The following is a 49722-nucleotide window of genomic DNA, read 5'->3' on the forward strand; positions in this document are numbered from 1 at the left end:
TTTGCAGGGTTTTATACTGTAAAGATACAAATTCCTGCAAATATATACAACTGTTTTTGATATTATTTTATTGAATCGCAAAGTGTTAAGCGGATATTAAGGAGCGACTAAATAAAAGGATAAAACCCCGTCTCATCCTCCCCTTAAACCTCTCCTCGGAGGGGGGGGGGCAGGATTACTCCGGCTGCTTTAAAAAAGCATTACTGTGATGATTTCTTGAATGATTCAGTCATGAGTCATTTTCAGCTCATAAAAACAAGCGTTTTTGTAGTGATATAATCCCCCCTTATTTTATTCGTGTTCTTCCGAACACAAGAAGAAAATAAGGGGGGATTTTTTTAAAACTCTGCGTTCTTCGGGGTGCGCGGGAACGGCATCACATCACGGATGTTAGACATCCCGGTGACGAATAGCAATAACCGCTCGAAGCCCAGTCCGAATCCGGCATGAGGACACGTCCCGAATTTTCGGGTGTCGAGATACCACCACATATCCTTCATCGGGATGTGGAGTTCCTCAATGCGTTGGAGTAGTTTGTCGTAGTCTGCTTCACGCTCCGAGCCTCCAATGATTTCGCCGATCTTCGGGAACAGTACATCCATGGCACGTACCGTCTTCCCATCCTCGTTCTGTTTCATATAGAAGGCCTTGATCTCTTTCGGATAATCAGTCAGAATGACGGGGCGTTTGAAATGTTCTTCCACGAGGTAGCGTTCGTGCTCCGAAGCGAGATCGGCTCCCCAATAGACAGGGAATTCGAATGAATGTCCTTTGGCCACAGCCTCTTCGAGGATGCGTATACCTTCCGTATAGGCCAGACGTACGAAATCGTCTTTCAACACGCTTTCCAGCCGGTTGATCAGTTCCTTGTCGAACATATCGTTGAGGAATTGAATATCGTCGCGGCAATGGTCTAAAGCCCATTGCACACAATATTTGATAAACTCTTCCGCAAGGTTCATATTTTCTTCGATTTCGTTAAAAGCCACTTCCGGCTCAATCATCCAGAACTCGGCCAGGTGGCGCGGAGTGTTCGAATTTTCAGCACGGAACGTAGGCCCGAACGTGTAGATGGCTCCCAGTCCCATGGCCGCCAGCTCGCCTTCCAACTGTCCGGAAACCGTCAGGCTGGCCTGCTTGCCGAAGAAGTCGTCGTCGTAATTGACGGAGCCGTCTTCGTTCTTTTTCACCTGCTTCAGGTCTTGTGTCGTAACCTGAAACATTTGCCCTGCGCCCTCGGCATCGGAGGCCGTGATGATAGGCGTATGGAAGTAGAAGAAGCCCTTCTGATGGAAGAACGTGTGGATGGCCATAGCCATGTGATGGCGGATGCGGAATACGGCGCCGAAGGTGTTGGTGCGCGGACGCAAGTGGGCGATCTCGCGCAGGAATTCGAGTGAATGTCCTTTCTTCTGCAACGGGTATGCGTTTGGGTCGGCTGCGCCGAGCAGTTCGATCCGATCGGCCTGCACCTCCACCTGCTGTCCTTGTCCCTGCGACGGTACGAGCTTTCCGCTGACACGAATACATGAGCCGGTCGTGACCTGCTTCAGGTTTTCTTCGCCCAGCTTCTCGATGTCCGCAACCACTTGCAGGTTATGAATCGTCGTTCCGTCGTTCAGTGCGATAAAAGTCACCTGCTTACTGCCTCTTCGCGTACGTACCCATCCGCAGACATCTACATCCGTGCCGCACGCCTCGCCTTTTAATAGGTCTGTAATCTTTGTTCGTTTCATTGTGGATTTTACCTCCTATAATGCTTATTCAAATGCTCCCATGCGTAAAGCACTTACTTCCTGTTCGTTCAGATAGCGCCATTTGCCACGGCCCAGATTCTTCTTCGTCAGCCCGGCAAAATAAACGCGGTCGAGTTTGGTCACGTGATAGCCGAGTGCTTCGAACATACGGCGTACGATACGGTTTCGTCCCGAGTGAATCTCGACTCCGACCTGTTTTCTGTCGGTCTCGCTGGCATAACTGATCGCATCGGCATGGATTTCACCGTCTTCCAGCTCCAGTCCGGTAGCCAATTTTTCCATATCTTCGACCGCGACATCCTTGTCTAACCACACGTGGTAGATTTTTTTCTTTTTAAATGACGGATGCGTCAGTTTCGATGCCAGATTACCATCGTTTGTCAACAACAATACACCGGTCGTGTTGCGATCCAGACGACCGACGGGATAGATGCGTTCGTGGCAGGCGTTCTTCACCAAGTCCATAACCGTGCGGCGATTTTGTGGGTCATCTACCGTTGTCATACAGTTTTTCGGTTTGTTGAGCAGGATGTAAATCTTGCTTTCGATGCGCACCGGTTGGTCGTGAAACATCACCTGATCCTGACGGGTAATCTTTGTACCGAGTTCTTTCACTACTTCGCCGTTCACTTTTACGACGCCGGCCTGAATAAATGTGTCTGCCTCGCGACGTGAACATACACCGGCATTGGCCAGAAATTTATTCAAACGGATCGGTTCGTTCGGATCAGTCAGTTCTTCTTCATATTTTACTTGCTTTTGGAAGTTGAACTTCATGTTCGGGCGTGAGCCTTTCTTCGCCTGTTTCTTGGGCTTGCCTCCCGGACGGTTGTTGCTTCCGGGTACTCCGGGACGCCGCTCGTTATTTTTCGGTGCACGGAAATGTCCGCCTTCGTTTCCTGTGCGTGGCACATAGGGACGCCGTGGTCTGCCCTCAGGCGATTGCGAATAGGAGGGCATATAAGGCTGGCGTTCGCCACCCTCCGGATCACTTGCGCGAAGCGGCCGTTCTTCTTCCTGCATGTAGGGGTCAGCTTGCCGATAAGAAGGTCTTTCTCCGAAAGGTCTACCGTACGGAGGCCGGTTATAGTCAGCCATGCGGCTATCCTTGATGCGCGGACGACGTTTGGCGACCGGGCGGCTTGCTCCTTCCATCTGGTAGCCTCCGCCATCTCTCGTGGCGCGGTAAGCAGGCTTCCGTTCTTCCTTTTCGCTACGCGAAACACTGCCCCGTTGATTCTGATTTTCCGGGTTTTCATTTTCTGGACGAGGTTGGCGTCCGTCTTTTTCTTCTAAATCCATACTGAATAGTAATAATTGATTGTTAAACGTGTTACACAGTCTCCCGACTGTTTTAAAATGGTTATTCTATTTTTTGTTTTCGTTTTATATTCCTGTATAATTATGCGGGGTTACGGCTTTCAACTCTTGTTTCACAGCGTCGCTCAAATCGAGAGCGTCGATAAATTGTGCAATCGATGAAGCCGTGATCGCTTCGTTTGTGCGTGTCAATGCTTTCAGCGCTTCATACGGTTGGGGATATCCCTCACGGCGCAGAATGGTTTGAAGAGCTTCGGCTACGACAGCCCATTGCGCATCCAATTCGCGCGATACGGCTTGTTCGTTCAACAGTAGTTTGTCGAGGCCTTTCATCAAACTTTTGAGTGCGATTTCAATATGAGCCAGCGGTACGCCGATATTACGCAATACGGTCGAGTCCGTCAAATCTCGCTGTTGCCGGGAGATCGGCAGCTTCATACTCAGATGCGTAAGGATCGCATCGGCCACGCCGAGATTGCCTTCGGCATTTTCGAAATCGATCGGATTGACCTTATGCGGCATCGCCGACGAGCCGACCTCGCCCTCTTTGATCTTCTGCTTGAAATATTCCATCGAGATGTACTGCCATACGTCTCGACAAAGGTCGATCAGGATCGTATCGATGCGTCGCAAACCGTCGAAGAGAGCCGCCAGATTGTCGTAGTTCGATATTTGGGTCGTCCATGCTTCACGCTTCAACCCAAGCACGCCCTCCACAAACCGATTTCCGAATTGCTGCCAGTCATGCTGCGGATAAGCCACATGATGAGCGTTGAAGTTGCCCGTCGCTCCCCCGAACTTGGCCGAGATGGGCACGGCCTTGAGTAGTGCCAGTTGCTGCTCAAGCCGATAGACAAACACCTGAAACTCTTTTCCCAAACGGGTAGGGGAGGCAGGTTGCCCGTGCGTTTTGGCGAGCATCGGAACGTCTTTCCACGCTTCGGCATATCCTTTCAGCTTGGCGATCACCGCTTCAATATCGGGGAAATAAACCGCCGCTAATGCTTCTTTCAACGAAAGAGGAACAGCGGTATTATTCACATCCTGCGAAGTAAGTCCGAAATGAATGAACTCTTTGTACGCTTGTAACGAGAGCGCATCGAATTGCTCTTTGATGAAATATTCGACGGCTTTCACATCATGATTCGTCGTCCGTTCAATTTCTTTCACACGTCGTGCATCATCGAGCGAGAAGTCAAGATAAATCTTCCGTAAGGTCGTTTTTACATCGTCTTTATTCAAGGCTTGGATAGGTGGCAAAACTTCCGCCAACAAACAAACATATTCGATTTCTACGCGCACACGATACCGGATCAGCGCAAACTCCGAAAAATAGGCAGCCAGCGCTTCTACCTTGTCCCGGTAGCGTCCATCTACCGGAGATATAGCTGTCAAAGCAGAAAGAGTCATTCTTTATCGTAAAATTGAAGTGCAAAGATAGTACTTTTCCGTAAATAACTGCGAGTGCGTGCCATAAAAAAACAAGGGCATGACGTATTCAAAGGTCTTTGTTGGAACGGTATTCTCCGTAGAGTTTATGAGGCTTTCCGCCGATGCCGTGAAGTATCCGTAGAGTTTATGAGGCTTTCCGTTGATGCCGTGAAGTCTCCGTAGGGTTTATGGGGCTTTCCGCCGATGCCGTGAAGTATCCGTAGAGTTTATGAGGCTTTCCGTTGATGCCGTGAAGTCTCCATAGGGTTTATGGGGCTTTCCGTTGATGCCGTGAAGTCTCCGTAGGGTTTACGAGGCTTTCCGTTGATACCGGGATATTTTTCGCATGCCTCATCGGGAATATCCCTTATGGTCTTTGTCCGGTACGATTCCGTTCTCTATCGGATTTTTATCTTTTTTATTGCGCCGGCATAAAATATCGGCTTTTTTGTCTATGTTTGCTCGGTAAATAAAGAACGAAAATAGATGTAGATGGAAGATTTGATAATTATTCTGTTGGTAATATTGTTTATACTTGTGCCGATTATCGGTTGGGCGATGTTGCTCGGTCGTATCAGAGATGTTTCGAAACGGCTTCTCTCAATGGAAGCGATGTTGCAAAAATTACTGGAAAAGAAGACAGACGCATCGGCCGAAGAAGAGGCCGTTCCTGAGCCTGTTGCGCAACGTTCGGTTGTTGAATCTCCGACCGTTCCTCCGCAGACGGACAGTATGAAAGAAGTCCCCGAAGCGCGCGAATATATAAGCGTTGCGCCTCCACCGCCTCCGCCACGGGAAATGAAAACTTCCGCCGCGCCTGTGCCTCCGCCTCCAGCACCGGTCGAGGTCCGTCCTGTCATAGAATCGCCGATGCCTGCCGCTTCGGCCGCACCTTCTGCTCCGAAGCCTTCGAAAAAAATCAATTACGAAGAATTTATCGGTGGAAACTTGTTCGGCAAAATCGGTATCTTCGTGCTGGTGGTCGGTATCGGGCTGTTTGTGAAATACGCCATCGATAACGAGTGGATCAACGAAGTGTCGCGAACCATTTTGGGTTTTGCCACAGGCTCCGGTCTACTGCTCATCGCTGCGAAGTTGCAGAAGAAATATCGCGCTTTCAGTTCGTTACTGACCGGTGGCGCCTTTGCCACGTTCTACGTCACCGTAGCCGTGGCGTACCATTATTATCAATTGTTCTCTCAGCCGGTTGCTTTCGTGATTCTCGTCGTGCTGACCGTATTTATGGCCGCGCTCGCCGTTCTGTACGATCGGCGCGAACTGGCTGTTATCGCGCTCCTCGGCGGGTATATCGCGCCTTTCCTGACGAGCAGCGGCGAAGGCAACTACATGGTGCTGTTCTCCTACATCGCCATCTTGAACGTCGGCATGTTCGTGCTATCGCTCTTCAAAAAGTGGGCGGAGTTACCGATGATTTCGTTCTTCTCCACGTATCTTATTATGCTCCTATTTCAGATGAACACGAGCGTGAACGACCCTGTCATGGCGTTGCGGTTGCTTCTTTTCGCTTCGCTCTTCTACGTGATCTTCCTTTTGCCTCTCCTGTCTATCCTGCGTAACGACCGGGGATGGGTGTGGACCAACCGGATGCTGTTGATGACGGTCGTCCTGAATAACTTCGTTTATATGGGATTCAGTTTGCTTTTTGTCGATCACTTGGCGCTCCCGGTGAAGATTCACGGCCTGTTCCCACTCGGCATAGCCATCGTCAATATGGTGGCCATTCTGTGGTTGCGAAAACGCGGGCTCGAATATCAATTCCTGCTTCATACGTTGCTTGGCGTCGTGCTGACCTTCGTCTCCATTGCTGTCCCTGTTCAGCTCGAAGGCACGTTCATTACGCTTTTCTGGGCTTCTGAAATGGTGCTGCTCGGATGGCTTTACGCCCAATCGAAAGCGCGGATGTACGCATACTTTTCCTTTATCCTCGCATGGCTTACGTTGATCTCATTCGTGATGGATATCGTTCCGTATGAAATCGACCTGACGGAAGGACAAACGATCTTTGCCAATAAATTGTTTGTTACGAATGCCTTTGTTTGCCTGAGTTATCTGGTGCTCGCTGTATTGATAGGCCGTTATCGTGAAGCATTCGATAAAACGTATATCCTGAGATATACGCCGGTCAATGCCGTACTGATTCTGCTTTCCGTCTTTCTGGGAAACGTGGTTGTGGTATGGGAAATGTCGCGTTTTACCGTCGCGGGAAGTCATATTTCGCTGTTTCAGACGAGTTATATCCTCTTCCTGAGCATTGCCTTGTCGCGTCGTTTCCGGCTCGGTGCGGGCTGGTCGTGGGCGTACTTTTCAGGGATGATTTTCAGTGTCGTGCTTTACGCGCTCACCATTCTGCCTTACGAGCCCGAAAGTGCTCGTACGGCATGGATGATTCTCGCAACGGTCGTGGCCGAACTGGTGTGGGGCGGTGTCCTCTACTATCGAAATACGCCGGCACGAAGCTCGGCCAGCAACGGTTTTACGATTTACCTCAGTCTGTTGGCTACGGCCACGTGGACGCTGGCTGTTCGTCACCTGCTGCACACCGTCGGATGGAACGACAGTCTGAGCGCCGGTTTCTCCATCGCTCTGTCGGTGGCGGGATTCGCTCTGATGACCTTGGGGATGCGGAAACACCTTAAGACGCTCCGGATGTTGAGCCTCGGCGTATTTGCCGTCGTGCTCGGCAAATTACTGATTGTCGATGTCTGGACGATGCCGATAGCCGGAAAGATAGCCGTATTCATTTTGCTCGGTGTTATTCTGTTGCTGTTGTCGTTCCTGTATCAAAAGCTGAAAAACGTATTGTTTAGTGATGAACGTGATGAAACCGAAAAGGAAGAAAATAAATAAGGCAACTTTTGTCGGCTTTTGGCTGATGTTGGCGGCCAGTACCGTGATCGCTCAGACGCATCGTGCCGTCCTGTCTCCTGTCGATGCAGACGGCTTTTATGCCATCGATCTGCCGGCTCCGTTGATCGGCGCAGCCCGTGCCGATTTGGCCGACCTGCGTATACGTGACGAGCACGGGCGTGAGGTCGCGTATTTTGTGCGCGAAGCAACTTCCGTCAGTCGAGGCCATGACTTCGAACCGTATCCCATCGAGCTGAACCGGCGAACGTCGCAGACGGATATCCGGATTCAAACGGACGGTGAACGCGTCTCGTCGTTTACGGTACGGGTGAAGAATGCCGATACCGATAAGCAGGCCATTCTTAAAGGCAGCAATGACGGTGAAAACTGGTATGCGGTGAAAGACCGTATTCGCCTGTCGGAACAGGCTGAGGTGCGCGGAACGGAAGCGTGGCTGACGGTTTCGTTTCCGGTCTCCGACTATCGTTATTATCTGCTCTCGGTAAACGATTCGCTGTCGGCACCCCTGAATATCCTTTCCGTCGGACGTTATGGGGCGGGAGATACCCGCATCCGTCACCTGATGAACGTGCCCGCCACGCATTACGCATTGCGTACCGATAACGTGCGGAAACAGACCGAGGTGACGTTGGCTTTTCCTTATGCTTATCGCTTTGAGGACGTGGTCTTTTACATATCCGCTCCCGAAGATTACGATCGGGGGGTATGGCTGAACGATGTAAAAATCGGTCGATTGCGTTCCGAAGCCGGCAGTGCACAGGCTCTTCCAAGTCTTCCACAGAACATGGATACATTGCGTTTTCGGATTGCGAACGGCGATGACCAACCGCTCCGGATTGATTCGGTTGCCGCGCGAATTGTGCGTCGTTATGTGGTGGCGCAGCTCAAAAAAGGACATTACACATTAACGTATGGCGATGTCGGAGCTTCTGCGCCGCAATATGATTTGACGTTTCGTAAACGTGTACCGGATGAGCTACCGCATCTATCTGTCGTCTTGATTGAACGTACCGGTGCTCCGGACGAGCCTCCTCATCCGTGGATGGTCTTTCTGAAGACATACGGCGTGTGGATCGTTATCGCTCTCGTAACGATACAACTTCTCTATATGGTTTGGCGGATGATGCGGAAGAGCGAAGGATGAATCAATCGGTTTCGTTGTCCGTATAGTTTCGCTTCTCGTCGATGATATATTCCGGCCGGTTTTTGATTTCGTCAAAGAGCACGCCGATGTATTGTCCCAACACGCCGATGGTAAGCAGTTGGACACCCCCGAAAAAGACCACGACGGTCATGATCGAAGTCCAGCCGGTCTCGGCGTTGCTGAACCCGTACAATTTGCCGAGCATAAACCAGATGGCCAGAACAATCCCGATGATGACGGCGATAAATCCCAGGCTCATCGCTAATCGCAACGGTTTCTTCGAGAAATACAGCAAGGCGTTCGACGCAAATCGGATCATTTTACTCAACGGGTATTTCGTCTCGCCGGCCACGCGTGCCTTGCGCTCGTAATAGAAAGGTACTTGCTTGAAGCCGATCCAGCTGACCAGTCCCCGGATGTATTTGCCGTGTTCGCGCAGGCGGTTGAACTCGTTCATGATTTTCCGGTCGATCAGGCGGAAATCGCCCGTGTCAAGCGGAAATTCGACTTCGCTCATCCGGTTCATCGTCCGATAGAACAGCCTTGCGGTAAGAAGTTTGAAGAAGCTCTCCTTGTCGCGCGAGCGGCGCACGCAATAGACGCTGTTCGCCTGCTCTTTTTCGCGTAAGGCGAGAATCTCCGGAATCAGTTCGGGCGGGTCTTGCAGGTCGGCGTCCATGATGATCGCCAAGTCGGTATGGCAATTTCTGATACCGGCCGAGACTGCCGGTTGATGGCCGAAGTTGCGGGAGAAATGAAGTACTTTGACATGCGCGTCTGACGCCGCGATCTCGTCGAGCATAGCACGTGTCTTGTCAAGGCTGCCGTCGTTGACGTAGATGATCTCGGCATCGCACGGTAACGTCTCCAAAACCGCCTTGGTGCGTCTGTACGATTCACGAAGAACTTCTTCTTCGTTAAAGCAGGGAATAATTACGGAAAGACTTTTCATTCCTCCTTGTCCGATGTGTCGTTTTCATTTTTCTCTCCGTGGATGATCCGGGCGATCTCTTCCTTGTTCAACTCTTTTACATTCGTGACGGTAAAAGCTTTGGACAAGAAGTTACCGTATTGGTTACATTCTCCAACAATGGTTTCAATCAGTCGTTTGATATCGGTACGTATCGGCATCAATACGAGCAGGTCGGCATAGGTTTCGTGTACGGTCAGCCGTTCGATTTCGCAGTCCGCGTTCTGCATGGCGAAAGCAAATTCGCGCTCGATTACGTTCCGCTGATAATCGAGAAACGGTTGGTTCTCGCTTGCCTGAAGCAGGAGATAGAAGCGAAGTTTTTGGCCTTTACCTCCCAACCCCGTGGAGATATAAATCTGCTTCTCTTCCGAGAGTTCGGACTCCAGCATGATCCGGCTCTCCATCAGGGCCATGTAGGCCCAGTCGGTCAGTCCCGGATCGGGCGACTGCACGTAGCGTTCCAATCTGCGGTACGATTTGACATCTCTCGAAACGGCGAATATGGAAAGGATACGCCGTTTGTATTCCTCGGTCGATTCGGGATTGTAGAGGTCGCTCTCGAATTGCTCGAAGTCGTCTTCCGTCCATGGAACCGCTTCTTTCCTCAGTCGGTCGGAGAATTTGAAATACTGCAATTGCTTCTCTACCGGAACGCGTTGTTCAAGCACATGAAAATCTCCTTCCGTCTCCGATAGGAATTTTTGAAATTGTTTGAATTCACCCGGTTGTTGCATTGTCTTTCCTCCGTCTTTTTCTGAACCGAACACAAATATACGACATTTTTGCTAAATCGGGAAAAAAGCGTAGTTTTGCCCGCAAAAATAAAATCGCAAAAAACTAAAGCAAAAAATACACAATTTCTATGAGCAGTCAGCTTATTCTTCTGATAATCGTCGCCTATTTCGGTCTATTGTTGTTGATCGCATGGATAACGGGACGTAAAAGTTCGAGTAATGATGCTTTTTTTCTGGGAAACCGTAAGTCGCCATGGTATATCGTAGCCATCGGGATGGTCGGTTCGTCGCTCTCGGGGGTGACGTTCGTGTCGGTACCCGGCTGGGTACGCCAGATCGATATGACATATATGCAGACGGTCTTAGGCTTCTTTTTTGGTTATGTGTTGATTGCGAATGTACTGCTTCCTCTCTACTATAAGTTGCGACTTACCTCCATTTATACGTATCTCGAAACGCGTATCGGGCGGAGGAGCTACAAAACAGGGGCTTCGTTCTTCCTGCTTTCGAAGATTATCGGTGCAGCGGCACGGCTCTATCTCGTGGTACTTATCCTACAGACCTACGTATTCAGTACGTGGAATATCCCGTTCGGGGTCACGGTCATCGTCAGTATCCTTCTCGTCTGGCTCTATACCTACCGCAGTGGCGTGAAGACGATTATCTGGACGGATACGTTGCAGGCGCTCTGTCTTGTCGGGACGCTTGTGGTGATCATCTGGCAAGTAAAAGATCGGATGGGACTGGACATGATCGGGATGTGGCAGACCGTTACGGACAGCTCCCATTTCCGCATTTTTGAGTGGAACGACTGGGGGAGTACGCAGCATTTCGTAAAACAGTTCTTTAGCGGGATATTCATTACTATCGTGATGACCGGGCTCGATCAGGATATGATGCAGAAGAATCTTTCGTGCAAGAGCCTGAAGGATGCGCAGAAGAATATGTACACTTACGGACTGGCCTTCACACCGATCAATTTTTTGTTCCTCTGTCTCGGGGTCTTGTTGATCACGCTTGCCGCACAGCAAGGAATCACATTACCGGCTTCGGGCGATGACATTCTCCCCATGTTCTGTACTTCCGGCATTTTGGGAAGCACCATTCTGGTTTTCTTTACGATCGGGATCATTGCGGCGGCTTTCAGCAGTGCCGACTCAGCTCTGACGGCGCTCACTACTTCGTTTTGCGTCGATATACTCGGAATCGAAAAAGAACAGGCCAAGAAAGCCAAGCAGACGCGTATGAAAGTGCATCTGCTTATCTCGGTGCTGTTTGTTATCATCATTATGATATTCAAAGCGCTGAATAACCGCAGCGTGATCGATGCAATCTATGTCATTGCTTCCTACACGTACGGGCCGCTCCTCGGACTGTTTGCTTTCGGGCTGTTTACGAAACGTCAGCCGATTGATCGGTATGTACCTTATATATGTATCGCCTCGCCCCTGATTTGTTTCGCTCTTGAACAACTGGTGTTGCGGGTTACGGGCTACCGTTTCGGGTACGAGATGCTGATGATTAACGGCGCCATCACTTTCGCCGGGCTGTGGCTTACTTCGCTCTGGAAAGTGAAGGAACGAACAGTCTGATTTCATCCGTCCGAGAAACGAGAAAGAGGTGTGATCTCGCGCTTAACTCAAGAGGAGTTACCGAAACGTTTAGTCTCGATACCTCCTCCGGAATAAAAATGGGATTGCTCACCCTTGGAACGTTTCTGAGACTTATTCTCGACCGCTCCAGTTGATGCGTTGCGACACGTACATGATGACTGCAAGAATCACAAACAGCCCGATGCTTCCCGCAAGCAATGCATACGTCTCCATCTGTATCAGTACGAAGATATACACGTACAGACAGGCCAGCAGTGCACCGATGGTCAATGCCGTTCGTTTGATTTTCAGTACGCCGGCCATGTAACATGTGATCAGCGAGACGGTCATGGCTGATGCCACGGTGTAGGCCGTCGTGAAGCCCGTATGCTCCGAAATAGAGATCAGCAGTGAATAGAACAGGCATAACGCCAATCCGATAAGCAGATACTGAAGCGGATGTATCTGTTTCTTTTGCAGCACTTCGACGAAGAAACTGACGACAAACGTGAGCAGGATGATGAGCATCGCGTACTTGACCGAACGCATCGATTTCTGATAATGTTGCACAGGCATCAGCATATCCACGCCGAAAACCGATTTAATGACTTCGCTGTTCCAGTTGCTCTCGGTCAGCATCTGTGGGTAGTTGCGGTTCAGGTGCATGACTTTCCAATCGCTCGTGAAGCCGGTTTCCGTCACATCGCGATGGTCGGGCAGGAACGCGCCGTTGAAGCTCGGTGTCCGGCAGTCCGAACTCAGCGCGACACTCGTCGTCTTACCCAGAGGTGCGAAATAGAGCGACTCCGATCCTCTAAGTTGCAACTTCACGGAAAACGATATGGTTTTCCCGTTGTTGAACAGAGGGCGGACATCCGCCTTACACGATACGCCTGATGTGAGCAGCTGGTTATGCGGAATGCCCGGATTGAAAACGAGTGTCTCTCCCCCGAAAGTCATCGTTACCTGTTCTCCGATACCGCGCAGGTCGGAGATGCCGATATTGATCATTGCTTCATCCAACTGCAGATCGTTAAGATTGCCTCCCGGAATGTTCAGCTCCTCAGGCAATACGAATGTACCTTTCATCTCGATGGGTGAGTTATAGACGACGACTTCGTACAGACCGCGTTTCAGTTCCTCTGTTCGGATGTCGCCGATGATTTCGAGTGTTTCGGGCAGTACATTGACAACGCTGATCGTTTTCTCGACTTTCCCGTCACTGTCCATTCTGACGACTTCTTTGAAGGGGATGGTTAATACGGGACCGAGTACGGTTTGTGCACTGCTCCATTTCTGATGTACCTCGTCGGTTGCATTTTCAGCTGTTCGCTCTCGTTCGCTAATCAGATTTTCGATCATCATCATCGGGATTATCAGCAGTAGGGTCAGTACTCCGATCAGTGTCATTTTGATGAACATACGCCAATGTGGAGGTAAGTTTAACTTGTCTCTGACCGGAGGAGGAGACGGTACTTCCCACTGCGGGGGTGTCGGTTGCTTTCCTGTTTGCGGATTGTTTTTTTGAGTTTCCATCATTTTCTACTTTTTACTTGTTTATACTATGATTATGATTAATGTTTGTCTGCGAAAAAGAACTTTGAATTGCAAAGTTTAGGTGCAAAAAAATTATTTTTGATACGGTTTCATCTGTTCTTTCAGAAAGGCTTCGAGGGCGTTGATGTGGGCGATAAACGCTTCACGTCCGCTCTTTGTAATGGCAAATGTCGTATTCGGCTTACGTCCGATAAATTGCTTGCTGCTCTGAAGGTAGCCGAGTGCTTCCAGACTGCGCGTATGACTGGCCAGATTGCCGTCCGTTAATTCGAGCAACGATTTCAGCGTGACGAAATCGACCGATTCATTCACCATTAAGACAGACATGATGCCCAGCCGAGCCTTGCTCTCAAACGCTTTGTTCAGATCTTCCGGTATCGGTTTCATCGGGTAGGCCGGTCGTATTTGAGATAAAAGAAAATGCCGTAAACGATGTGGAAGATTCCGAAGCCCATTGTCCAGAACAACAAGGCGTGTCCTTCGACAAAGCTGTCGGCCAGACCGAGTAGCAGTTCGGCATAGCCCAGATAGCGCGTATTCGAATACGTATAGCTTGAGGCATTGACTAAGGCGATACCGTAGAAAATCAGCATTACTGATGAGGTCAATCCGTAGTGCTCCTTCCAGATCAGCGAGAGGCAGAGGATACCGCCTACGACGAGCGGCAGGAAAAAGTTCAGCAACATCCGTTGCGCTGTACGGTCGAACACGAAACGTTGTCCGCTCCGTTGGGCTTTCCGTCGTGAAAAGAAGAATACTGTGGCCAGACAGAGCACAACGAGTACCGCCGCAAAGGTCAGCATCAGCTGCATGCGATAAGGCGTATTGACCTGCAGGCGCGGAAACGAAAGCAGGTCCTGCGACCATCCGCCCGTACCGCCCAGCATGTAATACGCTACGACAGCCGAAACACACGCATACACACCGACTAAAATGGCCGATGCACCGCTTAAACTCAAAACCTTCGACGATTTCTCCATCAAAGATCTGATTTCGTTTAAGGTGTTGAATACTTCTTTATTTTCCATCTTTTAAAAGTGCTTTGCGGTGCAAAGTTAATGCGAATATTCAAACCGACAAATAAAATCGATTAAAAAGAGGGAAACGTTTTTTACAACCATGAATTTGAGTGTTGTAAAATTTCTATCATTGCTGAAAAAAAAGTTCATCCGATATTTGGAATGATAGATGTATTATATATACAATCAATCTTTTATGCGAAGGGCTTGTTTGAAATCATCTTCTATCATAGGCACCTTGATAATAGTAAAGATATTACATTTGATAAACGGAGGGAATTCTTTGATTTCCAGAATGCTACAATAGCAATTCACCGTATTGCAAATGAACTTTTACACCTTATTGAGCCTAAGTTTTCGACTGTGAAAAAGGTGTAAATCAGTAGGGCATGTGATTTAAACCCTTTGTTGCGGAAAGAGAGGGATTCGAACCCCCGGAACCTCGCAGTTCAACGGTTTTCAAGACCGCCGCAATCGACCACTCTGCCATCTTTCCATACTTTCTTTCAAAAGTTGTGCAAAGATAGCTGTTTTTCTGTAATTCCCTACGGACAAAATCATTTTTACATATTGAATCATTTAATTTAATCTTACAACCACCTCTTTATTAGAGAAATGATTTTTGTTTGACAAATGTGTTTTATTTAAATCAATCGTATAATCGTAAAGACCAGTGAACCTTTTTGGGCGTTTTTGACTAACTATGATTGTTCGTTAGCGTGCCATCCACCTTCTCAGAATAAGTATCAACTGCAAAAGTCCGATGGCGTAAGATGAAGAGTTTTTTGCGTTTTTTCTTGAAGTATAAACAATCGGAAAATAAACATCAGGTTATAGGCGATCATCGAAAAAATCAAGGATACTTTTGTAGTACGAAAGTCGTTTAAATTAAAATTGTCCGATAAACTCATGTCTTTGTCTGATTTTTTGTCTTACGATGAAGATTCTTCTTGACTTTTTTCAAGATGGTGTCAGACAAATTTTATCGCAGATTTCAATTCCTTCCTCACGACGAAGCCAAAAGGTAGCCATCATCTTTAATATATTATTAGCAGAATCCATGAAAAGAAGATGCTGATTTCTGAAAGAAAATCTACAATTGTGCCTATTGGTACAAGGCTAAGTTATAATTTGATATCACACTTTAAACATGCTTGTCTTCTGCCCTATCTTATATCTTCTTTATAATCTTACACAATATTCGCTTCAAAAGGTTACCGGCCTAACTCCTTTACCCTTTACTTATTCAATAACAATCAAAAACATCAGATTCCTTTTTATCTATCGCTACGTATGAAAAATTTGAGCAATAGCAATAAAGATAATCTTCTGTATTGCGGAATGTGGGATAAAGCAATTATGCGATTTTATTGTCTGTCTTTTTCTTTGAAAACCGAGTGCTGAAAGACTAATTTTTAGAGTCCAAATGTTAAAATTTTACGGATGTATAGCATGAAAAATGAATATATTATATATTTGTCAAAATAAAAAATTAACCTATATGAAAACATATCGATTTTATGCGTCACTTTTATGTGCGACAGTAATCCTGGCCGGAATGACATCTTGTGATAAAGAAAGGCTCGGAGGTAAAGATGAACTGGATGGTGGGAACGGAAATGGTCTTACTTATAAGATCGGAGAGTGCGAGATGAACGGAAATACGGCAACGATTCATTTCGAGATTTTTAACAACAAACCGACCGATGAGGAAATTTCATTTGAAAATGTTTATTCCCAAGAATACTCATGGATATATGATGATTGGGGTAACCGTTATGCCAAAATGGAGAATGTATACATTCGGATAGGAGAGGTAGAAAGTAATGATTACACCGTGAGAACTGTACTTCCCAAAAAGAAGAAAATCAAGGGTATGATTAAAATCAGAGAAGTCTCGACTCAAGCCTCTGCCCTTAATTTTAAGATGCACACGAATCAGGGCTTTGATTTGAAAAAAACAAACTTGCAAATTCCTGACCGGGTTCCGTCTCTTCCCGAGAATAAGTTGAATTTGGTGAAATCGGTTGCCGGTTTTGAATTCACAGTGCTATCTTATCAGATAGAAGGAACAACTTGTACGATCCATTATAAAGTGAAAAATACCAATGCAGAAATGAAGAAACTATCTTTTGAAGGGACTACATTTGAAAAAAGTTGGTTATTTGATGATTGGGGGAATAATTACGAAGCAAATACGACAATATCTCTTGGAAGAAATGTTAATAAGTATACAATTGCAGAGTTTGTTCCATCTGATATTACACTGTATGGGCGTTTAGTTATTCGAGAACTTTATGTAAAAGCTTCATCATTAAGTTTCAATCTTGCTGCCAATCTGAGTGATGATATCCGGTTCGATGATGTTAAGTTGAAAGAAAGAACTTCTTCTCTACCTGTGGGTAAAGCTACATATAAAGAAGTTAATGTTCCTTCAGACAAATTAGAATGCAAGATAATTAAATGTTCTAGAAGTGGAACTTCCGTTATTATAGACTATTCCATTAGAAACAAAGACGCTGGCAGAAGGAAGTTTAATTTTTACATAGGTAATTCTTCGATCACAAATCAATTAGATGAAAAATTCTCCCGTTTTAGTATTAAAGCCCATATAGGAAATAAAACTGACTCATATAGTGTTTCAGAATCAATCCCTTACAATGTTACGGTTTATGGAAGGATTATACTCTCAGATGTCAAAGAACATTCTAAATCGTTGAATTTAAAATTAGAAACAAATTATCCAATACCATGGTCAATTAAAGATTTGGTGATAGAATAGAATAATAAGAATTCCCCGGCCTTCTTCTCTGATGACCGGGGAAATACATCTAATTCTCAAAACTTAATTCATTTCCGTCGAATCCGACTACGACCGGACGCTCGCGATTGATCTTGCCGCCAAGAATTTCTTTCGACAGCTCGTTAAGCACGAGGTCTTGGATCACTCGCTTGACGGGGCGCGCCCCGAACTGCGGGTCATACCCTTTCTCGGCCAGATAAGCCATCGCTCCGTCGGTAAATTGCAGGGTGATGCCGTTTGCGGCCAGCATTGCCTGTACATTCTTCAGTTGCAGATCAACGATCTGACGGATTTCCGACTCGTCAAGAGGCGTGAACATGATAATCTCGTCGATACGGTTCAAGAATTCGGGACGGATGCTTTTCTTCAGCAAGTCGAGTACCTGCGTCTTCGTCGCGGCAATTACCTGCGGACGATTCGCGGCCGTCATCCGCTCGAAGTTTTCACGTATCAGCGATGAGCCCATGTTGCTCGTCATGATGATGATCGTGTTCTTGAAGTTCACGGTTCGTCCTTTGTTGTCGGTCAGTCGGCCGTCGTCGAGTACTTGAAGCAACACATTGAATACGTCCGGATGCGCCTTCTCGATTTCGTCGAACAGCACGACCGAGTACGGTTTGCGCCGGATGGCTTCGGTCAGTTGCCCGCCCTCGTCGTAGCCGACGTATCCCGGAGGCGCTCCGACCAGTCGCGTGGCGCTGAATTTTTCCTGATATTCGCTCATATCGATGCGCGTCATCATGTTCTCGTCGTCGAAAAGATACTCGGCCAGCGCTTTGGCTAACTCGGTCTTCCCGACGCCTGTCGTACCGAGAAAGATAAACGAGCCGATCGGACGTTTAGGGTCTTGCAGCCCTGCCCGACTGCGACGCACGGCGTCGGCAATGGCACGGATCGCTTCCTCCTGCCCGACCACACGCCGGTGCAGCTCGTCTTCGAGGTGCAGCAGTTTGTCCCGCTCGCTCTGCATCATCTTGCTCACGGGGATACCCGTCCACCGCGACACAACGTCGGCGATATCTTCGCTGTCGACCTCTTCCTTAATCATTGCCGCGCTTCCCTGCATCTCGTGGAGCTGCGTCTGAATGGCTGCGTTCTCCTCCTCCTTGGCTTTGATCTTACCGTAACGTATCTCGGCCACCTTACCGTAATCGCCCTCGCGCTCGGCACGGTCGGCCTCATATTTCAGCGACTCGACGTCGATCTTATTCTGTTGAATCCGGTCGATCAGATTCTTTTCGCTTTGCCAGCGAGCCATTTGTTTTTTCTCGTCCTCCCTCAGGTCGGCGATTTCTTTGCTCAATTGCTCGAGTTTGGCTTTGTCGTCTTCGCGTTTGATGGCTTCGCGTTCAATTTCGAGCTGAGCGATGCGACGCGATACTTCGTCGAGCGACTCGGGCACCGAATCGACTTGCATCCGCAAACGTGCCGCGGCTTCGTCCATCAGGTCGATCGCCTTGTCCGGCAAAAATCGGTCGGTAATATAACGGCTCGAAAGCTGCACGGCGGCAATGATCGCATCGTCCTTGATACGTATCTTATGATGATTTTCGTATTTCTCCTTCAGGCCGCGTAAGATCGAGATCGTATCGGCCTCGTCCGGCTCGTCGACCGTCACCGTTTGAAAACGACGCTCCAACGCTTTGTCTTTCTCAAAATATTTCTGGTACTCGTCGAGTGTCGTCGCGCCGATCGCGCGCAATTCTCCGCGTGCCAACGCCGGTTTGAGGATATTGGCCGCGTCCATCGCGCCTTCGCTTTTTCCCGCGCCGACCAGCGTGTGAATCTCGTCGATAAACAGAATAATCTGTCCGTCCGAACGGCTGACTTCGTTGACTACGGCTTTCAGACGCTCCTCAAATTCGCCCTTGTATTTCGCTCCCGCAATCAGAGCGCCCATGTCGAGCGAAAAGATTTGTTTGCTCTTCAGGTTCTCCGGTACGTCGCCCCGCACAATCCGATGGGCCAATCCCTCGGCGATCGCCGTCTTACCGACTCCCGGCTCACCGATCAGGATCGGATTGTTCTTCGTCCGGCGACTTAAGATCTGTAACACGCGACGAATCTCTTCATCGCGCCCGATCACCGGATCGAGTTTCCCCGACCGTGCCCGTTCGTTAAGATTGATGGCGTATTTGCTCAGCGAATCGTAAGTATCTTCGGCCGATTGACTCGTCACTTTGCTGCCTTTCCTCAACTCTTCGATAGCGGCGCGTAAGTCCTTCTCGGTCATGCCGGCGTCTTTGAGCATCTGCGACGCGTCGCTTTGTTCCGTAAGCAGCGCCAATACGATATGCTCGAGCGAGACATACTGGTCGCCCATTTTCCCGCAGTAATCGATGGCTTTTTGCAACACGGCGTTAGCCTCGCGGCTCAGGTAAGGCTCGCCTCCCGCAACCTTCGGATACGACTCGAGTTTTCGATCCAACAACTGATTTAAACCCGCTGCATGGATGCCCAACTTCTGAAACAGGAACTGCATCATGCTCTCCCCTGTCAGAATGACAGCTTTCAGCAAGTGCGTCGCTTCGATACTTTGCCGGTTCTGCATCCTCACCAGCTCGACCGCCTTCTGCACCGCCTCTTGCGATTTGATAGTAAAATTGTTTAAATTCATTTCTTTCTCCTCCTTTGTTTTTTACGATAATTTGTTTGATACGAGACATACGGCAAATAAAATGCCACAGAGCGAATCATGACAGAATGGCACATTTCTTCCTCGCGTGGACGCGGAGGTTCTTTTTCATCGGTTTAACGTATAATTTTCGATTTTATGATACCTTTGTTGTCCGAAAATCATGATCAAGCAATGAGAATATTACATATCGAGACATCGACTAAAGTTTGCTCCGTCGCTTTATCCGAAGGAGGGAGCGTTGTTTTTGAGAAAGCATCGTTCGAAGGGCCCTCGCACGCGTCTTTGGCAGGTCTGTTTGTCGAAGAAGCCGTGTCCGTGGCAAAGGGAACGCTCGATGCCGTGGCGGTCAGTGCCGGCCCGGGGTCTTACACCGGATTGCGCATCGGGGTTTCGTTGGCCAAAGGATTATGTGTGGGAGCGGGTGTTCCCCTTATCGCCGTGCCGACGCTTGAACTGCTTGCTTCCGAAGCCATCCGGAAGCACGGAGACGCCGACGGTTTGTATTGTGCCATGATGGACGCCCGACGAATGGAAGTCTATGCAGCGATTTACGATGCCCGTTTGCATCCCGTGCGGGAAACAATGGCAGAAATCATTACGCCCGAAAGTTACGCTTCATGGCTGGAGACACGACGCGTATGCTTCTTTGGCGACGGAGCCACGAAATGTCAGTCCGTTCTCACATCGGAAAATGCTGTTTTTATCGACGAGATCTATCCATTGGCAACTGCGATGGTACCATTGGCCGAAAAGGCTTTCCTCGAGAAAAGATTTGTCGACACGGCCTATTTCGAACCGCTCTATCTGAAAGAATTTATCGCAACGACCCCTAAGAACAAAGTACTTGGAAAATAAATCAGATGAAACGTTTCTATTCTTTTATCTTGTTGTTTTTTTGCAGTGGCGCGCTTTACGCGCAGCAGCCTGCGGGAGAAGGCGCATTAAGTCGTATCGACAGCTTCCGAACGGTCATCCGGGAGAAGATAGAGGCGACACGAACGAATTATAATGCCGACAGCGTGCGCGCGATTATTGAAAATGGCCCGTATTTCGGAGTGTTTCGGGATAATTATTTTATCGGCGGTATCCCTGTCGGTCAAAAGATCAAAGCAGAGAACTCGAATGTGAAATTTCAGATCAGTGTGATCCAGCGTCTGACAAAAAGTAAATTACCCTTCGATACGTATCTGTTTCTTCAGTTTACGCAAAAAACGGTTTGGAATGTCTTAGAAGAATCTCTGCCGATGCGTGACCTGAATTTCAATCCGGGGATTGGGCTCGGCCATCTGATCGTCTATCAGAACCGATACATCGGAAAGGCTTTTTTGATGCTCGAACACGAGTCGAACGGAAAAGATGGAGAGGCGTCGCGTAGCTGGAACAAAGTATCGCTTAGCGGAAGTTTAATGGTCAGTCCGCATGTGGAATTGCAACTCAAAGCCTGGATACCGATTATCGACGGGGAGAACAACCGAGATATTCTCCGATACAATGGTCTGGGACATTTCGGGCTCAGTTACCGCACGAGTAACCGGCGGATTCAAGCCGGAATGCTGGCTACGTGGCGGCACAAATCTTTTAGCTTCAATACGCAATGGGAGCTTAGCTATAAACTCCATAAGAACGAAAACCAATATTTGTTCCTCCAGTATTATAACGGATACGGTGAGAATCTGTTGGATTACGATAAATTCAAGAGTGTGGTTCGTGTCGGCATGGTCATCAAGCCGCGAGACTTTAGCATTTTCTGATATTCTTTCTGCGGATAATCGTTGCTGAAAAAAGGTTTGAATCCGAAAAAAAGACGGAAGCCGCCAACGCAGCCTCCGTCTTGTTCCGATTTATTTCGCGGTATTTCTTACATCACTTCCGATGGGATATCGATTGCTTTTATTTCCTCTTTATCGGGAGAGATACCAACAATACGATCGACCACATAACGCGAGTAGCCCCGCCAAGGAATCGCGCCAAGATACTCGACGTAATGAAGTTCTACCGTCTGGCCTCCCGCGCTCATCAGTTCTTCCGCCACGGCTTTGTCCGAAACGGAAAATATGAATTCGTTCGATTGGATGCCTCCGTCCGCACTGGGGCGAATACCCGACTGGATCAGTCTGCCCTCATAGGTTTTAAAGACAATACCCTTGTAAACGACGTAATTCAACCGGCCGGTTTTGATACCTTTGGCAAATGGAAAGTAGTAATAAAACGAACCTCCTGCCAGCAAAACCGCTACGATTACCAACAACGCGATATTACGTATCTTGCGCCATTTGCGGCGGCGTTGTTCCACTCTTTCTACTTTATCTACCAACGATTCCATACCTTATGATTTATTTAATGCCCAGTTTTGATTTGATGGCTTTAGGCAATGCATCTTTATGAAGGACGATGTTCATGGTCTTGTATGCGACAAACGTTTCCGATGCATACCAAAGTCCTTTGTACTTGCTCTCCGTACCCCACGAATTTTTTACCATGTAGAACTTTTTGCCCGTTTGGTCTTTCGCGATACCGTAAATCAACATACCGTGATCGTCGGTTGTCTGATAATTGTCGTAAGCCTGTTGGCGAAGCTCCTGCGTTACTTCGATTTCTTTGCAGGGCTTTTCCACCATTTTTCTGATTTCGGCCTCTTTCTCTGTTCTGCTCAGCCCGACCCAGCGTGCCTGATCCGAACCGGACGATTCCAAGGCTTCGATATCGGCGGCTACGGCAATCCCGTTGCGGGTAAAGCCTCTTTCGCTTACGTCCGATCCCCATGCAATCGCATAACCGTTATTAATCGCATGATCGAATACTTCCATCAGTTCATGGATCGGGAGGTTATAACTCTGTGCCCAACGCCAGTTGTCTTCGATTTCGAGCGGGAACTGTGAATAAAACGGATGATGCGTATAAGACGTCAACGAAACGTAATCATCGAAGTTCAAACCTAACGACTCGCCGAAGCTTTTGGGGGTATATTGCTTGCCCTGATACGTAAAGGTCTCGGGGAGTTTGCCCAGATACGTGTCGATGACGCCATCGAAGCCTTTTTTCCATGCCGTCGACAGTTTTTTGTCGGGATTCTTGATGACCGCATTCACATAAGCCGTAGCTATTTCGGACAATTCTCCGTGCACATGAGTGTTTTCGCCATATTCCAAACCCTTGTAAAGGTCGGCCGGCACAGCGCCGTAATGTTTGAATACATAAATTACATCGGCAAATGAACCTCCCTGTGCAAAGTTCAACTTACCGTGTAACCGTACGAATTTATCGGCCTTATCTTTGTACGAATGGTTGGCGATGAACATCTCCGAAAGGTTATATTCGCCTTTTCCCGTCCGCAACAGCTCGGCTTCGATCAGTCCCACGCCCGAGAACGACCAGCATGTTCCCGTACGATTCTGGTTCTTTACGGGCGTAATCTTCACTTCTTTGACGGTCGTAAACTGATAGCCGTCTTCCTTTTGCACTTGCTGTTCCTCTTGTGCATACATCGAAGAAAACGATGCGAACATGAGGACACTCAGTGTCATCCATTTTTTCGTCATGATATGTTTTATTTTGAATAATGCGCAAATATACGTTTTTCGTTTTATACATGCGATTTTTTCGCTACTTTTGTTGAAAAAAATACGCGAAAAAGATTTAAGCAAGAAGAGATGAAACTGGAAGGAAGAAGAGAGAGTACGAACGTGGAAGATCGCCGCGGAAAGTCCGGCGGACGTAAGGCTTCGTTAGGAATCGGAGGAATGATTATTGTCGGGCTGTTGATGTGGATGATGGGCGGTAATCCGCTCGATGTTTTACAGCAAGTCGGAGGGATGGGGTTTTCGGACGGATCCGAAACGGAATATGTACCGACCGAAGAAGAGCAGAGACTGTTTACCTTCTCAAAAATCATTTTTGCCAGCACCGAAGATGTCTGGACCGATCTCTTCGCGCAACGCGGACTGACGTATAAAAGCCCGCGACTCGTTATTTTTCATTCCAAGACGACATCCGGATGCGGAAATGCGTCATCCGCGACGGGACCATTTTACTGCTCGGCCGATCAGACGGTCTATATCGACTTGTCGTTTTTCAGTCAGATGGAAACTCAGCTCAAAGCAGGGGGCGATTTTGCGTATGCTTACGTGATTGCTCACGAAGTAGGACATCATGTGCAGTATCTGCTTGGTACGCTCGATCAGGTACACCGCCAACAAAGCCGAATGAATCAGGTGGAGAGAAATCGACTGAACGTACGACTCGAATTACAGGCTGATTTCTATGCCGGCGTTTGGGCGAATCACGAAAACAAACGTTTTCAATCCATCGAAGACAAAGATATCGCCGACGGACTGAATGCCGCTTCGCAAATCGGTGACGACCGCTTGCAAATGGAAGCGCAGGGATACACCGTACCCGATGCGTTCAACCATGGTACTTCCGCGCAACGCATGCGCTGGTTGAAGAAAGGAATTCAAACAGGTAATCCGGCCGATGGCGATACGTTTGCACCGAATTATTCGGATCTATAAAGAACTTTTTTCTCAAACAGATACCTAAGATGAAACACGAACTTTGCTGCATCGGCCATATCACCCTCGATAAGGTCGTTACTCCCGGAAACACGGTTTATATGCCCGGAGGGACATCTTTCTACGTCTCGCACGCACTCAAACGCTTCGACGATCTCGACTATGCGCTGGTTACCGCTGTCGGGGTATCGGAACGAGATGTTACGGACGAACTGACGGTGTTGGGCATCCGTACAACCGTTCTGCCGAGCCCGTATTCCGTGTATTTTGAAAATATTTACGGTGACAATCCCGACGATCGTACGCAGCGTGTGCTGGCTAAGGCTGCTCCGTTTACCATAGAGCCGCTGCATGAGGTAGATGCCGAGATTTTTCATCTCGGAGCGTTGCTGGCGGACGATTTTCCCCTCGACACGCTCCGGTATCTGGCGGGCAAGGGCATGATTTCGGTCGATTCGCAAGGATATTTGCGTGAAGTACGCGATACGCACGTGCACGCTATCGATTGGACGGACAAACACGAAGCATTTCGATCGATTCACTTCCTTAAAGCCAACGAGCAGGAGATGGAAGTGCTGACGGGTTACAAAGACGCTTCTCGTGCGGCAAAAAAGCTCTATGAATGGGGAATAAAAGAAGTGCTGCTCACTTTCGGAAGCATGGGCTCGCTGATTTACGACGGATGCAAGTTTTATCGCATACCGGCTTATGTTCCTCGCAAAGTGGTCGATCCGACCGGCTGCGGCGATACCTATATGGCCGGATACCTTTACCGACGAGCGAAAGGAGCGACCATCGACGAGGCGGGAAACTTCGCAGCGGCCCTCTCGACCTTAAAAATCGAACGCTCCGGGCCGGTAGACGCAAGCATGGAAGATGTGAACCGGGTGATGCGTGAAAATGCGACCTCCATGCCGAATATCGACGGAAGCATTCATCCATGAAACTAAAGCGAACGAGAAAATATCTCGTTTCGTAGTTTAAAAAAGAGGATTAGGAAGACAGATGATCCTGCATGATACCTCTTATGATGTCACAAGTTATTTTGTTTTTCAAGACAACGTATCTTTGTCACTGAGTCCGAATAAAAAATAGCAAATGTCTCATCAGGGCTGCCGTTATAGTTTGCCGACATTTACTTTGTCCTCCTCTATGTCTTCTCGCGAATGCCCGTAAACACTTTAATAGCCTAACATGGCTTCAGGAGAGATGCCTAATACTCTACATAGTAGTCTTGCTATCTTTAGGGAGGGCTCTGAACGTCCGGAGATGTAATCATTCACTCTTGATGGACTAACTCCAATTTCTCCGGCTAGTTGCTTTTGCGTCATACCTTTTTCTTGAAGCCCAAACTCAATCAAGTCCGAAACCGTTGGTTTGTCGATAGGATAATGTTCTTCCTCGTAAGAGATAATTATATCAGAAAAAATAGTTAGTAAGACGGCATTGCTGTCAGTTACAGGTACACTGTCATCTACGAGAGGTAAAAGTTCTTCAACTTTTGCTAATGCGACCTCGTACTGCTGTTTTGTTATTTTGCTCATGTCCTTTTTCTCCATTATATAGTTGAACAATCAATCTTTTCATATTCTTTATGAGTTCCAATCCAGCGTATATAAACATATCCTATGGTAAACTTAATAACTACGACCAATCGATAACTGTTTCCTCTTATGTTGAATACATAATGTTGGTTACCCACATAGTCGGTAGCAGGAAAATCAACTTTTATATCCGATAGGCTTCTCCAATTAGCCTTTTCGGTTACATCGTACCAGCGCTCCAGAGCTAAACGTGTATCTTCACGGCCTTTCGTTTCATAAAATTCTTTTATTTTTTTTATGTGATACGATTCTCATTCTTATCTTTTTTACGATACAAAGATAGTACGAAAATTTTCTATAGTAAGATTTTGAAGCGTGAAAGTTTTCGAAAATAGAATTTCGTTTTTTCCTGTTTATCTTTTCTCTCTTCTGTTGGGAAAGTTATATTAGACAAGAAAAAAGTGATTGTAAAATCTTATATGATGCTGTGCAAAGTGGAATTTTGTGGCTATTTTGAGAGTGATTTTAAAAAAAAGACACCGATCTTTCCATAAAAGGAATCGGTGTCTTTAAATCGTTTTGTCGGGGTGACTGGATTCGAACCAGCGACCACGCGCCCCCCAGACGCGTACTCTAACCGGGCTGAGCTACACCCCGCAATCGCGTTTTGCGGCGCAAAGGTATAAAATTAATTGAGAACGGACAATGCTCGGCCGATATTTTTCTCGTCAAGTTAAAAATATACCGTACTTTTGCAGGCATAAAACAGAAGAAAAGACAAAAGAGATGGAACGAATCTTAGTGACCGGGGGCGCCGGGTTTATCGGTTCGCATTTGTGCGAACGACTGGTAAGAGAAGGTAACGATGTGATTTGCCTCGACAATTATTTTACGGGAAACAAGAACAATATCCGCCATCTGCTGGGCAACGACCGTTTCGAGGCCGTGCGGCACGATGTGACTACACCCTATTACGCCGAGGTAGACAAAGTATACAACCTCGCCTGTCCCGCATCGCCCGTTTATTACCAATATAACCCGATCAAAACGCTGAAAACTTCGATCTACGGCGCACTGAACATGCTCGGACTGGCCAAACGCGTGGGAGCGAAGATTCTTCATGCTTCGACGAGCGAAGTATATGGCGACCCGACGGTACATCCTCAGGTCGAATCGTACTGGGGCAACGTCAATCCGATCGGTATCCGCTCATGCTACGACGAAGGGAAGCGCGCGGCCGAAACGCTCTGCATGGATTATCACCGGCAGCATGGTATACGTGTCAAAATCATCCGTATCTTCAATACGTACGGCCCGCGAATGGATAAAAACGACGGTCGCGTGGTGTCGAACTTCATTGTGCAGGCCTTGACGGGAAAAGACATCACGATTTACGGAAGCGGAACGCAAACACGCAGCTTTCAATATATCGATGACCTCGTAGAAGGGATGTTGCGCATGATGAATACGGGCGACGACTTCAACGGCCCCGTTAATTTAGGCAATCCGGGCGAGTTTTCGATGCTCGAACTGGCGCATGAGGTGATTCGTCTGACCGGATCGAAATCGAAAATTGTCTTTGAGCCCTTGCCGCAGGACGATCCGAAGCAGCGAAAGCCCGATATTTCGCTCGCGTTCGAGAAATTAGACGGTTGGCAGCCCACCGTCAAGCTCGAAGAGGGATTGAAGAAGACAATCGCTTACTTCGACGAGTTGTTGAGGAGCGAAAAATAGACGCGTCACTGATTTTTCTGTTCTTCGCGGCATCGGAACGACGATCTCGCGAATAAAAACGGCCGCGCGTGCCGTTAAAAGAACACTGTGGGGGACTGTTTCGACACGCAACTTGTCGAAACGGTCCCCCAAGGTTTCGTGAATCGTGTTAATGGGGCGGTCGTCCGTGTCCTTGTCCGAAAATACCGGGCATGCGCATGTCCGAAGCCTTCCCGCCGCCTTTGAAAATGCTGAAGCGGTAGATGAAATACAACATGCCGTAGCTGTTCAAAGTGTTGTATTCCGTATAACGGATGGCGCTGGCCGTGGCACTGTAAGAGATGTTGCTGCGTTGCCGGAGGATGTCGTAGACTTTGAATCGAAGTATTCCGGCATTGTTCTTGAGGAATGTTTTGGAGACGGAAGCGTTCCAAAGCCATTCTTTCTGTTCGTATCCGGCGGAATATCCGGCGTTAGCCGAGTAATCGATATCGCTTTCGACCTGAAAGTTGTACGGAAGGTAGAGCGTTGTGGAAGCTCCGCCGCCGTAGTTGAAGGTATGCAGATCGTTTTGTCCTTGTAGGGTGTTGTGTGTCCGGTTATAGCGAACGTTTCCGTTGAGACTGAAATCGAAAAGATCGGAACGGTAGTTGATGGCCGCGCGTTGAGAGAGAATCATGGCTTTACTGGTATTCTTTTCACCGTCGATGTATCCGCCGGTGTTGGAATAGCGTGCGAAGGTCATTCCAAAGACGGAGAACTTATTGTTTTTGAGTGGCACGTTGAGGATAGCACGTACGTCGGCGTTGAAATTTCCGTCGACGTTTTCGTAAGTCGTGGTGCGTTTGCCGGTACGTCGTTCGGTGGTCGTTTTATTGACAATGTCGTTGATGATATAGTTTCCGTTGGCCATCAGCATGTAGGCCGTTTGCGTTTCGGGGATGAATTTGCCGAAGCGAACGCGAAGGTTGTTCGTGTAAGTCGGACTCAAGTTCGGATTTCCGATGATGGTGTTGAGCGGATCGGAAACGTCGGCCACGGGTTGCAGTTGCTCCATCTCGGGTTGTCCGGTACGTCCGTCGTAATCGACGCGCAAGTCGGTGCGTTTATCGAAGCGATAGCGCAATTGGGCGGTGGGAGAATAATTCATGACGTTGCGCGACATGGAATAGAGCGTGCGGTCGCCGACGAAGGTTTCGGTTCGGGTGTAAGAGGGATCGACGTTGAATCCGATCGTAATGTTATATTTTTCTCTTACGGCTTTGAAGGCAAGACTGACTCGCTGTTCGACGGCATGATTGCGGGTGCTTTTGCTGTAGGCCGTGTCGAGTCGGGTATAGTTTCCGCTGCCGTCGTCGACGTAGGCGTCTTTGAGCAATTCGCGTCTGTTTTCTCCGATTCGGTACGTGGCCTGTATGAAATTGTTGTGTCCGACGGGTTCTACCCACGAGACGAAGGCGCGATAGTTATATCCGCTGTTGTCGTAGCGTACGCGCTGGTCGATAAGGCCGACGGAGTCGGGGAAAAGCAGGTATCGGGTGGAGGAATGGTTCTGTCCGTTGCCGTATGAGCTGTTGAGCCCTCCGGAAAGCGATCCGCTGAGGGTGCGTCCCTTGCTGTTGAGCTTGCGACTGAAGTCGAGTCGTGCCGAAGCGTTGTAGCCTTCGCCGTCGGAAGAGGAATGGGAGCGGGAAGTGTTGACCGAGTCGCGCCGTCCGCTTAGCGTGTAGGAATCTTCGTGTTCTTCGTTACGCGTTTTGTGATAGGAGAACTCGGGTTGGAAGATGAATTGGGTCAACGTGTCCGGCTTCCATTCCATGCGGAGGTTGACGCCCAAGTTATCGCTGCGTGTGCGGGCGGAACTTTGGCTGTAATCGTATGAAGAGCTGTCGGCGGGCAAGATATTCTGCCGGTTGCTTTGCGAAAGGGCGTCGTTGTCGGAATGAGCGTATCGCACGTTTCCGCCAACGGTGAAGCGCGGGTTGAATTCTTTGCTGAAGTTCGTCCCGATGTTGCCCGACGAGGTGATTCCGTTACCGGCGCCGAAGCCTCGAAAGCGTCGGCGTCCTCCGCCCATGCCGCTGAACATGGCGGCGGCAAAATCGGTAAATCCCATGTTGTTCGTGTTGTTGAGGCCGCCCATGAGGGAGAACTGATCGTTTTCGACAAAGCGATTAATCATCATGTTGCCGTCGTAACGCTTTCGGGTGCCGTATCCGCCGATGAGGTTGCCGAACCATCCCTGTTTCATGCCGGGTTTAATGGTGAGGTTGATGACGGCTTCCTCGTCGCCGTCGTCAAAACCGGTCATCTGCGCCATGTTGCTGCGTCGTTCGTAGGTTTGTACCTTATCGACCATCTTGGCGGGGAGGTTTTTGGAGGCTACTTTCGGGTCGTCCGAAAAGAATTCTTTTCCGTCGACAAGTACTTTCTTGATCTCTTTCCCGTTGATCGTCACCTTGCCTTCGGAATTGATTTCGACGCCGGGCATTTTTTTGAGCAGGTCTTCGAGCATCGAGCCTTCGGCTACTTTATACGAATCGGCGTTGTATTCGATCGTATCGTTTTTGACTTGAACTTCAATGGCCTTGGCCGTGACGACGGCCTCGCCGAGCATGACGCTTTCGTCGCGCATGGTAATCGTACCGACGTCGACCGGATTCGTTCGATTCGTTACTTCGAGCAGTTGGTAGACGGGTTCATAGCCTACGAAAGTGACATGCAGCAGATAATCGCCCGCTTTAACGCTCCGGAGGATGAAGGTTCCGTTACGGCCGCTCACCGTACCGTTCACCATCGAACTGTCTTTCATGTTGAGCAGTCGTACAGTGGCCTGTTCGACGGCTTCTTTGCTCTGTTCTTCAATAATTATGCCTTTCACGTCCACCTGAGCGACGGCGCAGATGGTAAAAAGAAGAAAGGCGAGCATAAAAAATGATTTACCTCGTCGTGTCATAAATTTCTTTTCTTCGTTTGTCGTTTTATTATAAGCAATAGACGCAGCCTGATCGGAATAGTTTAAATAAAATCTTATTTTTTTTGAATTTTATGGAGAGAATACGGACTGAAAGCGAGAAGTTGCAGGATGTCAAATATTATTTTCGCCATAAACCGGATACGAACTCGCCCGAACCGGATCGATTTTGGTTACAGAGGTGTACTTATTGCAACAGTAAGGATTATTTTTGACAATAAACGTAAAATAATCGCGTTTCAATGAAAAAATAAGTCCATGAGGGTTTGAAAAACTTTTCATTTTATTTCTATGAATATGAAATTAAAGAAAATAATCGCGTTGTTCCTCTTAATTTGTCCGTTTTACGGATGCGATAACCGTCATAACCGGGCCGCTTCCGAGATGGAAATCATCCAAATCGATCCCATGCAGGCAGATGAGTTTATTCCATTATCGGAAATCGCCGACTCAATCCAATGCATCCGGTTGCAAGTCGATTCGGGAGACGTAATGGGGAGAATACGGGAAATCATCATCAAAAAAAAGCATATTTATGCCGTAGATATAAGCCAACAAGCGATATTTGTTTTCGATAAGGAAGGTCGATTCGTGACTAAACTGAATAAAAAAGGACAGGGGCCGGGCGAATATTTACGTATAGGGCCTGTTTTTATCGACGAAGATGAATCGTATATCGAGCTTGTGAATTATACGGGCGGAAAACAATCCATTTTACGATATAAGAATCTGACTTTCGATTTTATGGGTGCCATATCGTCTTATCCGGATATCAACGCGAATTCCGTGAAGAGACATAATGGTTTATTCTATTTCGCCACTCAACAAATAGACAACAAGATAAACGGCGAGGATACCAATGGCGACTTGATAGTCTGCGATAATGAGGATAATTTCAAAGTTTTGTTTGATAAAAAGATCGAAACGGGGCATCATTACTTCTCGATGACGAGTGAATGTTTCTCAAAAAACAACAAAGGAGAACTTTTCTTCTCGCCGATGTACGGAAACATATTTTATCAGTTAAATGACCGGGATGCTGTTCCCCTGTTCCAAATCGATTTCGGAACATATAACATGAGTGAATCTGTGGCGATGCAATCGACGAAAGAACAGATGGAATATATCCGAAAAATGAATCGTGTGGCGGCTTTTCCGGTGCTGAATATATATGATGACAGAATCTTTTCATTTTCATACTATTTCAAACAAAGCGATACGGAGCGATGGATGAATGAAGGTGATTTTCGGCAGTATATAACGTTCCGAAAAAGCAAAAAAGTGTATCATGCGAAGGCGATAAGAAATGATCTTTCCACTTTTCCCGATCGACTTTATCTCAGTTCCTATTTTTTCGGATGTGTACACGAAGTGTTGCATGAAGATTATTTAGTCGATGTTATCGTTCCGGATCTTTATTTTCATGATACGGACGAAAAAGTGTACGTTGAGGGGCTGGGGGAGGTCTCGGCCGATAGCGATCCGATCGTTGTCATGATGAAACTCAAAGAAAACTTGTAGAAGATGCCTTTTTCGATGATGAAGTCGTCGTTTTTTGTTGTGAACTGACAATATTTCATGCGAGAGGTGTCATAATCGACTGTGAAGACATAATATTTGAGTGGAAACAGAGCATTTTTTATTATCAACATACCCTATTCGATTAAAGAGGCGTCATATTTGAGTTTGAACGGAACATAATTCGTATTGAACAGATCATAATTCATATTAAAGGTCTCATAATTGACTTTCAACTGACAATAATTCATACGAGACTGACAGTAATTCACTTTGACCTGACAATAATTCATATCGAAGGCGTCTTAATTCGTTTTGAAGACGCCATAATCGATTGTGAAGATACAATAATCCGTTTTGAAGGTGCAGAAATCGATTTTGAAGACAGCATAATTCGTTCTGAAGACGTCTTAATCCATTGTGAAGAGATCATAATTCGTTTTAAAGATGACGGATTGAATGAAAGATGCTTCGTTTTTAAGTGTAAACGTGTCATTTTTCATTGTCTTCGGGTCATTTTTGACTTGCGATACAGCTAAAATCGTTTCGCGGACTTTAAAATGGTGAGAAAAGGACAGTTCGCTATTTCAGAAAAAGTTGCGATTAAAGATTCAGGCGTCCGAAACTTTGTCGAAGAAATGTAAAACATTTGTAATATAGCATTTTAAGTCTTTCGAAAATACTTTTCTTTATAACGACTTGAAAAAAAATTATACCGAAGCTTATTTTTTAACACATAAACCCTTGACTTTCGAATTTAATTTATTATTTTTGGCAAAAAAAATTACGAAACGATTAAAAGAGGATTATTATGAACAGAAATCATGAAAATTATTTGACCATGGCGAACGCGACTATGGAAGTGATGAGCAGACGTAATGGGGAATGGAGCCATATTCCTCGTATCGTCCATGTGATGTCGAACATCAAAGGGACAACCGATAAAGCGAATGAAGCTTATCGAGGCGCGTTGATCGTGACGACGGGTGCTACGCAAAATAAAGCGGATATTGTGCAGGAAGCCGTAGCCTCGGTGGTTAAACTTTGTAAGCCCGTATCGGTATACGCGATCGACAAGAACGATATTAAGCTTCACGATGAGTTAAGCGTAAGCAAAGCGTCGCTGCTTCAACGGCGCGACATGTCGCTTGTTCAGCGTCTGACGCATTTGATTCAGTTAATGGAGCCGTATTTGAACGAGCTGAACGATTATGGCGTAAAGGAGGCAGATGTCAAGGCGGCAAAAATGTTAATCGAACAATTGTCGGGTATTATTACGCAGCCTCGCGAGCTGACAGCGGAACGAAAGTCGAAAAACGAATTATTTGCCGAATTGGTGGGGGAACTGCGTAAAGAATTTTATCTGTTGGACAGTCTGATGAAGCTGTTCGACCCGTCGGAACTCTATACGGAGTATCGGAATGCGCGCATCATCGTAAATCTGGGACGACGCAGACAGAAAGAAGAAGAACCGGAAGAAGGGGGAGAGGAAAGTGAAAAGTGAAGAACGAAAAGTGAAAAGTGAAGAACGAAAAGTGAAAAGTGAAGAACGAAAAGTGAAAAGTGAAGAACGAAAAGTGAAAAATGTGTTGTTTATTTGTTGAGTCGTTTAGTTGTTTAATTGTTTAGTTGTTTAATTGTTGAGTCGTTGGGTTGTCTGAAAACCGACGGCTGACGGCTGAAAACTAAATGTTAGCAAATTAATTCAGGCTTACAGCCCTCAAAAAACAAGGGTGGGAATCAATTACCCCACCCTTGCGGGATGGGGCTGAAATAGAACGGGCTTTCAGCCCTTGATCGGAAGGGGATTAAGGTTTATGGTCAATGGTTATGCAAGGCACATGTTGTAGAGACGCAATTAATTGCATCTCTACGGATGTGGAATGCCAATGAACAATTACGAATAACAAGTTATGAATAACGCTTGCTATATATTCGAACACGAATAGCGCAAAAACGCAAACGAACGCAAATGAAAACTTGTGGAGCTGGTGAAAAACCGGTGAAACTTGTGGTTTATCCAATGGCCGAATGCTGAAAACTGATCGCTAATCATTCAAAAAGTAAAAAAACCGAAATCCATCGGTGTTTTCTTCCTTTTATGCGATTTGTGGACTATCTTTGCCCTCAATTCATTAGGAGGAAAATGAGAACAATGAACAAAATATTTCTGCCGATACTTCTGTTGCCGTGCATCGTAACCCTTTCGGCACAAAACGGCTATCAAAAGGCAACCGAGACGCAGAAAAAAGAGATTACGGACAACATCAGACGCGTCGCACGCGAAATGAAGACGCTCAAAGCGGATTTTACGCAGGTCAAAGAGCTCTCTTTTATGAAAGATCAGGTCACCTCGGAAGGTAAAATGCTGTATAAACCGAACGATAAGATCCGATGGGAATATACGCGGCCTTATGCTTACGTCTTTGCGATGGACGGGGATAACGTGCGTATGACATCGGGCGGAAAGACGAACAAAATCCCGGTGCGAGGGAGCAAACTCTTTACCGAAATCAGCCGGGTGATGATAGGAGGTGTCAGCGGCGCGGGGCTGATCGACTCGCCGGACTTTACGACACAGTTTATGGTCGGGAAAAGCGACTGTAAAATCATGCTGACGCCGCGAAAGAAAGAAGTGAAAGATTTATTCTCGTCGATACAGCTCTACGTAGACCGTTCGGATAGCCGTATCCGTCGTGTGGAGCTGATCGAGAAAAGCGGCGATAAAACAATCATCACGCTAAAGAACATCCAACTCAACACGCCTGTCGATGATTCGGTATTTGCTCATTAGTCTGTCGCTTCTGCTGGCCGGATGCAGTACCGTGCCGGCATTACGACGCTCGGCCGATGCGCAACCTTCCGACGCTCCCGTCTGGACGCCCGCGCGACGCTCGGAAACGGAACGTAACACGTACCGGGTCATGTTGCGGACACCGAAAAACGAACTGTCGGGCCTTTGTATCCTTCGGAAGAGCGGCGATACGTGGCGCGGCACGCTGATGAACGAATTCGGCTTTAAAGCGTTCGATTTTCGGACAACGAATCGCCGGTGCGAGTTGCAGGATGTGCAGTCGATGCTCGATAAATGGTATATCCGTCGCACCATCGCGTCGGATTTGCATTTTCTGATCGAGTGCGATGATCCGGAAGCGCCTTTTGCCCGTAAAATCGTACGGTACGAACAGCATAACATGCTTGTGGTGAGTCATGGAAAAAAGGAACTGACGGTTTTACCGGACAGCACACTAAGGCTCGTCAACCGTCGGCATAATCTGACGTACGAATTGCGAAAATTAACGGAGACGAAGATTGATAACACGATACAATATGCTGAATAATACATTTTATACCATCCGTAAGCGTACCGATACGGAAGGAGGCGTCGATTACCGTGTGTCGCTCAACGCCTCGCACGTGATTTACGAGGCACACTTTCCCGGTAACCCCGTTACGCCCGGAGTATGCATCATCCAAATAATCAAAGAACTCGTCGAAGCATACCGAGACACGACATTGCTTCTCCGAACGATTAAGAACGTGAAATTCGTGAAAGTGATCGACCCGCGAATCGTCGGCGAACTTACCTTCGCGCTGAACGTAACGACACAGGACGACGGGATGATCGCCGTTTCGGGCATCGTAGGCGAAGGCGACACTGTTTTTTCAAAAATAAATCTGCTATTCGAAGAGATGAAATGATACCGGACCGTGATACGGACATACGACCGAGCGCGGAAGCATTATCCGTCTGCGTAATCATCCCAACCTATAACAACGCCAAGACGCTGCGCGAAGTATTGGACGCCGCGCTGCGACAAAACCTTCCGGTGATCGTCGTAAACGACGGTTCGACCGATGAAACGGCGGCTGTTCTGACAGATTTCGCCGGTCGCGTCGAAATAATCTCGTATCGGCCCAACAGAGGCAAGGGGCACGCGCTCAAAAACGGATTCGACCGTGCCGAAAAGCTCGGTTATTCCTCCGCCATAACGATGGACTCGGACGGACAGCATGCCGCGACCGACATCGCGCGTTTTACGGAGGCCTTGATCCGCTATCCCGACGCGCTGATCATCGGCCAACGCATCGTCGAAGGAAATATGCCTCCCAAAAACTCGTTCGCCAACCAATTTTCGAACTTCTGGTTCGCCGTACAGACCGCCCGACGCCTGCGCGACACGCAAAACGGCTTCCGTCTTTATCCGCTGCGCGCCATGAAAGGGATGCGCCCCTTCTCATCGCGCTACGAGGCCGAGCTGGAACTGCTCGTACGCTGCCGATGGAAAGGCATACGCATCGTTTCCGTGCCCACGCGCGTCTATTACGCGCCCGAAGAGGAGCGCGTGACGCATTTTCGGCCGGGAAAGGATTTCGTGCGTATCAGCATTCTCAATACGATCCTCGTGATTGCCGCGATCGTCTACGGATACCCTTCGATGCTCTATCATTTCCTCTTCAAACGCAGCCCGAAGCCATGACAAAGTTCTTTCTTTCCGTCTACGATTATTTTTCATCGCGCAAGAACTTGCTTTTTATCCTTCTGCTTGTGCTGATCGGGGTCTTTCTGGGATTGGCTTCGCAGGTGCGTTTTACGGAAGACATCTCGCGGTTTCTGCCCGCGGATAAAACGAACGAACGAATCAACCGAGCTTACCGTTACGTCGCCTCGTCGAACAAAATCACGATTTATTGTTCCGCGAAGGATTCGACCGATCGCGAAAAGCAGATGCGAGCCGTCGATGCGCTCGTCGAACGTCTGCAAACAGTCACCGACACCACCCAAGTGAAGCATATCCTCTACAAAATAGACCCGGCCGAGATGATGTCTGTCGCCCTGTTCGTCGTAGAGAACATGCCTTATTACCTCGACGACGACGATTATCGCCGGATGGACACGCTGGTGACGCGTGCGGCCTTAGCGCGGCAATTAGAGACGGATCGAAACATCCTGACCTCCTCGGCCGGTATGATGGTTCGTCAGCACCTCCTCGCCGACCCTCTGCAACTGACCGCGAACCTCATGGGCAAGCTCCGCGACTTTCAGGCGGGCGGACGATTCGACCTGTATCAGGATTATATCTTCTCGGACGATGGACAAGCGCTGATCGTCGTAGACTGCGCCATCCCCGCGAGCGAAACATCGGCCAACAAACAATTCGTCGAGACTTTGAATACTTGCATGAGGGAAACGGAAAAAGCCTTCGACGGTATCTCGTTCCACAGTTTCGGCGCCGCGGAAATCGCTTTGACAAACGCCGGACAAATCCGCCGCGATACGCTCCTCTCAAGCCTCTTCGCCGTGGTAATCGTTCTCGCGCTCCTGATCTTTACGTTTCGCGACGGGCTGAAAATCGGGCTGATCTTCGCCTCCGTCACTTTCGGCGGACTGTTTGCTCTCGGGCTGATGCACCTTATCCGGGGCGAAGTCTCCATTATCGCCGTCGGCATCAGCTCCATCATGTTCGGTATCGCCATCAATTATCCGCTGCATTTCATTGGCCATTATGGAAGCGTGCCCAACTCGCGGTTCGTGATCAAAGACATCATCCAACCGCTCACGATCGGTAACATCACGACCGTAGGCGCTTTCATGAGTCTTATATTCATCGGCTCGGATGCCATGTGCGATCTCGGCTGGTTCGCGTCGCTGCTGCTTGTCGGTACAATCTTGTTCGTGTTGCTGTTTTTGCCTCATCTGTTGCCTGGTCACGGTCGGAAACCGGCATTGTCGCACGCGCCTTTCGGACGATTCGTAGACCGTCCCTTCGAAAAGAATCGCCGGCTTGTCGCAACCATCATCGTCGTCACCGTTTTGCTTGCCTTCTCGAGCGATGAGTCGCACTTCGAGGCCGATATGCGAAAAATCAACTACATGACCGATACGCAGCAGCAAGAATACGAACGAATGAGAGATTTACTCAACGACGATCGCCATGTGCTTTATTACGTGACGGAAGGAAACACTCCCGAGGCTGCACTGACGGCAAACGAAGAGAGTTTGACCGGCTTGAAGGAGCTGCTGGCCGCAGGAGAAATATCGAAAATCGGAGGCATCGGCCATTTTTTGCCTTCGCCCTCGCGACAAACCGCACAGGTGAAGCGCTGGAACGATTTCTGGGAGCAACATCGCGACAGCGTCCGAACCTATCTCGCCGAGGAGGGAGAAAAACTCGGTTTTCGTGCCGACGCATTCCATCTCTTCGAGGAGATAATCGGTCGCAAGTGGGAAGAAACGACTTTGTCGCACTTCGATCCGATCAAAGAAACGTTGGCGCGAAACTACGTGCTCGAAAATGACGGTCAGACGATGATCGTAAACCTGCTTTACCTTGACGCGGACAAAGCGCAGGCGGTCGAAGCAAAGCTGAACGGACAGAAAACCGCGTCGTCGTCCATCGCTTTCGATGCCGGCTCGATCACTCGCCGTATGATCGCCTCGCTTTCCGATAATTTTAACTACGTTCTCTATATCTGCGGACTGATCGTCTTCGCCTTCCTCCTCTTTTCGCTGGGACGCCTCGAATTGACGCTTATCGCCTTCACGCCATTGGCGCTGAGCTGGGTATGGATCCTCGGCCTGATGGGTTTATTCGATATCAAGTTCAATATTGTCAACATCATTCTGGCTACATTCATTTTCGGTCAGGGAGATGACTATACGATTTTCATGACGGAAGGACTGATGTATGAATATACGTACCGGCGCAAAACTTTATCGTCGTACAAGAACAGTATTGCTCTTTCGGCGGCGATTATGTTCGTCGGGATGGGGATGCTGATCTTTGCCAAACATCCGGCATTGCGTTCATTGGGCGAAGTAACCGTAGTCGGGATGCTCTCGGTCGTAGTGATGGCGTACATTTTCCCACCGTTCCTGTTCGGACTCCTGACGATGCGAAAAGGACGCAAACGCCTGATGCCCGTAACGCTGAAGAACTTGCTCAGTACGATATACGCCTTCCTCGTTTTTCTTGTCGCCAGTCCTTTTATCACGCTGGCGGGATGGGGAATGGCCACCTTCGGACGCGCAACCGAAAAGAAGAAGATGGCGTACCATCGGCTGCTGCATCGAATCGCCCGTTTTGTGATTTATCGCATTCCGCAAGTGAAAACAACGTTCAGCAACTTGTCCGGCGAGACGTTCGAGCGTCCGGGAGTGATTATCTGTAACCACCAATCGCACCTCGATCTGATGTGTATCATGATGCTCACGCCCAAACTCATCATTCTGACGAACGATTGGGTGTGGAACTCGCCGTTTTACGGACAATTGATTCGATATGCCGACTTCTATCCCATCTCGAACGGTATCGAACAGATGATCGACCGTTTGCGCGACGCCGTCAAACGTGGTTATTCCATCGTAATTTTCCCCGAAGGCACACGATCGCCCGATTGCTCCATCCTTCGCTTTCATCGCGGGGCATTTTACCTCGCCGAGCAGTTGCAAATCGATCTCATTCCGGTGATGATTCACGGCGTGGGGCATGTATTGCCCAAGCAGGAGTTTATGCTTCGCAAAGGAGAGATACATATTCAAGTCATGCCCCGCATTACTCCCGACGATGCCCGATTCAGCCGTAACTACTCCCAGCGAGCGAAAGAAGTACGCCAATATTACCGACACGAATACGAAGCGATCTGCCGTAAATATGAAACACCGGCTTATTATGCCGATCTGGTGAAGCATAACTACATCTATAAAGGCCCCGCGGTAGAGCGAGAGGTGCGTGCCAACCTGCGAAAACACAACAATTACGTCGCAGAGATCGCCGCCCTCCCCGACGAAGGAGAAGTGACGATCGAAAACACGGGCTACGGAGAATTTACTCTCTTACTGGCTTTAGTAAAAAAGAGACTTCAAATCATTGCCGTAGAACCTGATGACGATAAACGCGAGCTGGCCGAAAATTGCGCTTCCGTGCCTCCGAATTTGCGGTATGTCGCTCGAATTTCTTGATGTGAGGAGGGATAAAAGATCACAAAAGAAGGCATAAACCTGTGCCGCTGTCGCTTTTTTCGTTCGTTACACAGATATATTGAGTTGGTCGATATAGAAAAAAGGTTGTATTTTATCGTCAGGATCGAAGACGTCTTTTATTTCGAGTGTAGTATAAGCGCGCTTCTCTGCTTGCTTATGATTGTTGTCTACGGTTTTATGTAATGAGTCGGATGTGTTTCGCAGTAAAAACATCTTTATTGTCTAAAAACAAGTGTTTGTGACTTTTTCAGACACAAGTCTTTCTTAGTCTCTGTCGAGAAGCTCCGTGTTCTCATCGTATCAAGGCAAACGATAGCGCTTTTAAGTTCCAAGCGATGAATTACTTCCGGAACAACCACAAGGCGTTGTGTCATAACGGGCGAACAGCTTTGTTACTTGCGGAATGTGAGCTCGGTCACATACGAACGTATGCGCCCTCGCTCTCATCCTTAGCGCCCCCTAATTTCACTTTTTCTTACACACCGAAAGAGGGTGTGCCCAAATATTGTGTTTTGACACATCCTCATAATAGAGTACGGGCGTCGGTTCATTCTTTTTGAAATGTAAAAAAAAATGAGGAGGAGAGCATTCAGATGATATGTTGATGCTGTTTTTACAAGCTTATTTATAAATAATTTTAATAATAGTTTGTTGTTAGGATAATAAATTTATTTATCTTTGCGGCGTGAATAAAATATTTGGACAATGATGCGTAAATAAAGAAGAGAGATGGAAAAAATAAAAGGTTTGATTGATGCTCCGTTTACGCCGTTCGACGAAAAAGGAGACGTGAATTATGCTCCGATAGCAGAGTATGCGGATTTGTTGGCGCGTAACGGGTTGAAAGGTGTTTTTATCAACGGCTCCTCCGGTGAGGGCTACATGCTGACCGAAGACGAACGGATGAAACTGGCCGAAAAATGGGTCTCGGTTGTTCCCTCGGGTTTTAAAGTGATTGTTCATGTAGGGAGTACATGTGTGAAATCGAGCCGGCGTCTGGCTGCTCATGCTCAGGAGATCGGCGCATGGGGGACGGGCGCGATGGCTTCGCCGTTTCCTAAAGTAGGACGTGTGGAAGAGTTGGTGCAATATTGTGAAGAGATTGCCTGTGGGGCACCCGAACTCCCTTTCTACTATTATCATATACCGGCTTTCAACGGTGCTTACCTGTCGATGGTCGAGTTTCTGCAAACGGTGGACGGACGTATTCCCAACTTTGCCGGTATCAAATATACGTATGAAAGTCTTTATGAATACAACCAGTGCCGTCTCTACAAGAACGGAAAGTTCGATATGTTGCACGGGCAGGACGAGACGATTCTTCCCTGTCTGGCTATGGGAGGAGCACAAGGCGGTATCGGCGGTACGACAAACTATAACGGCCGTGAGCTGGTCGGTATCATCGAGGCATGGGAAGCCGGCGATCTGGAAACAGCGCGTGAACGGCAGAACTTCTCGCAGGAAGTAATCAATGTGATTTGCAATTATCGTGGAAATATCGTCGGAGGAAAGCGAATCATGAAACTGATCGGCCTTGATCTCGGGAAAAACCGTACGCCTTTCCGTAATATGACTGATGCCGAAGAAGCTTCGATGAAGAAAGAACTCGAAGCAATCGGATTTTTTGAAAGATGTAACAAATAACGTGGATATGGATATTAAGGAGTATTTGGGATACTGGGCAGAAAAATATAAAAACGATTTATTGACGGATATTTTTCCGTTCTGGATAAAATACGGCGTGGATCGCGTTAACGGAGGCTATTACACGTGTGTCGATCGAGACGGAACGCTGTACGACCCGACAAAATCGGTTTGGTTTCAGGGGCGCTTCGCGTTTGTGCTGGCGTATGCGTATAACCATATCGAGCGTAATGAAGAATGGTTGGCCTTGTCGAAATCGGGGATCGATTTTATTGAAAAACATTGTACCGATAGCGACGGGAGGATGTATTTTGAAGTCACTGCCGAGGGAACGCCTCTACGTAAGCGTCGTTATCTCTTCTCCGAATCGTTTGCGGCGATTGCCATGTCGGAGTATGCGATTGCTTCGGGCGATCGGGCTTATGCCGAAAAAGCCTTGGCTTTGTTTAAGCTGATCCTTAAATACAAGAACACACCGGGTTTGACGGAGCCGAAATACCTACCGGCTTTTCAGGCGAAAGGACATTCCCTCTGCATGATTCTGATCAATACGGCATCACGTATCCGCGCGGCAATCAACGATGAGGTGCTAACACAGCAGATCGATGAATCGATCGATGAGATTCGTCGGCACTTTATGCATTCCGAATATCGTGCGCTGCTTGAGACGGTAGGCCCTAACGGTGAGTTTATCGACACATCGGCCGGCCGATTGATTAATCCGGGACATTGCATCGAAACGGCATGGTTCCTGATGGAGGAAGCTGCGTTCAGAAAGGGGGATAAGGCATTGCTTGAAACGGCCCTGACCATCCTCGACTGGTCGTGGGAGTGGGGATGGGACACCGAATTCGGCGGTATCATTAATTTCCGTGACTGTCGGAAGTTTCCGGCGCAGGACTATTCGCAGGACATGAAGTTCTGGTGGCCGCAGACCGAGACGGTGATCGCCTCACTTTACGCTTATCAGGCTACCGGAGACGAAAAATATCTGGAGATGCACCGTCAGGTGAACGAATACATGTATGCGCACTTCCCCGACGGTCAATACGGAGAGTGGTATGGCTACCTCCATCGTGACGGAACTGTGGCGCAGCCTGCTAAAGGAAATTTGTTCAAAGGTCCGTTCCACATTCCGCGCATGATGATAAAGGCGCATCTTCTGTGCCGTGAGCTTACGACTTAAATAGTGGATTAAAATCGGATGATGATGAAAAACTCAAAGTATTACCCTTGGATTGTCGTAGCTCTCTTGTGGGTTGTGGCACTGCTGAACTACCTCGACCGACAGATGCTCTCGACCATGAGAGATACGATGATGATCGATATCGCGGAACTGGAATCGGCTGCAAACTTCGGGCGGCTGATGGCCGTTTTCCTTTGGATCTACGGTTTGATGAGCCCGGTGGCCGGCATGATAGCCGACCGGATGAATCGTAAATGGTTGATTGTCGGAAGTCTTTTTGTCTGGTCGTTTGTTACGCTGATGATGGGCTTCTGTACCACCTTCGAACAGGTCTATTGGCTGCGTGCATTGATGGGAGTCAGCGAAGCACTCTATATCCCTGCGGGACTGTCGCTGATTACCGACTATCATCGGGAGAAAACACGCTCGTTGGCAGTCGGCATCCACATGACGGGATTGTATGTCGGGCAGGCACTGGGCGGCTTTGGGGCAACGATTTCCAGTGCGTTCAGTTGGCATGTAACTTTCCAGAGCTTCGGTTGGATCGGTATGATATACAGTATCGTGTTGATTCTTTTTCTGAAAGACAAAAAGAGCGAGGCGCCGGTAAGCACTCCGCAACCCACTTCGTTAGGCGAAATGGTAAAATCCGCGTTGAAAGGTATCGGCATGTTGGCCGGAAACATTTCCTTCTGGATCATCCTGCTCTATTTTGCTACCCCGAGTCTTCCGGGATGGGCGACGAAGAACTGGTTACCGACGCTGTTCTCCGAAAACCTGTCCATCGACATGACGCAGGCGGGACCGTTATCGACGATTGTCATTGCCGTGTCGTCATTCATCGGGGTGATTGCCGGAGGAATTCTTTCCGACCGATGGATACAGCGCAACCTTCGGGGGCGAATCTATACGGGGGCGATCGGACTGTCACTGATGATCCCTTCACTGCTGTTACTCGGTTTCGGACATAACCTGACGATGATTGTCGGCGGAGGATTGTGTTTCGGGATCGGTTACGGCATGTTCGACGCGAATAACATGCCCATTCTGTGTCAGTTTATTTCGTCGAAATACCGTGCCACAGCTTACGGACTTATGAACATGACGGGAGTATTTGCCGGTGCCGTGATTACGAATATCCTCGGAAAGTCGACCGATGCCGGGAACCTTGGGAAAGACTTCGCGATGCTGGCAGTTGTTGTCGCTGTCGCTCTCGTCATACAACTATTTTTCCTGCGTCCTCAGACCGCAGACAAGAGAGAAGAATAAACATAGAACAGTTATATATCAGATATCGTATGAAAAAGTTTTTTTGGATCGTTGGTTTGTTTGCTTCGATGCAGACGTTAGGAGCGGCGGATAGTGTGTATGTACAAAACCCGCAGATTCCGATCCTGATCGACCGGACGGACAATGTGCTGTTCCGTATCCGCATCCCTGACGCGACGAAAGGCGATGTGTTGAACCGGTTGACCATACGTTTCGGCAACGAAGACAAACTGTCGGAGGTAAAAGCCGTTCGTCTGTTTTATGCCGGTACGGAAGCGCCCACGAAAGATCGTTCCCATTTCGCGCCGGTGACGTATGTCTCTTCACACAATATCCGCAACACGCGATCAGCCAATCCGTCCTATTCTGTACGGCAGGACGAAGTGACGACCGTCGCAAATACGTTGACGCTGAAAACACGTCAGCCGATGGTCAAAGGCATCAACTATTTTTGGGTGAGTGTGGAGATGGATCGCAACACCTCACTGCTGTCGAAGCTCACCCCGACGGTGACGGAGGCCGTTATCAACAATAAGCCGGCCGTTATTGCCGGCGAACAGGCGGCTGTGCGCCGGATGGGAATCGGAGTACGCCATGCGGGCGACGACGGATCGGCCGCTTACCGTATCCCCGGGTTAGTGACTACGAACGAAGGGACATTGCTCGGTGTATATGATGTACGTTACAATAACAGTGCCGATTTGCAGGAGCATGTCGACGTGGGACTGAGCCGCAGCACCGACAAAGGACAGACATGGGAGCCGATGCGTATGGCCATGTCGTTCGGTGAGACCGACGGACTACCGTCGGGGCAGAATGGAGTGGGCGATCCGTCCATCCTCGTCGATGAACGCACGAACACCGTCTGGGTGGTTGCCGCATGGACGCACGGAATGGGCAATGCGCGCGCATGGACCAATTCCATGCCCGGAATGACACCCGACGAAACAGCCCAGCTGATGATGGTGAAAAGTACGGACGACGGCCGAACATGGAGCGAGCCGATCAACATCACGTCGCAAGTAAAAGATCCTTCGTGGTGCTTCCTGTTGCAAGGGCCGGGAAGAGGAATCACGATGCGGGACGGCACACTGGTCTTCCCGATCCAGTTTATCGACTCCGTGCGTGTTCCTCACGCGGGTATTATGTACAGCAAAGACCGTGGAAAGACGTGGCATATCCATCAACCGGCGCGTACCAACACGACGGAATCGCAAGTGGCCGAGGTGGAACCGGGTGTGCTCATGCTGAACATGCGAGACAATCGCGGAGGCAGCCGTGCCGTCAGCACGACACGCGACTTGGGAAAAAGTTGGACGGAACACTCGTCGAACCGAGGCGCCTTGCCGGAATCGATTTGCATGGCAAGTTTGATCAGTGTCAAAGCGAAAGACAACGTCACCGGGAAAGACTTATTGCTCTTCTCGAATCCCAACACGACGAAAGGACGCCATCACATTACCATCAAGGCGAGTCTCGACGGAGGCGTTACGTGGCTTCCCGCGCATCAGGTGCTTCTCGACGAAGAAGAAGGATGGGGCTACTCGTGTCTGTCGATGATTGACAGGGAAACAGTCGGGATATTTTACGAGTCGAGCGTGGCACACATGACCTTTCAGGCTGTTAAAATCAAAGACCTGATACGATGAAGCATCGTTATCAACGCTTTTTATTCACCCCTGACGGTGAACAGGCGCTTGAAGGACTGATTTTTTCGCCTAAACCGAAATAACACATGAACGATATACAATGAAAAAGTATTGGATAGGAATGATATGGATGCTGACCTGTGTAAGTATGGGGTTGGCTCAGAAGACCGTGAAAGTTGCTTGTGTAGGAAACAGCGTTACTTACGGAACAGGCATCAAGAATCGTGAAACCGACTCGTATCCCGCGCAATTACAACGATTGTTGGGCAAAGGATACGAAGTAGGCAGTTTCGGTAAACCGGGAGCGACGCTTTTAAATAAGGGTTTCCGTCCATACACGCAGCAGGAAGAATACAGAAAGGCGGTCGAGTTTGCAGGCGACTGGGTGATCATTCATTTGGGACTGAACGATACCGATCCGAAGGCGTGGCCGAACTACAGGGATGAGTTTTTGCACGATTATCTGGCGTTGATTGATACATTTCGCCGCGTCAACCCCGCATGTCGCATCTGGGTATGCCGGATGACGCCGATTGCGCACCGGCATCGCCGGTTTAAATCCGGTACGCGCGACTGGTATTGGATGATTCAGGAGAAAATCGAACAGGTGGCGCGATGGGCCGGCGTAGGATTGATCGATTTGCAGGAACCGTTATACCATCGTCCCGATTTGTTGCCCGATGCTCTTCATCCCGATGAGGAAGGCGCCGGGTTACTGGCGAAGACCGTTTATCAGGCCGTGACCGGCGATTTCGGAGGACTGAAAATGCCTGCCATCTATTCAGATAATATGGTCTTGCAGCGGGATCGCGCGTTAACGATCGAGGGAACGGCCGATGCGGGAGAGACCGTCTCCGTAACGATCGCGAAGCAGACGAAAACAGCCCGAACGTCCGATAACGGACGATGGACGGTTATGCTCGACCCCATGCCCGCGCAGACAGGACTGGTGCTTACCGTCGCAACACCTTCGCGCAAGCTTACTTACAGGCAGGTGGCCGTCGGTGAAGTGTGGCTTTGCTCCGGACAGTCGAACATGGCGTTCCGAACGTCGGAGGCCGACGCCGCGGAGCGTGCGAAGCTCCTCGATTTCGCGCGGAAGAATCCGCAGATACGCTTCTTCGACATGAAACCTCGCTGGCATACCGGCGCGTCGACATGGAGCAAGACCGCGCTCGACTCGTTGAACCGCCTGCAATATTACCACGACACGCAATGGGAGCCGTGCGACGAACGGACGGCCGACCGTTTTTCGGCCATTGCCATGGCTTTCGGCCGCATGCTCTCCGACAGCCTCGGAGTGCCCGTGGGATTGATTTCGAATGCCGTGAGCGGCTCGCCGGCCGAGGCGTGGATCGACCGGAAAACGGTGGAATTTGAATTCCCTGACCTCTTATACGACTGGACGAAGAACGATTTCATACAAGACTGGGTGCGGGAGCGTGCGACATTGAACCTCAAAGAAGCAACGAACCCGTTGCAGCGGCATCCTTACGAGCCTTGTTATCTGTTCGAGGCAGGCATCGCGCCATTAGTACGTTATCCGCTCAAAGGTGTGCTGTGGTATCAAGGCGAATCGAACGCGCATAATTTGGAAGCGTACAGTAAGCTCTTTCCGATGCTGGTAAACAGTTGGAGAAGCTATTGGAGAGAAACATTGCCTTTCTATTTCGTGCAATTGTCGAGTCTGAACCGTCCGACTTGGGCGTGGTTTCGTAATACGCAGCGCCGTCTGGCCGAAGAAATTCCGTCGTGCGAAATGGCAGTAAGCAGTGATCGCGGAGATTCGCTCGACGTGCATCCCAGACGCAAGACCGACGTCGGCGAACGGCTGGCACGCATCGCGTTGAACCGTACTTACGGACAATCGTCCGTCGTTCCTTCCGGACCGTCGTTCCTTTCAGCCGCATTTCGTGAGCAGGCCGTCTGGCTTTCGTTCCGTTACGCCGAAGGATTGACGACGTCCGACGGAAAGCCACTGTGTACGTTCGAATTGGCCGGCGAAGACGAACGTTTCTATCCGGCCGAGGCCGAAATTGTCGGGCATTGTCTCCGACTGCGTTCGCCGCAGGTATCACGTCCGCGGAAAGTACGTTACGGATGGCAGCCGTTTACGCGGGCTAACCTGATCAACGGAGCGGGATTGCCGGCTTCGACGTTTCAGGCCGCGATTGAATAAACAAGAAATGAATAAAATACATTATATCGTCTGTGTCGCGCTGGGGTTTGCGCTTTGGAGCGCATGTCGGTCCGGCGGCACGGACAAAAAAGAAGAAACGGAAATGATACAGTGGAATCATCTGCCCGATTTACCGGGCATGGAGGGGACAGCCTCGCTGGGCGTCTCCGCGCCTTTTACGGGAATCATAGGGAACCGTCTGATTGTAGCCGGGGGATGCAACTTCCCCGATAAACCGGTGGCCGAAGGAGGCACCAAGCGATATTATGCCGAAATTTGGGCGCTCGACTTGTCGGCCGACAGCGCCCAATGGACGAATGCGGGCATATTGCCTCGTGCCGCGGCCTATGGCGCGAGCGTCGGCACACCCTACGGAATCGTCTGTGCAGGAGGCAACGACAGCGAGTCTTCGTTTACGGACGTCTTTTTACTTTCTGCGAACGATACGTCCGAGGCCTGTACCATCCGTCCTCTGCCGTCGCTTCCCGTGGCCATGGATAACTTTGCCGCGGCGTATATGGACGGAAAAATCTACGTAGCGGGAGGGAATGCGAACGGAACACCGTCTCATGCTTTCTATTGCCTCGATCTTTCCGTGCGAACGGACTCCGGTCGATGGGAAAAGCTCCCCGATTTTCCCGGAACGGCGCGCGTACAGCCCGTTTTAGTGGGGCAACGCTGCGGAAACGAGGAATATCGCCTCTATTTAGCCGGAGGATTTCAGCCCGGAACAACCGAAACGCCGCCTCGGATTCCTGACGAAGTCCTCACATTCTCGCCTCGCACCGGAACATGGGAAACGGAAACCGCTCTGCCCCCTTTGAGCGACGGAAATCCGCGCACACTGACCGGAGGATGCGCCGTAGCTTGCGCCGACAGTGCCATACTCTTCTTTGGCGGAGTAAATTATACGCGTTTCTTCGATGCGGTCGACCGTCCGCGCCAAATGGCTCAAGCCCGCGCCGCCAACGATACGCGACGGTTAGAGAAATTACAAGGAGAAGCGGCCGATTATCTCCTCCATCCGGTCGATTGGTATCGCTTCAACGACGAAGTGCTCCATTACGACGTGCGTTCGCGCACTTGGAGCAATCGAGGCGCTTATGAAGCCGTGGCACGTGCCGGAGTCGGCGCGTTGTTCCATAATCGACGGTTGATTGTCGTGAACGGCGAAATCAAGCCCGGCATCCGTACGCCTCGCGTAAGCGTCGGAATGTTCTGAAAAAGCATCCTTCACCATCCGACGGCGCGAGTGCAAACAGAATCTTGCACCTTTATCTCTCGGATACGATACACTTCCGGACATGTACCCGATACACATATCCGGAAGTGCTGTATATGAAATATATAGCTTACCTTTCCGCCTTATATAATAAGACAGCTTCTCCGAATCATTTACCCTGCAAATAACCCTTGATTTAAACACTTCCTCTTGTCATTCCGAACGTAGTGAGGAATCCCACTCCGAAAAGGAAAGAAAGGATTCATCGTTTCACTCTGAATGACAAAGAAAAAGAAAACTTTTTAGAAGAATACGGATGAGGCTGAAATAAATCAGGCTTTCAGCCCTCTCAGATATTTAAATATTTGTTTTCTTCAAAAAGGCTGAATACTAACAGCTGAATACGCTAACAGCCCTGAAAGGGCGTATTAATTCAGCCCAATGCGAAGCGTTGGGAGAAAAAAAGTCCACC

The 49722-nt window shown here is 48.7% G+C and carries 35 protein-coding genes, 2 tRNA genes and 1 pseudogene; 22 read left to right on the plus strand and 16 right to left on the minus strand.

Going from position 1 to position 49722, the window contains the following annotated elements; all coding sequences use genetic code 11:
• Positions 1–338: 338 nt before the first annotated feature.
• The 3 genes from asnS to purB form a co-directional block, all read right to left on the minus strand.
• Positions 339–1736, minus strand: a complete 1398-nt coding sequence (gene asnS, locus EII41_RS08590; RefSeq protein WP_124790251.1) for an asparagine--tRNA ligase — start codon at positions 1734–1736, stop codon at positions 339–341.
• A 24-nt stretch (positions 1737–1760) separates the two neighbouring features.
• Positions 1761–3059: a pseudouridine synthase gene (locus tag EII41_RS08595; protein ID WP_124790252.1), complete on the minus strand. Its 1299-nt coding sequence runs from the start codon at positions 3057–3059 to the stop codon at positions 1761–1763.
• 84 nt (positions 3060–3143) lie between these two features.
• Entirely contained in the window at positions 3144–4487 is a 1344-nt protein-coding gene (gene purB / locus EII41_RS08600; RefSeq protein ID WP_124790253.1) for an adenylosuccinate lyase, read from the minus strand.
• Between the two features lie 513 nt (positions 4488–5000).
• On the opposite strand from purB, the gene EII41_RS08605 reads away from it, so the two are divergent.
• Complete coding sequence (locus tag EII41_RS08605) at positions 5001–7376, plus strand: DUF2339 domain-containing protein (protein ID WP_124790254.1); 2376 nt, start codon at positions 5001–5003, stop codon at positions 7374–7376.
• The gene (locus EII41_RS08610; RefSeq protein WP_124790255.1) at positions 7348–8541 is read left to right on the plus strand and encodes a hypothetical protein; all 1194 of its coding nucleotides are present in this window, start codon (positions 7348–7350) and stop codon (positions 8539–8541) included. Before EII41_RS08605 ends, EII41_RS08610 begins: the two co-directional genes overlap by 29 nt.
• Position 8542: 1 nt before the next feature.
• Here EII41_RS08610 and EII41_RS08615 read toward each other — a convergent pair whose 3' ends face one another.
• Positions 8543–9493, minus strand: coding sequence for a glycosyltransferase family 2 protein (locus EII41_RS08615; RefSeq protein WP_124790256.1), 951 nt, complete (start codon positions 9491–9493; stop codon positions 8543–8545).
• Positions 9490–10281, minus strand: a complete 792-nt coding sequence (locus EII41_RS08620) for a hypothetical protein (protein WP_260425531.1) — start codon at positions 10279–10281, stop codon at positions 9490–9492. The genes EII41_RS08615 and EII41_RS08620 overlap by 4 nt, the downstream gene beginning before the upstream one ends.
• A 95-nt stretch (positions 10282–10376) precedes the next feature.
• Here EII41_RS08620 and EII41_RS08625 point away from each other — a divergent pair, with 95 nt between their 5' ends.
• The gene (locus tag EII41_RS08625) at positions 10377–11840 is read left to right on the plus strand and encodes a sodium:solute symporter (RefSeq protein WP_124751118.1); all 1464 of its coding nucleotides are present in this window, start codon (positions 10377–10379) and stop codon (positions 11838–11840) included.
• A 132-nt stretch (positions 11841–11972) separates the two neighbouring features.
• On the opposite strand, the gene creD is transcribed toward EII41_RS08625, so the two are convergent.
• The 4 genes from creD to EII41_RS08645 all read right to left on the minus strand — a co-directional run bounded on the left by creD (position 11973) and on the right by EII41_RS08645 (position 14912).
• Positions 11973–13379, minus strand: a complete 1407-nt coding sequence (gene creD, locus EII41_RS08630; protein ID WP_124790258.1) for a cell envelope integrity protein CreD — start codon at positions 13377–13379, stop codon at positions 11973–11975.
• A 90-nt stretch (positions 13380–13469) separates the two neighbouring features.
• Entirely contained in the window at positions 13470–13784 is a 315-nt protein-coding gene (locus EII41_RS08635) for a winged helix-turn-helix domain-containing protein (RefSeq protein ID WP_124790259.1), read from the minus strand.
• The gene (locus EII41_RS08640; protein ID WP_124751121.1) at positions 13781–14425 is read right to left on the minus strand and encodes a hypothetical protein; all 645 of its coding nucleotides are present in this window, start codon (positions 14423–14425) and stop codon (positions 13781–13783) included. Before EII41_RS08640 ends, EII41_RS08635 begins: the two co-directional genes overlap by 4 nt.
• A gap of 402 nt (positions 14426–14827) precedes the next feature.
• Positions 14828–14912: transfer RNA gene (locus tag EII41_RS08645), tRNA-Ser, on the minus strand.
• A 1005-nt stretch (positions 14913–15917) separates the two neighbouring features.
• Between EII41_RS08645 and EII41_RS08650 the strand changes: the two genes are divergently transcribed.
• A complete protein-coding gene (locus EII41_RS08650) occupies positions 15918–17198 on the plus strand; it encodes a hypothetical protein (protein WP_124790260.1) in 1281 nt (426 codons plus the stop codon).
• A gap of 49 nt (positions 17199–17247) precedes the next feature.
• Here EII41_RS08650 and clpB read toward each other — a convergent pair whose 3' ends face one another.
• Positions 17248–19836, minus strand: coding sequence for an ATP-dependent chaperone ClpB (gene clpB / locus EII41_RS08655; protein WP_124790261.1), 2589 nt, complete (start codon positions 19834–19836; stop codon positions 17248–17250).
• A gap of 192 nt (positions 19837–20028) precedes the next feature.
• On the opposite strand from clpB, the gene tsaB reads away from it, so the two are divergent.
• Positions 20029–20712, plus strand: a complete 684-nt coding sequence (tsaB, locus tag EII41_RS08660; RefSeq protein ID WP_124790262.1) for a tRNA (adenosine(37)-N6)-threonylcarbamoyltransferase complex dimerization subunit type 1 TsaB — start codon at positions 20029–20031, stop codon at positions 20710–20712.
• 5 nt (positions 20713–20717) lie between these two features.
• Complete coding sequence (locus EII41_RS08665; RefSeq protein WP_124790263.1) at positions 20718–21608, plus strand: phospholipase A; 891 nt, start codon at positions 20718–20720, stop codon at positions 21606–21608.
• 107 nt (positions 21609–21715) lie between these two features.
• On the opposite strand, the gene EII41_RS08670 is transcribed toward EII41_RS08665, so the two are convergent.
• Positions 21716–22180, minus strand: coding sequence for a hypothetical protein (locus EII41_RS08670; protein ID WP_124751126.1), 465 nt, complete (start codon positions 22178–22180; stop codon positions 21716–21718).
• Positions 22181–22190: 10 nt separating this feature from the next.
• On the minus strand, positions 22191–23396 hold the full coding sequence (locus EII41_RS08675) for an aminopeptidase C (RefSeq protein WP_124790264.1): 1206 nt from the start codon (positions 23394–23396) through the stop codon (positions 22191–22193).
• Positions 23397–23507: 111 nt separating this feature from the next.
• On the opposite strand from EII41_RS08675, the gene EII41_RS08680 reads away from it, so the two are divergent.
• Both EII41_RS08680 and EII41_RS08685 read left to right on the plus strand, forming a co-directional pair.
• Positions 23508–24368 (plus strand): neutral zinc metallopeptidase, encoded by an 861-nt coding sequence (locus EII41_RS08680; protein WP_124790265.1) that lies wholly within the window; start codon positions 23508–23510, stop codon positions 24366–24368.
• A 29-nt stretch (positions 24369–24397) separates the two neighbouring features.
• Positions 24398–25312, plus strand: coding sequence for a carbohydrate kinase family protein (locus tag EII41_RS08685; RefSeq protein WP_124790266.1), 915 nt, complete (start codon positions 24398–24400; stop codon positions 25310–25312).
• Between the two features lie 237 nt (positions 25313–25549).
• On the opposite strand, the gene EII41_RS08690 is transcribed toward EII41_RS08685, so the two are convergent.
• The 3 genes and pseudogenes from EII41_RS08690 to EII41_RS08700 all read right to left on the minus strand — a co-directional run bounded on the left by EII41_RS08690 (position 25550) and on the right by EII41_RS08700 (position 26569).
• A complete protein-coding gene (locus EII41_RS08690; protein ID WP_124751130.1) occupies positions 25550–25912 on the minus strand; it encodes a type II toxin-antitoxin system HigA family antitoxin in 363 nt (120 codons plus the stop codon).
• Positions 25913–25926: 14 nt separating this feature from the next.
• Positions 25927–26227: pseudogene (locus EII41_RS08695) on the minus strand (type II toxin-antitoxin system HigB family toxin).
• A gap of 267 nt (positions 26228–26494) precedes the next feature.
• Positions 26495–26569 (minus strand) — tRNA-Pro (locus EII41_RS08700).
• 129 nt (positions 26570–26698) lie between these two features.
• Between EII41_RS08700 and EII41_RS08705 the strand changes: the two genes are divergently transcribed.
• Entirely contained in the window at positions 26699–27646 is a 948-nt protein-coding gene (locus EII41_RS08705; protein ID WP_124751132.1) for a UDP-glucuronic acid decarboxylase family protein, read from the plus strand.
• A gap of 148 nt (positions 27647–27794) precedes the next feature.
• Here EII41_RS08705 and EII41_RS08710 read toward each other — a convergent pair whose 3' ends face one another.
• Positions 27795–30581, minus strand: a complete 2787-nt coding sequence (locus tag EII41_RS08710; RefSeq protein ID WP_124790267.1) for a TonB-dependent receptor — start codon at positions 30579–30581, stop codon at positions 27795–27797.
• A 315-nt stretch (positions 30582–30896) separates the two neighbouring features.
• Here EII41_RS08710 and EII41_RS08715 point away from each other — a divergent pair, with 315 nt between their 5' ends.
• The 13 genes from EII41_RS08715 to EII41_RS08775 all read left to right on the plus strand — a co-directional run bounded on the left by EII41_RS08715 (position 30897) and on the right by EII41_RS08775 (position 49250).
• Complete coding sequence (locus EII41_RS08715; protein ID WP_221620711.1) at positions 30897–32120, plus strand: 6-bladed beta-propeller; 1224 nt, start codon at positions 30897–30899, stop codon at positions 32118–32120.
• Between the two features lie 808 nt (positions 32121–32928).
• Positions 32929–33621, plus strand: coding sequence for a hypothetical protein (locus EII41_RS08720; RefSeq protein ID WP_124790269.1), 693 nt, complete (start codon positions 32929–32931; stop codon positions 33619–33621).
• A 651-nt stretch (positions 33622–34272) separates the two neighbouring features.
• On the plus strand, positions 34273–34911 hold the full coding sequence (locus tag EII41_RS08725; protein WP_185711873.1) for a LolA family protein: 639 nt from the start codon (positions 34273–34275) through the stop codon (positions 34909–34911).
• The gene (locus tag EII41_RS08730; RefSeq protein WP_124790271.1) at positions 34889–35458 is read left to right on the plus strand and encodes a hypothetical protein; all 570 of its coding nucleotides are present in this window, start codon (positions 34889–34891) and stop codon (positions 35456–35458) included. Before EII41_RS08725 ends, EII41_RS08730 begins: the two co-directional genes overlap by 23 nt.
• Positions 35448–35819 (plus strand): 3-hydroxyacyl-ACP dehydratase, encoded by a 372-nt coding sequence (locus tag EII41_RS08735; protein ID WP_124790272.1) that lies wholly within the window; start codon positions 35448–35450, stop codon positions 35817–35819. Before EII41_RS08730 ends, EII41_RS08735 begins: the two co-directional genes overlap by 11 nt.
• Positions 35816–36598 (plus strand): glycosyltransferase family 2 protein, encoded by a 783-nt coding sequence (locus EII41_RS08740; protein WP_124790273.1) that lies wholly within the window; start codon positions 35816–35818, stop codon positions 36596–36598. Before EII41_RS08735 ends, EII41_RS08740 begins: the two co-directional genes overlap by 4 nt.
• Positions 36595–40080, plus strand: coding sequence for a 1-acyl-sn-glycerol-3-phosphate acyltransferase (locus tag EII41_RS08745; RefSeq protein ID WP_124790274.1), 3486 nt, complete (start codon positions 36595–36597; stop codon positions 40078–40080). The genes EII41_RS08740 and EII41_RS08745 overlap by 4 nt, the downstream gene beginning before the upstream one ends.
• 750 nt (positions 40081–40830) lie before the next feature.
• Complete coding sequence (locus EII41_RS08750) at positions 40831–41745, plus strand: dihydrodipicolinate synthase family protein (RefSeq protein WP_124790275.1); 915 nt, start codon at positions 40831–40833, stop codon at positions 41743–41745.
• Positions 41746–41752: 7 nt separating this feature from the next.
• A complete protein-coding gene (locus EII41_RS08755) occupies positions 41753–42931 on the plus strand; it encodes an AGE family epimerase/isomerase (protein WP_124790276.1) in 1179 nt (392 codons plus the stop codon).
• Between the two features lie 24 nt (positions 42932–42955).
• A complete protein-coding gene (locus EII41_RS08760; protein ID WP_124751150.1) occupies positions 42956–44200 on the plus strand; it encodes an MFS transporter in 1245 nt (414 codons plus the stop codon).
• 29 nt (positions 44201–44229) lie between these two features.
• Positions 44230–45849, plus strand: a complete 1620-nt coding sequence (locus EII41_RS08765; protein WP_124790277.1) for a sialidase family protein — start codon at positions 44230–44232, stop codon at positions 45847–45849.
• Positions 45850–45949: 100 nt separating this feature from the next.
• Positions 45950–48028 carry a GDSL-type esterase/lipase family protein gene (locus EII41_RS08770; protein ID WP_124790278.1) on the plus strand — a complete coding sequence of 693 codons (2079 nt, stop codon included), beginning with the start codon at positions 45950–45952 and terminating at the stop codon, positions 48026–48028.
• Positions 48029–48035: 7 nt separating this feature from the next.
• Complete coding sequence (locus tag EII41_RS08775) at positions 48036–49250, plus strand: cyclically-permuted mutarotase family protein (RefSeq protein ID WP_124790279.1); 1215 nt, start codon at positions 48036–48038, stop codon at positions 49248–49250.
• Positions 49251–49722 lie beyond the last annotated feature (472 nt).

Origin of the sequence: Tannerella forsythia (assembly GCF_003860135.1) — a bacterium.
In the GTDB taxonomy this organism is placed as follows: Bacteria; Bacteroidota; Bacteroidia; order Bacteroidales; family Tannerellaceae; genus Tannerella; species Tannerella forsythia_A.

What these genes read in the sequence shown, in the direction of transcription:
- asnS (WP_124790251.1), bottom strand. Translation starts at nt 1,736, where the DNA reads ATGAAACGAACAAAGATTACAGACCTATTAAAAGGCGAGGCGTGCGGC.
- EII41_RS08595 (WP_124790252.1), bottom strand. Translation starts at nt 3,059, where the DNA reads ATGGATTTAGAAGAAAAAGACGGACGCCAACCTCGTCCAGAAAATGAA.
- purB (WP_124790253.1), bottom strand. Translation starts at nt 4,487, where the DNA reads ATGACTCTTTCTGCTTTGACAGCTATATCTCCGGTAGATGGACGCTAC.
- EII41_RS08605 (WP_124790254.1), top strand. Translation starts at nt 5,001, where the DNA reads ATGGAAGATTTGATAATTATTCTGTTGGTAATATTGTTTATACTTGTG.
- EII41_RS08610 (WP_124790255.1), top strand. Translation starts at nt 7,348, where the DNA reads ATGAAACCGAAAAGGAAGAAAATAAATAAGGCAACTTTTGTCGGCTTT.
- EII41_RS08615 (WP_124790256.1), bottom strand. Translation starts at nt 9,493, where the DNA reads ATGAAAAGTCTTTCCGTAATTATTCCCTGCTTTAACGAAGAAGAAGTT.
- EII41_RS08625 (WP_124751118.1), top strand. Translation starts at nt 10,377, where the DNA reads ATGAGCAGTCAGCTTATTCTTCTGATAATCGTCGCCTATTTCGGTCTA.
- creD (WP_124790258.1), bottom strand. Translation starts at nt 13,379, where the DNA reads ATGATGGAAACTCAAAAAAACAATCCGCAAACAGGAAAGCAACCGACA.
- EII41_RS08635 (WP_124790259.1), bottom strand. Translation starts at nt 13,784, where the DNA reads ATGAAACCGATACCGGAAGATCTGAACAAAGCGTTTGAGAGCAAGGCT.
- EII41_RS08640 (WP_124751121.1), bottom strand. Translation starts at nt 14,425, where the DNA reads ATGGAAAATAAAGAAGTATTCAACACCTTAAACGAAATCAGATCTTTG.
- EII41_RS08650 (WP_124790260.1), top strand. Translation starts at nt 15,918, where the DNA reads ATGAAAACATATCGATTTTATGCGTCACTTTTATGTGCGACAGTAATC.
- clpB (WP_124790261.1), bottom strand. Translation starts at nt 19,836, where the DNA reads ATGAATTTAAACAATTTTACTATCAAATCGCAAGAGGCGGTGCAGAAG.
- tsaB (WP_124790262.1), top strand. Translation starts at nt 20,029, where the DNA reads ATGAGAATATTACATATCGAGACATCGACTAAAGTTTGCTCCGTCGCT.
- EII41_RS08665 (WP_124790263.1), top strand. Translation starts at nt 20,718, where the DNA reads ATGAAACGTTTCTATTCTTTTATCTTGTTGTTTTTTTGCAGTGGCGCG.
- EII41_RS08670 (WP_124751126.1), bottom strand. Translation starts at nt 22,180, where the DNA reads ATGGAATCGTTGGTAGATAAAGTAGAAAGAGTGGAACAACGCCGCCGC.
- EII41_RS08675 (WP_124790264.1), bottom strand. Translation starts at nt 23,396, where the DNA reads ATGACGAAAAAATGGATGACACTGAGTGTCCTCATGTTCGCATCGTTT.
- EII41_RS08680 (WP_124790265.1), top strand. Translation starts at nt 23,508, where the DNA reads ATGAAACTGGAAGGAAGAAGAGAGAGTACGAACGTGGAAGATCGCCGC.
- EII41_RS08685 (WP_124790266.1), top strand. Translation starts at nt 24,398, where the DNA reads ATGAAACACGAACTTTGCTGCATCGGCCATATCACCCTCGATAAGGTC.
- EII41_RS08690 (WP_124751130.1), bottom strand. Translation starts at nt 25,912, where the DNA reads ATGAGCAAAATAACAAAACAGCAGTACGAGGTCGCATTAGCAAAAGTT.
- EII41_RS08705 (WP_124751132.1), top strand. Translation starts at nt 26,699, where the DNA reads ATGGAACGAATCTTAGTGACCGGGGGCGCCGGGTTTATCGGTTCGCAT.
- EII41_RS08710 (WP_124790267.1), bottom strand. Translation starts at nt 30,581, where the DNA reads ATGACACGACGAGGTAAATCATTTTTTATGCTCGCCTTTCTTCTTTTT.
- EII41_RS08715 (WP_221620711.1), top strand. Translation starts at nt 30,897, where the DNA reads ATGAAATTAAAGAAAATAATCGCGTTGTTCCTCTTAATTTGTCCGTTT.
- EII41_RS08720 (WP_124790269.1), top strand. Translation starts at nt 32,929, where the DNA reads ATGAACAGAAATCATGAAAATTATTTGACCATGGCGAACGCGACTATG.
- EII41_RS08725 (WP_185711873.1), top strand. Translation starts at nt 34,273, where the DNA reads ATGAACAAAATATTTCTGCCGATACTTCTGTTGCCGTGCATCGTAACC.
- EII41_RS08730 (WP_124790271.1), top strand. Translation starts at nt 34,889, where the DNA reads ATGATTCGGTATTTGCTCATTAGTCTGTCGCTTCTGCTGGCCGGATGC.
- EII41_RS08735 (WP_124790272.1), top strand. Translation starts at nt 35,448, where the DNA reads ATGCTGAATAATACATTTTATACCATCCGTAAGCGTACCGATACGGAA.
- EII41_RS08740 (WP_124790273.1), top strand. Translation starts at nt 35,816, where the DNA reads ATGATACCGGACCGTGATACGGACATACGACCGAGCGCGGAAGCATTA.
- EII41_RS08745 (WP_124790274.1), top strand. Translation starts at nt 36,595, where the DNA reads ATGACAAAGTTCTTTCTTTCCGTCTACGATTATTTTTCATCGCGCAAG.
- EII41_RS08750 (WP_124790275.1), top strand. Translation starts at nt 40,831, where the DNA reads ATGGAAAAAATAAAAGGTTTGATTGATGCTCCGTTTACGCCGTTCGAC.
- EII41_RS08755 (WP_124790276.1), top strand. Translation starts at nt 41,753, where the DNA reads ATGGATATTAAGGAGTATTTGGGATACTGGGCAGAAAAATATAAAAAC.
- EII41_RS08760 (WP_124751150.1), top strand. Translation starts at nt 42,956, where the DNA reads ATGAAAAACTCAAAGTATTACCCTTGGATTGTCGTAGCTCTCTTGTGG.
- EII41_RS08765 (WP_124790277.1), top strand. Translation starts at nt 44,230, where the DNA reads ATGAAAAAGTTTTTTTGGATCGTTGGTTTGTTTGCTTCGATGCAGACG.
- EII41_RS08770 (WP_124790278.1), top strand. Translation starts at nt 45,950, where the DNA reads ATGAAAAAGTATTGGATAGGAATGATATGGATGCTGACCTGTGTAAGT.
- EII41_RS08775 (WP_124790279.1), top strand. Translation starts at nt 48,036, where the DNA reads ATGAATAAAATACATTATATCGTCTGTGTCGCGCTGGGGTTTGCGCTT.